Origin of the sequence: Streptomyces sp. CT34 (genome assembly GCF_000805335.1) — a bacterium.
GTDB lineage: Bacteria > Actinomycetota > Actinomycetes > Streptomycetales > Streptomycetaceae > Streptomyces.
Window position 1 is genome coordinate 6312512 of the sequence record NZ_KN708638.1, and the last position, 52100, is coordinate 6364611.

At 71.7% G+C, this 52100-nt stretch carries 45 protein-coding genes and 2 pseudogenes; 30 read left to right on the plus strand and 17 right to left on the minus strand.

The window, feature by feature from the left end; translation table 11 throughout:
- From RZ84_RS39940 to RZ84_RS41790, 3 genes are all read left to right on the plus strand, one after another.
- On the plus strand, positions 1 to 631 hold a 631-nt coding region (locus tag RZ84_RS39940), incomplete at its 5' end, for an ATP-binding cassette domain-containing protein (RefSeq protein ID WP_241777875.1).
- Complete coding sequence (locus RZ84_RS39945; protein WP_043266723.1) at positions 628 to 1296, plus strand: hypothetical protein; 669 nt, start codon at positions 628 to 630, stop codon at positions 1294 to 1296. The genes RZ84_RS39940 and RZ84_RS39945, both read left to right, overlap by 4 nt.
- 364 nt (positions 1297 to 1660) lie before the next feature.
- The gene (locus tag RZ84_RS41790; RefSeq protein ID WP_052230564.1) at positions 1661 to 1846 is read left to right on the plus strand and encodes a hypothetical protein; all 186 of its coding nucleotides are present in this window, start codon (positions 1661 to 1663) and stop codon (positions 1844 to 1846) included.
- A gap of 258 nt (positions 1847 to 2104) precedes the next feature.
- Here RZ84_RS41790 and zapE read toward each other — a convergent pair whose 3' ends face one another.
- Positions 2105 to 3193 carry a cell division protein ZapE gene (gene zapE, locus RZ84_RS27520; RefSeq protein ID WP_043270968.1) on the minus strand — a complete coding sequence of 363 codons (1089 nt, stop codon included), beginning with the start codon at positions 3191 to 3193 and terminating at the stop codon, positions 2105 to 2107.
- A 109-nt stretch (positions 3194 to 3302) separates the two neighbouring features.
- Here zapE and RZ84_RS27525 point away from each other — a divergent pair, with 109 nt between their 5' ends.
- The 3 genes from RZ84_RS27525 to RZ84_RS27535 all read left to right on the plus strand — a co-directional run bounded on the left by RZ84_RS27525 (position 3303) and on the right by RZ84_RS27535 (position 5178).
- A complete protein-coding gene (locus tag RZ84_RS27525) occupies positions 3303 to 4163 on the plus strand; it encodes a pyrimidine reductase family protein (RefSeq protein ID WP_078894246.1) in 861 nt (286 codons plus the stop codon).
- Positions 4164 to 4318: 155 nt separating this feature from the next.
- A complete protein-coding gene (locus RZ84_RS27530; RefSeq protein WP_043266727.1) occupies positions 4319 to 4798 on the plus strand; it encodes a hypothetical protein in 480 nt (159 codons plus the stop codon).
- A 158-nt stretch (positions 4799 to 4956) separates the two neighbouring features.
- Positions 4957 to 5178, plus strand: a complete 222-nt coding sequence (locus RZ84_RS27535) for a hypothetical protein (RefSeq protein ID WP_043266729.1) — start codon at positions 4957 to 4959, stop codon at positions 5176 to 5178.
- A 114-nt stretch (positions 5179 to 5292) separates the two neighbouring features.
- Here the strand turns inward: RZ84_RS27535 and RZ84_RS27540 are convergent, their stop codons facing one another.
- Together RZ84_RS27540 and RZ84_RS27545 are read right to left on the minus strand one after the other, a co-directional pair.
- Complete coding sequence (locus RZ84_RS27540; protein WP_043266731.1) at positions 5293 to 5979, minus strand: ABC transporter ATP-binding protein; 687 nt, start codon at positions 5977 to 5979, stop codon at positions 5293 to 5295.
- Positions 5976 to 7067, minus strand: coding sequence for an ABC transporter permease (locus RZ84_RS27545; protein WP_043266733.1), 1092 nt, complete (start codon positions 7065 to 7067; stop codon positions 5976 to 5978). Before RZ84_RS27545 ends, RZ84_RS27540 begins: the two co-directional genes overlap by 4 nt.
- Before the next feature lie 207 nt (positions 7068 to 7274).
- On the opposite strand from RZ84_RS27545, the gene RZ84_RS27550 reads away from it, so the two are divergent.
- The 6 genes from RZ84_RS27550 to RZ84_RS27575 all read left to right on the plus strand — a co-directional run bounded on the left by RZ84_RS27550 (position 7275) and on the right by RZ84_RS27575 (position 13599).
- Positions 7275 to 8510 carry a sensor histidine kinase gene (locus RZ84_RS27550; RefSeq protein ID WP_043266734.1) on the plus strand — a complete coding sequence of 412 codons (1236 nt, stop codon included), beginning with the start codon at positions 7275 to 7277 and terminating at the stop codon, positions 8508 to 8510.
- Positions 8507 to 9148, plus strand: coding sequence for a response regulator (locus RZ84_RS27555; protein WP_043266735.1), 642 nt, complete (start codon positions 8507 to 8509; stop codon positions 9146 to 9148). The genes RZ84_RS27550 and RZ84_RS27555 overlap by 4 nt, the downstream gene beginning before the upstream one ends.
- Positions 9149 to 9318: 170 nt before the next feature.
- On the plus strand, positions 9319 to 10722 hold the full coding sequence (gene murC / locus RZ84_RS27560; RefSeq protein WP_043266736.1) for a UDP-N-acetylmuramate--L-alanine ligase: 1404 nt from the start codon (positions 9319 to 9321) through the stop codon (positions 10720 to 10722).
- Positions 10723 to 10738: 16 nt separating this feature from the next.
- A complete protein-coding gene (gene msrB / locus RZ84_RS27565; RefSeq protein WP_043266738.1) occupies positions 10739 to 11146 on the plus strand; it encodes a peptide-methionine (R)-S-oxide reductase MsrB in 408 nt (135 codons plus the stop codon).
- A 666-nt stretch (positions 11147 to 11812) separates the two neighbouring features.
- Entirely contained in the window at positions 11813 to 12931 is a 1119-nt protein-coding gene (locus RZ84_RS27570) for a sensor histidine kinase (RefSeq protein WP_052230177.1), read from the plus strand.
- Positions 12932 to 12942: 11 nt separating this feature from the next.
- Entirely contained in the window at positions 12943 to 13599 is a 657-nt protein-coding gene (locus tag RZ84_RS27575) for a response regulator transcription factor (protein ID WP_043266740.1), read from the plus strand.
- Between the two features lie 37 nt (positions 13600 to 13636).
- Here RZ84_RS27575 and RZ84_RS27580 read toward each other — a convergent pair whose 3' ends face one another.
- Positions 13637 to 14440, minus strand: coding sequence for an ABC transporter permease (locus tag RZ84_RS27580; protein WP_157878903.1), 804 nt, complete (start codon positions 14438 to 14440; stop codon positions 13637 to 13639).
- Positions 14441 to 14503: 63 nt separating this feature from the next.
- The gene (locus RZ84_RS27585; protein WP_043266745.1) at positions 14504 to 15421 is read right to left on the minus strand and encodes an ABC transporter ATP-binding protein; all 918 of its coding nucleotides are present in this window, start codon (positions 15419 to 15421) and stop codon (positions 14504 to 14506) included.
- Between the two features lie 374 nt (positions 15422 to 15795).
- On the opposite strand from RZ84_RS27585, the gene RZ84_RS27590 reads away from it, so the two are divergent.
- The 3 genes and pseudogenes from RZ84_RS27590 to RZ84_RS27600 form a co-directional block, all read left to right on the plus strand.
- A complete protein-coding gene (locus RZ84_RS27590; RefSeq protein WP_241777876.1) occupies positions 15796 to 16260 on the plus strand; it encodes a metallophosphoesterase family protein in 465 nt (154 codons plus the stop codon).
- A complete protein-coding gene (locus RZ84_RS37120) occupies positions 16257 to 16916 on the plus strand; it encodes a hypothetical protein (protein WP_241777877.1) in 660 nt (219 codons plus the stop codon). Before RZ84_RS27590 ends, RZ84_RS37120 begins: the two co-directional genes overlap by 4 nt.
- Positions 16917 to 18218: 1302 nt before the next feature.
- Positions 18219 to 18437 (plus strand): annotated as a pseudogene (locus tag RZ84_RS27600) (peptide-methionine (R)-S-oxide reductase); the annotation flags it as partial.
- A 315-nt stretch (positions 18438 to 18752) separates the two neighbouring features.
- Here the strand turns inward: RZ84_RS27600 and RZ84_RS27605 are convergent.
- The 4 genes from RZ84_RS27605 to treZ form a co-directional block, all read right to left on the minus strand.
- Positions 18753 to 19421 carry a 4'-phosphopantetheinyl transferase family protein gene (locus RZ84_RS27605; RefSeq protein WP_043266747.1) on the minus strand — a complete coding sequence of 223 codons (669 nt, stop codon included), beginning with the start codon at positions 19419 to 19421 and terminating at the stop codon, positions 18753 to 18755.
- The gene (locus RZ84_RS27610; RefSeq protein ID WP_043266749.1) at positions 19418 to 20335 is read right to left on the minus strand and encodes a metallophosphoesterase family protein; all 918 of its coding nucleotides are present in this window, start codon (positions 20333 to 20335) and stop codon (positions 19418 to 19420) included. The genes RZ84_RS27605 and RZ84_RS27610 overlap by 4 nt, the downstream gene beginning before the upstream one ends.
- A gap of 73 nt (positions 20336 to 20408) precedes the next feature.
- Complete coding sequence (locus tag RZ84_RS27615) at positions 20409 to 22016, minus strand: PucR family transcriptional regulator (protein ID WP_043266751.1); 1608 nt, start codon at positions 22014 to 22016, stop codon at positions 20409 to 20411.
- 193 nt (positions 22017 to 22209) lie between these two features.
- A complete protein-coding gene (treZ, locus tag RZ84_RS27620) occupies positions 22210 to 24027 on the minus strand; it encodes a malto-oligosyltrehalose trehalohydrolase (protein ID WP_043266753.1) in 1818 nt (605 codons plus the stop codon).
- 210 nt (positions 24028 to 24237) lie between these two features.
- Between treZ and RZ84_RS27625 the strand changes: the two genes are divergently transcribed.
- On the plus strand, positions 24238 to 24774 hold the full coding sequence (locus RZ84_RS27625) for a DUF1707 and FHA domain-containing protein (RefSeq protein WP_043266755.1): 537 nt from the start codon (positions 24238 to 24240) through the stop codon (positions 24772 to 24774).
- A 43-nt stretch (positions 24775 to 24817) separates the two neighbouring features.
- Here RZ84_RS27625 and RZ84_RS27630 read toward each other — a convergent pair whose 3' ends face one another.
- A complete protein-coding gene (locus RZ84_RS27630) occupies positions 24818 to 26866 on the minus strand; it encodes a GTP-binding protein (RefSeq protein WP_052230178.1) in 2049 nt (682 codons plus the stop codon).
- 206 nt (positions 26867 to 27072) lie between these two features.
- Positions 27073 to 29661 carry a malto-oligosyltrehalose synthase gene (treY, locus tag RZ84_RS27635; protein ID WP_043266757.1) on the minus strand — a complete coding sequence of 863 codons (2589 nt, stop codon included), beginning with the start codon at positions 29659 to 29661 and terminating at the stop codon, positions 27073 to 27075.
- 163 nt (positions 29662 to 29824) lie between these two features.
- Here treY and RZ84_RS27640 point away from each other — a divergent pair, with 163 nt between their 5' ends.
- Positions 29825 to 31171, plus strand: a complete 1347-nt coding sequence (locus RZ84_RS27640) for an MFS transporter (protein WP_043266759.1) — start codon at positions 29825 to 29827, stop codon at positions 31169 to 31171.
- Positions 31172 to 31204: 33 nt separating this feature from the next.
- Here the strand turns inward: RZ84_RS27640 and glgX are convergent, their stop codons facing one another.
- Positions 31205 to 33436 carry a glycogen debranching protein GlgX gene (gene glgX, locus RZ84_RS27645; protein ID WP_043266761.1) on the minus strand — a complete coding sequence of 744 codons (2232 nt, stop codon included), beginning with the start codon at positions 33434 to 33436 and terminating at the stop codon, positions 31205 to 31207.
- Between the two features lie 585 nt (positions 33437 to 34021).
- Here glgX and RZ84_RS27650 point away from each other — a divergent pair.
- Together RZ84_RS27650 and RZ84_RS27655 are read left to right on the plus strand one after the other, a co-directional pair.
- A complete protein-coding gene (locus tag RZ84_RS27650; RefSeq protein ID WP_043266763.1) occupies positions 34022 to 35272 on the plus strand; it encodes an SAV2148 family HEPN domain-containing protein in 1251 nt (416 codons plus the stop codon).
- Positions 35273 to 35471: 199 nt separating this feature from the next.
- Complete coding sequence (locus RZ84_RS27655; protein WP_043266765.1) at positions 35472 to 36185, plus strand: exonuclease domain-containing protein; 714 nt, start codon at positions 35472 to 35474, stop codon at positions 36183 to 36185.
- 61 nt (positions 36186 to 36246) lie between these two features.
- Here the strand turns inward: RZ84_RS27655 and RZ84_RS27660 are convergent, their stop codons facing one another.
- Positions 36247 to 37137, minus strand: coding sequence for an aminoglycoside phosphotransferase family protein (locus RZ84_RS27660; RefSeq protein ID WP_043266768.1), 891 nt, complete (start codon positions 37135 to 37137; stop codon positions 36247 to 36249).
- A 244-nt stretch (positions 37138 to 37381) separates the two neighbouring features.
- On the opposite strand from RZ84_RS27660, the gene RZ84_RS27665 reads away from it, so the two are divergent.
- From RZ84_RS27665 to RZ84_RS27685, 5 genes and pseudogenes are all read left to right on the plus strand, one after another.
- Positions 37382 to 38590: a macrolide family glycosyltransferase gene (locus RZ84_RS27665; protein ID WP_043266770.1), complete on the plus strand. Its 1209-nt coding sequence runs from the start codon at positions 37382 to 37384 to the stop codon at positions 38588 to 38590.
- A 327-nt stretch (positions 38591 to 38917) separates the two neighbouring features.
- On the plus strand, positions 38918 to 40123 hold the full coding sequence (locus RZ84_RS27670) for a S8 family peptidase (protein ID WP_043266772.1): 1206 nt from the start codon (positions 38918 to 38920) through the stop codon (positions 40121 to 40123).
- A gap of 341 nt (positions 40124 to 40464) precedes the next feature.
- Complete coding sequence (locus tag RZ84_RS27675; protein ID WP_078894252.1) at positions 40465 to 41049, plus strand: GrpB family protein; 585 nt, start codon at positions 40465 to 40467, stop codon at positions 41047 to 41049.
- A gap of 194 nt (positions 41050 to 41243) precedes the next feature.
- Positions 41244 to 42671: pseudogene (locus tag RZ84_RS27680) on the plus strand (NAD(P)/FAD-dependent oxidoreductase).
- A gap of 528 nt (positions 42672 to 43199) precedes the next feature.
- On the plus strand, positions 43200 to 43607 hold the full coding sequence (locus RZ84_RS27685) for a hypothetical protein (RefSeq protein WP_043266774.1): 408 nt from the start codon (positions 43200 to 43202) through the stop codon (positions 43605 to 43607).
- Between the two features lie 139 nt (positions 43608 to 43746).
- Here RZ84_RS27685 and RZ84_RS42530 read toward each other — a convergent pair whose 3' ends face one another.
- Both RZ84_RS42530 and RZ84_RS27690 read right to left on the minus strand, forming a co-directional pair.
- Entirely contained in the window at positions 43747 to 44115 is a 369-nt protein-coding gene (locus RZ84_RS42530; RefSeq protein ID WP_347232810.1) for an ATP-binding protein, read from the minus strand.
- Entirely contained in the window at positions 44028 to 44393 is a 366-nt protein-coding gene (locus RZ84_RS27690; RefSeq protein WP_043266777.1) for a VOC family protein, read from the minus strand. The genes RZ84_RS42530 and RZ84_RS27690 overlap by 88 nt, the downstream gene beginning before the upstream one ends.
- A gap of 632 nt (positions 44394 to 45025) precedes the next feature.
- Between RZ84_RS27690 and RZ84_RS35220 the strand changes: the two genes are divergently transcribed.
- From RZ84_RS35220 to RZ84_RS27710, 4 genes are all read left to right on the plus strand, one after another.
- Entirely contained in the window at positions 45026 to 46285 is a 1260-nt protein-coding gene (locus RZ84_RS35220; RefSeq protein ID WP_157878904.1) for a phage tail sheath family protein, read from the plus strand.
- Positions 46286 to 46576: 291 nt separating this feature from the next.
- Entirely contained in the window at positions 46577 to 47143 is a 567-nt protein-coding gene (locus RZ84_RS27700; protein ID WP_241777878.1) for a glycosyltransferase family 2 protein, read from the plus strand.
- A gap of 551 nt (positions 47144 to 47694) precedes the next feature.
- The gene (locus RZ84_RS27705) at positions 47695 to 48765 is read left to right on the plus strand and encodes a protein kinase family protein (protein ID WP_043266780.1); all 1071 of its coding nucleotides are present in this window, start codon (positions 47695 to 47697) and stop codon (positions 48763 to 48765) included.
- 767 nt (positions 48766 to 49532) lie between these two features.
- A complete protein-coding gene (locus RZ84_RS27710; RefSeq protein WP_043266783.1) occupies positions 49533 to 49793 on the plus strand; it encodes a hypothetical protein in 261 nt (86 codons plus the stop codon).
- 29 nt (positions 49794 to 49822) lie between these two features.
- Here the strand turns inward: RZ84_RS27710 and RZ84_RS27715 are convergent, their stop codons facing one another.
- On the minus strand, positions 49823 to 50377 hold the full coding sequence (locus RZ84_RS27715; RefSeq protein ID WP_043266785.1) for a helix-turn-helix domain-containing protein: 555 nt from the start codon (positions 50375 to 50377) through the stop codon (positions 49823 to 49825).
- A 77-nt stretch (positions 50378 to 50454) separates the two neighbouring features.
- Here RZ84_RS27715 and RZ84_RS27720 point away from each other — a divergent pair, with 77 nt between their 5' ends.
- Positions 50455 to 51309, plus strand: a complete 855-nt coding sequence (locus RZ84_RS27720; RefSeq protein WP_043266787.1) for an alpha/beta fold hydrolase — start codon at positions 50455 to 50457, stop codon at positions 51307 to 51309.
- A gap of 119 nt (positions 51310 to 51428) precedes the next feature.
- On the opposite strand, the gene RZ84_RS27725 is transcribed toward RZ84_RS27720, so the two are convergent.
- Positions 51429 to 51572 (minus strand): hypothetical protein, encoded by a 144-nt coding sequence (locus RZ84_RS27725; protein ID WP_241777879.1) that lies wholly within the window; start codon positions 51570 to 51572, stop codon positions 51429 to 51431.
- 219 nt (positions 51573 to 51791) lie between these two features.
- On the opposite strand from RZ84_RS27725, the gene RZ84_RS41800 reads away from it, so the two are divergent.
- The coding region (locus RZ84_RS41800; protein WP_241777880.1) for a phosphotransferase at positions 51792 to 52100 on the plus strand (309 nt) is incomplete at its 3' end.

Sequence of the window (52100 nt, forward strand, 5' to 3'; positions counted from 1 at the left end):
GTTCGGTGCGGCCGGGCACGCGCACACACCGCTGGCCGAGCTGTCCAAGGGGACGAGCCAGAAGGTCGCGGTCGCCCAGGCGCTGCTCGCCGAGCCCGAACTCCTCGTCCTGGACGAGGCATGGACCGGCCTGGACCGAGCCGCCCGCGGGCTTCTCGACCGCGCGGTCGCCGAGCGGGTCGCCGGCGGCGGCACCGTCGTCTTCGTCGATCACGATCCGAGCCGGCTGGCGGGCGCCGCGGATTCCGTATACCGCGTCGCGGACGGGCTGTTGCTGCCCCAGGAGGCCGGTGCGGAGGAGGAGGGGGAACGGCGGGCGGCCCCCGTGGGACCGCGGGTCGTCATCGAGGCGGAGGGTCCGCCGGGCAGCGTCCCGGGGAGCGCCGCGGAGCTGCCCGGGGTGCCGGACATCGTCCCGGGCCCCGGCGGTACGACCCGGCTGACGGTCCCGGCCGCCCACTCCGACGCACTGCTGCGCGCCCTGCTCACCGCCCGGCCGCCCTGGCACATCCGCGCGGTCACCGCCGCCGTGCCACCCCAGGACACCGCCCGCGAACCCCAGCGCGGCACCACCCGGGACGCCCACCAGGCCACTCCCCAGGACACCCCTCACGAGGCGCCCCTCTCATGACCGCTCTGCTCCGCTATCAGGCGGCCCTGCTCGTCCGCTCGCACCGCTGGCTGCCGCCGGTCATCGTCTACGCGGCATTCCTGGCCATCGGTGTCCAGACCGGCGGCCCGATCCTGGACGCGTACGGCTATGCCGCCGCCGGTCTGCTGCCCGTCGCCGTCTGGCTCACCCGGGTCTGCGTCACCAACGAGCCGCCGGCCGCCCGCAATTGCGCCGCGGCAGCCGCCACGCCCGGCCGGGTACACCTCGCCTGTGTACTGACCGCGATCGGCGGCGCAGTGCTCCTCGCGCTCCTCGGTACGGCGTTTGTCGCCCTGCTGTCCGACCCGCACTCCAGCGACCACAAGGTCGCCGTTCCGGTCCTGCCCGCCACCTTTGCCGGGCTGCTCACCGCGCTGACCTGCCTGCTGCCGGGCGTCGCGACCGGCGCGCTGTGCAACTGGCCGGTGCTGCGCCGCCCCGGCTGGGGCGTTCCCGTCGGGCTGGTCGCCGCCCTGCTGCTCCTCGTCCTGGACGGCTCGCCCGCCAACGCCGCGCTGACGGGCATGATCACCGGTTCCGTGCACGGCACGGTCACCGCCCCCGTGCTGCCGTTCGCCGCCGCCCTCCTGGTGTCGGCCGGTGCCACGGCCACCGCCTGCGCCCTGAGCGCGCGCCGCGGCTGACGCTCCGCCTCGGCGGTCCGGCACACCCCTCCGCCCCTCCGTCGGGCACCGCCCGCAAGCCACAACAGGTGAGAACGGCCAGGCCCGGCCCTGCCTTGCCGGGCAGGGCACGGCCCGTCCGGTACGCCTCTGCGGCTGCCACGGTTCCCCTCACGCCGCCGGGTCACCGTCCCGCCCGGCGGCGTAGGCTCGCCCCATGCCGGGCACCGACGAGCACCAGGATCAGCGGGACAGCGCTCCCGGCACCTCAACCACCGTGGAGACCCCCGGCGTTCCGCGCGCCGGGGCGGGACGGGAGGGGGCCGCCGCGCCCTCCGGGGGCGGCTGTTACGCCGATGCGCGCCCGGAGGACGGGCCCGCGGCCGTGCGGCGAAGCGCCGCCGGCCCGCCCGTCGCCGATGGCGGGCAGTCGTTCGCCGACCGCGAGCAGTCCTTCGCCGATTGTGTGCAGTGCCGCCGGCCGACCGAGTACCCGGTCTCCCGCCCCGGCATCGTCCTCTGCCCCGTCTGCGAGTGGCAGGAGGCCCAGCGCTCGGCCTGCTCCGGTTAGCGCGGACGGTCGCCCGATGCGGCCATCGCACCTGCTCCGGCCATCGCACCTGCTCCGGCCATCGCGCCTGATCTGGGCAACGCATCCGACCTGGCCACCGCACCCGAACCGGCCGTCGGCACCCGCGAGGCCGAAGCGCCCGCTCGCCGAGCAGCCGACGAGACCGAGCCGAAGCCGGGCCGGAGCCCGAAGCGCACCCGGCGCCGTGCCCCCGTCCCGCCAACTCCGCGCGCGGGAACGGGAAGGGGACGTCGCCCGTTACGGCACCAACGTCCCCGCGTCCCGGGCCAGGGCCGTCAGGCGGGAGATGGCGCGGAAGTACTTCTTCCGGTAGCCGCCGCGCAGCATCTCGTCGCTGAACAGCTCGTCGAAGGGCTTGCCGGAGGTCAGCACCGGGACCTCCCGGTCGTAGAGCCGGTCCGCGAGGACCACCAGGCGCAGTGCGGTGGACTGGTCCGGCACCGCCTGGACGTCGGTCAGGCAGACCGCCGTGATGCCGTCGCACATCGCGCCGTAGCGGCTGGGGTGCACCTTGGACAGATGCTCCAGGAGGGCGGGGAAGTCGTCGAGCGAGGCGCCGGGGGTGCGGTGCGCCGCCCGGGTCACCGTCTCGTCGTCGTACGGGGCGGGTGCCTCGGGCAGACCGCGGTGGCGGTAGTCCTCGCCGTCGATGCGCAGCGGGTGGAAGTGGGCCGACAGCCCCTGGATCTCGCGCAGGAAGTCCGCCGCCGCGAACCGGCCCTCGCCGAGCTTGCCCGGCAGCGTGTTGGAGGTGGCGGCGAGCGCGACGCCCGCGTCCACCAGCTTGCCGAGGAGGGTGGAGACCAGCACCGTGTCGCCGGGGTCGTCGAGCTCGAACTCGTCGATGCACAGCAGCCGGTGGCCGCTGAGGGTCCGTACGGTCTGTTGGAAGCCGAGCGCGCCGACGAGGTTCGTCAGCTCCACGAAGGTGCCGAACGCCTTGAGTTCGGAGGCCGCGGGGGTCGCGTGCCACAAGGAGGCGAGCAGGTGGGTCTTGCCGACGCCGTAGCCGCCGTCCAGGTAGACGCCGCGCGGGCCCCTGGGGGCGGCCGGCTTCTTGGGGCCCCTGGTGAACCAGCGGCGCCGTCCGCCGTCGACCGCACTCGCGCCGCCGTCGATGCTCGCGGCGAAGGCGCTCAGTGTCCGGACGGCCTCGGCCTGGCCGGGCTGGTTCGGGTCCGGTATGTAGGTGTCGAAGCGGGCGCCCTGGAAGCGCGGCGGCGGCACCATCTCGGCCACCAGACGGTCGGCCGGGACCTGCGGTGCGCGGGCGGTGAGCGCGGCGGGGGCCGCGGCGGTGTCCCCGTTGACCGGGGTGCCGGCTATCGGGGAGGGCTGCGGGGAGGACGAGGGCTGGGAAGGTGACACAGCTGTCCAGCCTAGTCGCTGTGCGGCACCGCCCGGACCGGTGAGCGAGGCATGTCACACTGCGGCCATGCGACGCCTGTTCCCCCTCCCCGCCCTGCCCGCACCGGCCCGTCAGACCGGCGACGCCCCTGCGGAGGCGGTCCCGCCGGCGCCCCCTGAGCCCGGCATGGTCCGCGACTGGATGCTCGACCGCGAGTGGACGCTGGACGAGCTGTCCGATGCCTACGCGTATCCGGAGGCGGACGATCCGGTGCGGTCCGGCCGGGCCGGGTGGCTGCGCGCGAACATGGTGTCCTCCGTGGACGGCGCGGCCCATCACGAGGGGCGTTCGCAGCCGCTCTCCGGGGCCGCGGACATGCGGATCTTCGGAGTGCTGCGGGGACTCGCGGACGCGGTCGTGGTGGGTGCGGAAACGGTCCGGCAGGAGGGCTACCGGCCCGCCCGCGCCCGGGACGCCTTCGCCGCCCGGCGGGCCGCCGCGGGCCAGGGCCCGGCCCCGGCGATCGCGGTGGTGACCGCGGGCCTCGGGCTGGACTTCTCGCTGCCGTTGTTCACCGAGCCGCTGGTGCCCACCCTGGTGCTGACCGGTGCCGGCGCCCCGGCGGACCGGGTACGCGCGGCCCGTGCCGCGGGCGTCGAGGTGCTGTTCGCGGGCGAGGGGACGGGCGTCGACCCGGAACGGGTGACCGGGGCGCTGGCCGAACGGGGGCACACCCGGCTGCTGACGGAGGGCGGGCCGCGGCTCCTCGGGCAGTTCGCCGCGGCCGGGGCGCTGGACGAGATGTGCCTGTCGCTGGCTCCGGTGGTGGCGGTGGGGGACGCGCCGCGGATCATGGACGGTCCCGCGGTGGCGGTCCCCGAGCGGTTCGCCCTGGCGTCCGTGCTGGAGGAGGCCGGGTTCCTGTTCACCCGTTACCGTCGGTCCTGACAAACAGCGGAACTGCCTGTTCCGCTTAGCTTCGGTTGGGCACACTAAAGCCGACAGGTCCCGTGTGGCGACGGGGCAGGATGGTTTCCGTGGGCTCCGTGCCATGCGGCGCCCGGAAGAGAAGAAGGGCGTCCGTCGTGTTCACGAGCGTATTGATGATCGAGAAGCCTCTGACGCCCGCCGACGTCGAGTTTGTGACCACACTGCACGGCGATGACCAGGTCTCTTTCGTGGTCCTCATGCAGCCGCGCGGCAAACAGGACGTCCTGTTGCGGGCGATCGACGATGTCGCCCTGGGGGAGTTCGAGGACGCCGTCCACGAGGGCGCGGAGCCGGGCGGGGACAACGCCGAACTCCCCGCCGAGCGCGCCCTGGCGCACACCCTGGCCCAGCTGCGCGCCGCCGGCGCCGAGGCCGTCGGGCAGGTGGTCCAGGACCACCCGCTGGACCTGCTGAAATCCGTCGTCGACGAGACCGGCGCGGACGAGGTGATCGTGCTGACCGCCCCGCACTTCGTCGAGGAGTTCTTCCACCGCGACTGGGCCTCCCGCGCCCGGCACAAGGTGGGCGTCCCGGTCCTCAAGCTCTTCTCGCACGCGGCCGACGACCAGCCGGAGGCGGACGGCGGCGCCTGAGCCTCCGGGGAGCGCGACGTCCGGCGTGACCGGCTCGTCAACTTCACGCCAACTGCTCACTCAAATGGATTGCTTGGAGCGCGCCGACGGCCCGAATCGGTGCGTTCCTGGTCAGAAAGCGCCATCTGAGGAAAGCCGGAACGAGAAGAGGGAGCGCCATGGCCGAGCAGCGGGAGCCGAACCCGGACCAGGAGCGCGGACGCGAGCGGAACCGCGGACGCGAACGGGAGCGTGACGAGGACACGGAACGCGGCGCGGAGGCGGAGCGCACGGCCGCCGCGGAGAACGAGAAGCCGAAGCCCGCGGCGGACGGGCCGGGCAAGGGCCGGCAGTCCGGCGAGCCCGGCCTGTTCCCCACGTTCTCGCACCGCGACGACTAGGGCCTTGCCGACCTGACCGACCCATCGGGCACGCCCCGGGGCGGCACAGGACGCGACCGGGGCGGCCCGCCCGCGAGGCCGGGCCGCCGGGCCGTCCCGCATCGCCCCGCGCCGTCAAGTGCGGGAGCCGAGGCGGGAGTTCAGCCGCCCGTCCCGTACCTCCGCGATCTCGTCCACCGCGTCCAGATGCGCCCGGTCGTGGGTGACCAGCACCGTCGCGGTGGCCCGCTGGTGGGTGAGGGTGGTCAGCAGGTCGAGGACCGCGGCGCCCCGCTCGTGGTCCAGGGCGCTGGTCGGCTCGTCGACGAGCAGCACCGCGGGCTCGTTCATCAGGGCCCGCGCGATGTTGACCCGCTGCCGCTGGCCGCCCGACAGCTGGTGCGGCCGGCGGTCGGCCCGGTCGGCCAGGCCGACCGCCGCCAGCAGCTCCAGCGCCCGGGACCGGGCCTTGCGGGGCGAGCGGCCGTCCAGTTGGGCCATCACCTGGAGCTGTTCCGCGGCCGTCAGGGAGGGCAGCAGGTTCGGCTGCTGGAAGACCGTCCCGATGGTGGTCCGGCGCAGCGTCGTCAGTTCGGCGCGGCCCAGGCCCGCGGTGTCCGTGCCGTCGATCACCACCCGTCCGCTGTCCGGCGTGATCAGCGTCGCGGCGACCGCCAGCAGGCTGGACTTGCCGGAGCCGGACGGCCCGATCACCGCCGTCATACCGCCCGCCGGCACGGCCAGGGAGACCCGGTCCAGTGCGGTCAGCCGGCCGTCGCCGTCGGGGTAGGTGAGGGTGACAGCGGTCAGTTCGAGGCTCATCGGGCACTTCCCAGGGCGGTCAGCGGGTCTACGGACGTGATGCGGCGGATGGACAGCGCGGCGCCCACGGCACCCAGCGCGATCATGATCAGGGCCGGGACCAGCACGGTGGCCGGGTCGAGGACGAACGGCACGGTGCCGCCGACCGCGGCGCCGACGCCGGCCGCCACCGCGGTGCCCAGGCCGGTGCCGAGCACCAGTAGGACGACGGCCTGTCCGAGCGCGTCCCGCAGCAGCGAGCCGGTCGAGGCGCCGAGCGCCTTGAGGACCGCGACATCGCCGCTGCGCTGGATCGTCCAGACCGTGAAGAACGCGCCGATGACCAGCGCGGAGATGGCGAAGAGGAAGCCGCGCATCAGCTGGAGCGAGCCGTTCTCGGCGCTGTACGAGCCGATGGCCCCAAGGGCCGCGTCCGCGGTCACCGTCCGGGTGCCGAGCTCCTTGTCGGCGGCGGCCAGACCGGACGCCCCGGTGGTGGAGAGGGCGAGGACGGTCGCGCCCCCGGAGTCCGCGGCCCCGCCGGGGCTCCCGGCCAGCCGCCGCCAGTCGCCGAGCGAGGTCCACACGACCGGGGTGTGGCTGTACATCGCCGCCCCGGACACCGTCGCGACGGTGACCGTACGGCCGCCCAGGGCGAGCCGGTCCCCGGCCCGTACGCCGAGGGAGTCGGCGGCCTTGCGGGACAGCACGGCGGCACCGTCGCAGACCGCCCCCGGGGACGGTGCCAGGCGCGAGCCGGGCCGGACGCCGAAGACGGACACCGCCGCCGTCCGGCCGCCGCCCGCCGCGGCCTTGGCCGTGGCGATCCCCAGCGGGTCGGCGCTGCGGACGCCGGGTACCCGGGCCCAGTCCCGTACCGTCCGCTCCGGCAGCCGGGAGTCGGCGAACGACAGCGAGCTGCCTTCGGCGGGGGCGGCGAAGACCAGGTGGTCGGCGGGCAGCGCGGTGATCGCCGAGGTGTTCTCCCGGTCCAGGCCCGCCGTCAGGCCGGACAGCAGACCCACCAGCACCGTGATCAGCACGATGACGGTCCCCATCAGGGCGAACCGGCCCTTGGCGAATCTCAGGTCTCTCCAGGCGACGAACACAGGCTTTGCCATCCTCGGGTCCACGGCGCCGGGCCCGCTGCCCGGCCGGTCGGTTCCCACCGTCGCCCGCCGGCGGGGCGCCGGGCATCGCGCCGAGGAGTGGTTCGCGGCCGTCGAAAGGTGCGGCCCGGCCTCCACCTTTGGATGCCGGTGCTCCACCTTTCGATTGATGCCGGCCGCCGGACCGGCGCTTAGCCTGAAGAGGCCGTGACTGAAGAAGCCGGGACCGACCACTCCCTCACCCCCGTCCTGCGCGCCCTGCGCCTCTGCCTCCATCTGATGGTGGCCGCGCTGCTCGGGCTCGCCGCCGTACGCGCGGTGGCCGACCGGTCACCCGCCGCCCCGGCCGTCGTCGCCACCGCCGTCGTGCTCCTCGCCCTGTACGTCCTCGGCCCGGCGCTGCCCCGCGTGCGCACGTCCTCCCGGGCCGCCGCGCTCTGGCTGGCCGCGGTGGTCCTGGTCTGGATGGTGCTGCTGGCGCTCACCCCGGACGGCGTCTGGCTGGCCTTCCCGCTCTACTTCCTCCAGCTGCACCTGCTGCCGCTGCGCTGGGCGCTGCCCGCCGTCGCGGCCAGTACGGCCCTCGCCATCGCCGGATTCGCCTGGCACACCCGCTCGCTCGGTGTCGGCACGGTCCTCGGCCCCGTCCTGGGCGCGGCCGTCGCGGTCGCCGTCGTCCTCGGCTACCAGGCCCTCTACCGGGAGAGCGAGCAGCGCCGCCGGCTCATCGAGGAGCTCACCGAGGCCCGCAGCGAACTGGCCGCCGCCGAACGGGCCGCCGGTGTGCTCGCCGAACGGGAGCGGCTGGCCCGCGAGATCCACGACACCCTCGCCCAGGGCCTGTCCAGCATCCAGCTGCTCCTCAGGGCCGCCGAGCGCGCCATCCCGGAGCGGCCCGAAACCGCTCTCGGCCATGTCCGGCAGGCCCGTACGGCCGCCGTCGACAACCTCGCCGAGGCGCGCCGCTTCGTGCGCGCGCTGAGCCCGCCGGACCTGGAGGCCGGCTCGCTGCCCGCCGCCCTGGAGCGGCTGTGCGCCGCCACCGCCCGCACGTCCGGGCTCGCCGTGCACTGCCAGGTCTCCGGTGCCCCCACCGCCCTGCCCACCCCGCACGAGGTCGCCCTGCTGCGCATCGCCCAGTCCGCGCTCGCCAACACCGTCCAGCACGCCGCCGCCCGGCGCGTCGAGCTGACCCTCAGCTACATGGACACCGAGGTCGCGCTGGACGTCGTCGACGACGGCGCCGGGTTCGTGCCCTCCGAGGTGCCGCCGCCCGGCTCCGCCGCCGTCTCCGGCACCGGCTTCGGGCTGGCCGCGATGCGCGCCCGGGCCCGCGCCCTCCAGGGGACCCTCGCCGTGGAGTCCGCCCCAGGGGAGGGCACCGCCCTGGCCGTCACCCTGCCCTGCCCCGCCGCCACCGCTGCCCAGGAGGCCACCCTGTGACCACGACCGGCGCCCCCGTCCGGCTGCTGCTCGCCGACGACCACCCCGTCGTACGGGCCGGGCTGCGCGCCGTCCTGGAGACCGAACCGGACTTCACCGTCGCCGCGGACGTCCCGACCGCCGAACAGGCCGTGGACCTCGCCGGGCAGCTGGAGGTCGACGTGGTCCTGATGGACCTCCAGTTCGGCGGCCGGATGCTCGGCGCCCAGGCCACCGCCCAGATCACCGCCCGCCCCGGTGCGCCCCGTGTGCTGGTCCTGACCACGTACGACAGCGACGCCGACATCCTCGCCGCCATCGAGGCGGGCGCCACCGGCTACCTCCTCAAGGACGCCCCGCCCGAGGAGCTGGCCGCCGCGGTGCGCACCGCCGCCGCCGGGAAGTCCGCGCTCGCCCCCACCATCGCGCTGCGCCTGATGGACCGGATGCGCACCCCGGCCACCGCGCTCTCCCGGCGCGAGACCGAGGTGCTGCAACTGGTCGCCGACGGCCTGTCGAACGCGAAGATCAGCAAGCAGCTCTTCCTCAGCCAGGCGACCGTCAAATCCCACCTCGTCCACATCTACGCCAAGCTGGGCGTCGACTCCCGTACGGCCGCGGTCGCCGCCGCCACCGCCCGCGGTCTGATCCGCCGCTGAACCGGTTCCGGCCGCCGCGGGCGTGCCCCGCCGCGGTCCTCGGACCGGCGCTGTCGGTGCCGGGTGCGAGAATCGTCGACAGCACGACGACACCACGCACGACAGCACCACGCCGTACGACGACGACAGCAGCACCGCACGCGACGCTCGACGATCAGGGAGATCCACCCATGGCACCCGCCATCCCAGCCTCGATGGACCGGCCGCACTTCATCGGCATCGGCGGAGCCGGCATGTCGGGCATCGCCAAGATCCTCGCGCAGCGCGGCGCCCGGGTGGCGGGCAGCGACGCCAAGGACTCCGCGACCGCCCGCGCGCTGCGCGACCTCGGCGCCACCGTCCACATCGGGCACGCCGCCGAGCACCTCGCCCCCGACGCCACCAGCGTCGTCGTCTCCTCCGCGATCCGCGCCGACAACCCCGAGCTGGCCGCCGCCCGGCAGCGCGGCCTCCCCGTCGTCCACCGCTCCGACGCCCTCGCCGCCCTCATGGACGGCCTGCGCCCCATCGCCGTCGCCGGCACCCACGGCAAGACCACGACCACGTCCATGCTCGCCGTCTCCCTCGGCGCCCTCGGCCTCAAGCCCTCGTACGCCATCGGCGGCGACCTCGACGCCCCGGGCTCCAACGCCGAGCACGGCACCGGCCAGATCTTCGTCGCCGAGGCCGACGAGAGCGACCGCAGCTTCCACAAGTACGCCCCCGAGGTCGCCATCGTCCTCAACGTCGAGCTGGACCACCACGCCAACTACGCCTCGATGGACGAGATCTACGACTCCTTCGAGACGTTCGTGGGCCGCATCCGCCCCGGCGGCACCCTCGTCATCGCCGCCGACCACCCCGGCGCCCGCGAGCTGACCGCCAGGATCGCCGGCCGCCACGACATCGAGGTCGTCACCTACGGCGAGTCCAAGGACGCGGACGTCCGCATCCTCCAGATCACCCCGCACGGCCTCGCCAGCGACGTCACCGTCACCCTCACCAGCGGCAAGATCCTCACCTTCACCGTCTCCGTCCCCGGCCGGCACTACGCCCACAACGCCGTCGCCGCCCTGGCCGCCGGCGTCGCCCTCGACCTGCCGCCGCACACCCTCGCCGACGCCCTCGGCAAGTACACCGGCGTCAAGCGCCGCCTCCAGCTCCAGGGCGAGGCCGCCGGCGTCCAGGTCATCGACTCCTACGCCCACCACCCCACCGAGATGACCGCCGACCTGGAGGCCATCCGCGGCGCCACCCAGGAGGACGGCGGCCGGATCCTCGTCGTCTTCCAGCCGCACCTCTTCTCCCGCACCCAGGAGCTCGGCACGGAGATGGGCCGGGCACTGGCCCTCGCCGACGCCTCCGTCGTCCTGGACATCTATCCCGCCCGCGAGGACCCGATCCCCGGCGTCAGCAGCGCCCTGATCATCGACGCCGCACGGGCCGCCGGCGCCGAGGTCGCCCCCGAGAGCGACCAGAGCGCGATCCCGGACCTGATCGCCGGAATGGCGAAGCCCGGTGACCTTGTTCTCACCATGGGCGCGGGCGATGTGACCGACCTCGGCCCCGCCATCCTGACCCGCCTGGGCAGCTGAGCTGAGGAGGCCCCAGATGCCGTACGAGATCGACAAGCCCGACGAGCAGTGGCGCGCCGAGCTGACCCCCGCCGAATACCAGGTCCTGCGCCAGGCCGGCACCGAGCCCGCCTTCGTCGGCGAGTACACCGACACCAAGACCGCCGGCGTCTACTCCTGCCGGGCCTGCGGCGCCGAACTGTTCCGCTCCGACACCAAGTTCGAGAGCCACTGCGGCTGGCCGAGCTTCTGGGATGCACGCAACTCGGACGCGGTGGAACTCCTGCCCGACAATTCACACGGGATGGTGCGGACCGAGGTGCGGTGCGCGAAGTGTGGCTCGCACCTGGGGCACGTCTTCGAGGGTGAGGGCTATCCGACGCCGACGGACCAGCGGTACTGCATCAACTCGATCTCGTTGCGGCTGATTCCGGACGAGGGTTGAGATTCGTGTCGATTGTCAGCTGGTCGACGGTCGAGTCAGTCGTGGTCTGAGGTTGGCGTTGCCCGGACGATGGTCGGCGGCGAGGCTGAGCACCATGCCGTTGGCCGCGCCCTCACTGCCCGCGTGGAGGGCGGGGTCTGCTCGGCAGTCGGCGCCCCTATCCGAGACACGTGCGGCACCTCGATGAGATCGTCCGCCCGGCCAACCTCTTCTCTGTGAAAGCGGATTCGCACGATCGACTCGGTCATGTGACAAGGGCCATGGGACATGGATCTCGCGATGTGAGGCGGGTATCCGCCGCGACGGCACCGTCACCGGCAAGCTCGGTCCGGCTACCCGACCACAGCCGTCGCTTGCACTGAGTGCAGGACCGGCCAAGTAGGGCATTCACCGGCCAGTTGGAGCACTCGGTCGTAGGACGCTCCGTCGGCCTTCGGAACTGCTCGTCTAGGCTGGTTGGCACCGACAAGGCAGGCCCGGCGGGTGCGGCGGGAGTTCTCACGGTTCAGAGGAGGCCTGCCCTCGCCGCTGGAGGATCGACGCGCCATGTGTCCGGACCATCACGCCTCACCGGCGGATTCGAGCCCGTCGAACTCGTCACCAGCCGTCTCGCGGCCGTCGGCGGACGTTCCCACGCGCCGGTTCTGGTGGGAGAGTCGTCGGAGCATGCTGTTCGACGCCGTCGTCGCGTTGGGCTGCGCGATGGCGTACGTCGTGCTCGCCGAGTTCCCGGGGGGCTATCCGTTCGGGCTGCCCGCACCGGTCTTCTTCGCACTCGCGGTCACCGCGGGTCTGGCACTCATCTGGCGGCGCCGCTGGCCGAAGGCGGTATGCCTGGGGATCATCGCTGCCACCCCGTTCCAGGCGACGCTCTTCGCGTTGCCCGTCAGCCTGTACTCCTTGGCCAGGTACGGCCGCGGTGGTCGCAGTCTGGTCGTTCTGACAGCGGGTGCGGGGCTTGCCGCCGCCGTCGCACTGCTGGAGTCCGGCCTGGCCAGTCTGCTGAACCGCCTTCCGTTCATGATCCTTCTGGTGGCGGGACCGGTGGTGTTGGGCATGTACGCGAGAGCCCGGCGCATGGTGGTGGAGGGCTTGCGGGAGAAGGCCGAGCGGCTGGAACGCGAACAGCGCCTCCTCGCCGTCCAGGCCCGGATGGAGGAACGGACCAGGATCGCCAGGGAGATGCACGACGTGGTGGCCCACCGGGTGAGCCTGATGGTCATCCACTCCGGCACTCTGGAGGTTGATCCGGCGAACAGTGAAAAGACCATCCGCACCGCGGAATTGGTCGGCGGGATCGGCCGGCAGGCCTTGGAGGAGCTGCGCCAGGTACTCGGCGTGCTGCGGACGGACGACGAGGGCGACGAGTCCGCACCGCGCACACCGCAGCCCACCTTGGCCGATGTATCGCTGCTGGTCGAACAGTCGCGCGCCACCGGCATGCGGATCGAGCTGACGCAGTCGGGAACCGTCCGGCCGCTGGATGCGTCGTGCGAGCGCACCGCGTACCGGCTGGTCCAGGAGGCGCTGACCAACGTGCACAAGCATGCGCCTGGCGCCGCCACACACGTCGATCTGCACTACACGCCCGACGCCCTGCGGGTCACCGTGGAGAATGAGGCTAGCCTGGACGCTCCGCCGACCGGTCTGCCAAGCGGCGGCCATGGTCTGATCGGGCTCGGTGAACGCGTCACCGTCCTGGGAGGCACCTTCGAGGCCGGCGCGCGGCCGGACGGCGGATTCCGGGTCGCCGCCGTCCTCCCCACGACACCTGCCACCACCTGAGAGGCCGCTCCATGAGCGTTCGCGTCCTGCTCGCCGACGACGAGGATCTCGTCCGATCCGGCCTGAGCCTGATTCTGCAGGCCGATCCCGACATCTCGGTGGTCGCCGAGGCGTGCGACGGGGCGCAGGCCGTGCACCTGGCGCGTACACACCAGCCGGATGTGGTGCTCATGGACATCCGGATGCCGGTCATGGACGGTCTGGCCGCGACGAAGGAGATCACCAGGCTTCCCCATTCCCCCAAGGTGGTGGTGCTGACCACCTTCGACCTGGACGAATACGTGCACGCGACGTTGCAGGCCGGTGCGATGGGTTTCCTGCTGAAGAACACCCCGCCCCGCGATCTGATCCGCGCGGTCAAGACGGTCGGCGGCGGTGACGCCATGCTCGCCCCGTCGGTGACCCGCCGCCTGCTCTCCGCCTTCGCCACCCGCGACACCGACCGGACCGCCAACGCCCGTAACCGTCTCGCCGACCTGACCGCACGTGAACGCGAGGTGCTGAAGCTCGTCGGCGAGGGGAAGTCCAACGCGGAGATCGGCAGTTGCCTGCACATGAGCGAGGCCACGGTGAAGACCCACGTCAGCCGGGTCCTTGCCAAGCTCCAGTGTGGCAACCGCGTCCAGGCCGCGATCGTTGCCCACGACGCCGGCCTGCTCGCCACGTAGCACGCCCGCAGCCCTCCACGGGCGTACCCGGGCCGGCTCAGACGTCGCGTCGCGTCAGCAGGTACTGCGCCACTCCCATGGCTGCCGCCGTCGACGCGCACAGCACCGCGAAGCCGCCCCATGGCGGGAGACCGCCGAGCATCGGGCCGACCTGCGTGATCGCGAGTCCCGCGCTGGGGGGCGTCATGCCGACGGGCAGGAACCTCTCCAGCCCGCTGACCGGGGAACCGGACACGAGCAGCGGCACGACGAAGATCAGCACGAACATCACGATGATGCCGCCGGCCGTGCCACGCACGATCGTGGTCACCGCGAGCGAGAGCACGGCCAGCGCACTCAGATAGGGCCCGAATCCGAGCACCGCCCGGACCACCTGCGGATCCGCGAACGTACCCACGACAGCCGGTGCGGATGCGTACACGACGGCGAAGGAAACCACGCTCAACAGCACCCCTGCGACCAGCGCGAGTGCCCCCACCACGAACGCCTTCGCCATGAGCCAACGGGCCCGCCGCGGCACGCCCCCCAGCGAGGTACGGATCATCCCCGTGCCGTATTCGCTGCCGATACTTGTGGCGGCGAGGACCACCACGGCCAACTGGCCGAAGCTCAGGCCCAGGTGGCTCATGCTCACCAGAACCTCGATGGCCTGCCGGCCCTGCGCCTGTTCCTTGAACGCGAACAGTACGGCGATGCCGACCGCAAGCGCGGTCAGGGCGAGCAGACACCAGACAATGGTGCCCACGGTGCGGATCTTGACCCATTCCGAACGGACCAGGTTGGCGAACACCGGCTCGCCCGGACGGCCACGTCGTAGGAGGACAGGAGCGGTGGCGGACATGGAGATACCCATCTGAGAGAAGTCGTGCCTGAGAGAAGTCGTGCCTGCGCCGCGGTGGCGGCATCAGATCTGGTCGGGGGTCCGGGTGCGGTACTCCACGCTCTGTCCGGTCAGCTCCATGAACGCCGCCTCCAACGAGACGCGCTGCTCGGAGAGTTCATGCAGCGCGGCACCGCACTCGAACGCCAGCGTGGAGATCCGCGCGGCATCGAGACCGGACACCAGGAGGGTGTCTGCGCCGTCGACGGTGACCTCACCGCCCGCCTGCCGGAGCCGTACGTCGAGTTGATCAGCCTGCGGGGTGCGTACCTTGACCGTACGGCGTGAACTGCTCCCGACGACCTCCCGCACACCGGCGTCGGCGATGAGCCGGCCCCGGCCGATCACCACGAGATGGTCCGCGGTCAACTCCATCTCGCTCATGAGATGGCTGGACACGAACACGGTGCGGCCCTCGGCGGCGAGCCCCCTCATCAGGTCGCGGATCCAGCGGACGCCCTGCGGATCGAGACCGTTGACCGGCTCGTCGAACAGCAGGACCTGCGGATCGCCGAGAAGAGCGGCGGCAATGCCCAGCCGCTGGGCCATGCCCAGCGAGAACCCACCGACCCGCTTCCGGGCCACCGAGCCGAGACCGGTGACCTCCAGCACCTCACTCACCCGCCGACGCCCGATCCCGTTGCTGTATGCCAACCCCAGCAGATGGCCGTACGCGCTGCGACCGGGATGGACCGCCTTTGCGTCGAGCACCGCGCCCACCTCGTGCATCGGATGACGCAGCTGGTGGAACGGCCTGCCGTCGATCAGCGCACTGCCCGACTGAGGATGATCCAGGCCGAGGAACATCCGCATCGTGGTGGACTTACCCGCCCCGTTCGGACCCAGGAACCCAGTTACCTGCCCGCCACGCACCGTGAACGACAAGTCATCCACTGCCACCTTTCCGTCATAAGCCTTCCTCAGCGCCCTGGCCTCCAACATCGCACCGCCCAACGCGCACGCTCCCTTCCCTCGCTGCCCAGCCGATTTCCGGCTGCTCCAGCACCGTACGAAGCGGTTGCGCCCAACGGGACGGCCGAAAGGTGAAAGCGTCCTCCGCGCATCGTCCCGACCTTGCGTCGGCTTCCTCCCACCAATGACGGATGAGCCGCTACATCGATCGACGGACCCGGCACGAACAGGAACGGGGGCTCGGCACGCCGCCCGGCGGCAGGACGCGGCGGGCATGAGGGGAGTGGCCGCGGCCGGGGAGGCGATCAGAGGGGCGGGGTGGGCCCCGATGGCCCCTCGGTCGGACGGTGACCTTCGGCGGCTCTTCGTCGCGAACTCCCCGCGCGGGTTGAGGGCCGCCGGTCATGGCGAGCCCTCAGTCGCTGGGTTCGGCGTCCACCTCGGCGGCCGGCGCAGAGATCGTCGGCCACCTCGGAGGCGAACAGATCGACTTCGTTCGCAAGGACGTCGCCGGACTGTCGTCGGACACTCCCATCGTGGTCTTCAGCCATATCCCGCTGTTCGCCATGTACCCGCAGTGGAGCTGGAGCACCGACGACGCCCTCAATGTCATCGCCCTCCTGCGCCGCTTCTCCTCCGTCACCCATCTCAACGGGCACGTCCACCAACTGTTCACCAAGACAGACGGCCACATCACCTTCCACTCCGCCACCACCACCGCCTACCCCCTGCCCAAACCGGGCCGCGCCCCCGCCCCCGCCCCGCAGGTCGTCCCTGCCCGGCAGCTCAAAGACGTACTCGGCATCCGCAGCGTCGGCCACCGCCAGGGCGACCGCGAACTGGCCATCAAGGAGCAGAGGCTGGCATGAACACCCGAAGACTCCTCGCCCCCACCCTGCGGTCGGCGATCGCCGCAACCCTCGCTGCCGGCGGATACATCCACGCCCGGCTCTACATCGACGGGTACCGCTTCATCCACATCATCGGCCCCCTGTTCCTGCCCCAGGCCGGCGCTTCCTTCGCCCTCGCCGCCCTGCTGCTGGTCGGGACACCACCCCTGCCGCTGCGGACCGCCGCGGCAGGCGTCGCCCTCGGCGCCCTCGGCGGCTTCACCGCCTCGCGCACCGTAGGCGTATTCGGATTCACCGAGCACGGTCTGCAGCCCGAGCCGCAAGCCGTCCTCAGCCTCCTCGCCGCAACCGGCACGCTGCTGCTCCTCGCCATCTGGCAGGCGACCTTGACCAGACAACCCCGCGCAGCCCGACCGCCCGTCAGGACACCCCACCGAGCCACCACCCGACTGAAGCACCACCACGAAGCCGCCCGGGATGCCTGCGTGCCGCCTCCGGGCGCGGCCAGACCGGCAAGCCACACACCACCGCACGGGCCACCACGACAGAACGACACGACAGAACGACACGGCAGCGCAGGGCGATCATGCGGGTGCTCACCGGTTGCCAGGATTTCGTATCGGCCCAGGCACTGCGCACCCTGCTGCTTCCCGAAGCCCCCTCGCCCGGCCTGACACCGACCACTCTCCACCGCGCTGCGCGAGCCGCAGGCGGACAGCGGTGTGGCTGCCGGACGCGAACAGAGAGGCCGACGGGGCGCACCGGCTGCGTCCCACCGACCGGCACCGCCACCCCAGCCGTGCCGCGACTGCAGCACACCCCGCCCGCGGACACCGACAACGTCGAGAGGCGGGCCAGTCACCACGCCTGCGACGTCGCCTTCGCCGCCGAACGCACCGCCGACCTCAACGGCACCATCTGCGCCACCCACCCCTCATCCCCGAACCAAGGAGTACCCCATGTACCTGGAACCGCGCCCAGGAACCGCCTGGCCGAGCCCGCACCTCCGCGAACTGAGGGCTGCCGTCCACGCCTTGCTCGGCCTGGACGACGACACTGCCGTCAAAATCCGCCAACTCGTCTGTGGCGAAGTCGGCTGCCACCGCTGGAAACCGTCGTCGAGGTGCTGTCCATGGACGGCGAGGCCCACCGCTGGACGCTCCACCACCCTGCTGAGCAGATCACCGAGAACGAGCTGCGGGCCACCCTGCTCCACCACCGACGGAGCTGACCGGAACCTGACCTGAACTGCCCCTGTATCCCGACGAATCCCGATAACTGCGCGACAAGCGGCTTGCGGTCACCGCACTGACCGCCGTCCGCGGCTTCGGAAAACCCCCTCAACCACATGCCCACCAGGACGAGTTCGGCGAGTGCGAGGTCGCCGCGAACCCGGCCCCACACCGCCCATCAACGAACACCGCCCGAGCTGCGGGCCGTTCTCCACCATGGGCACGGCGTGGTCGACTTGGCTGCCGGGCCTCCGTGCCTGGGAAGATCCTGGGGTCGTTCGGCGTGGGGAGGGGACAGTTGTGACTGGGCGGAGCAGCGCCTGGAAATACACGGGTAGCCGCCACCTTGCTGCCAATCCGACGCATACCTATGGTCAACTCCGGGTGCACAGCCGCAGAAGCGCGGGCAGATTCCGGCTACCCACCACCCGGCGAGCCGCACCGTGCACCGGCTCCCCGCGGCGTGCTCCCTGACCAGGCGATCAAGCGGATCCGGACCGTGTTCACCACTCGGGCCGGTCAATTCCCCGCGTCTCTGCTCAAGATCTGCCTCCGACGCCGAGCCGGGCATGGACGCCCTGACCCTCCGGCATTGGCGGTGGAGGCATGCGCGCGGACGACGCGGAGTCTGTGAAGTCGGCGCATCGAGCCATACGGGCCGGCCCGCTCCTCACCCGACCACTCAGGGCAGAGCTACAGCTCAGGCGGGCCGCTCGAGGGGTGCGGGAGTAGCGTGAATCCACGAACCATGACGGCTGGCCCTCCTTCTACGACCCCAAGGACACCGACGCCGTGGAGCTCCTGGAGGACCGCAGCCACGGCATGCGCCGCACCGAGGTCCGCTGCGCACGCTGCGGCTCCCACCTCGGCCATGTCTTCGAGGGTGAGGGCTACCCGACGCCGACGGACCAGCGGTACTGCATCAACTCGATCTCGTTGCGGCTGACTCCGGACGAGGGTTGAGCGGACCGGCGGCGACGGGAGCCGCGGTCGGCCGGACGCGGTGCGCGCAGGGCGCAGCCAGGGAGCCGGAGGAGTCAAGCCCCGTTGGTTCTCGGGGAGTTGGTAGCGCCCCGGTCCGCGTGGGCCCCGCAGGCCGGTGTGATCCACTGTGGCGACGCGGCCCGCTCACCGGGCGGGCCGCAGGCCGGAGGCGTCCGGCACGTCAGCGGGCCGTAGTGACGATGTCCTCATCGACGATCTCCTCGCCGTTCCGGGGCCGGTGCGACGGCGTGACCGCGTGCGCGGCGATCGGGGAGGTCGGTCACGTGGGGCCGGTCACCTCGTCGCTGCCGGTACCGTCACCGCCGTCAGTACCAGGCCCGCCCCGATCAGCCACCGGCCGGTGAACTCGGCCAGCTGCCGGCCGTCGACGACCGGGCCGGGGACGAGGAGGCGGGCGGTGAACGTGGCGTCGCTCGGGTCGAGGGTCAGCCGCGCGTCCTCGAAGCCGAGCCAGCGGCCGGTGAGCGGGTACCACGCCTTGTAGACGCTCTCCTTGGCGCTGAAGACCAGCCGGTCCCAGGAGATCTCCGGCTGGTGGGTTGCGAGCCGGGAGATCTGGGCGCGCTCCTCGGGGAGCGAGACCAGGCCCAGGACGCCGGGATCGCCGATGGGCTCGTTCGGCTCCGCGTCCAGGCCCAGCGCGCGGAAGTCCGCCGCGCGGGCCACCGCCGCGGCGCGGTAGCCGGTGCAGTGGGTCATCGCGCCGACCACGCCGTCCGGCCAGCGCGGGGCGCGGCCCGGCCCGGGGAGCACCGGGGCCGGCGCGACACCGAAGGCGGCCAGCGCCCGGCGGGCGCAGTTGCGTACGGTGCCGAACTCCCGACGGCGGTGCGGAACGGCGTTCGCGACCAGGGCCCGCTCCTCCGGGTACATCTCCTCGACCGGGTCGTCGTGGAAGGACTCGGCGGCGGATATCGGGGCGGGCAGCAGTTTCTCGATCACGCAGGGACTCCGGTGGTCGCGACGGGGAGGATCTGGACCGGGCGGCCGGGGGAGCCGGAGCGGCGCCGCCATTCGCGAGGGTAGCCGAGCGATACCTCCTGGTGCGGCACACCGTCCGAGATGAGCAGGCGGGGGATGTGCAGATGCCCGTAGACGACGGACGCGGCGCGGAAGCGGCGGGGCCAGTCGGCGGTGGCCTCGGTGCCGCACCACAGGGCGAACTCCGGGTACCACAGGGGCCGGGTGGGTTCGCGGACCAGCGGCCAGTGGTTGACGAGGACGGTCGCGGCGTCGTCCGGGAGGGCGGCGAGCCGGGCCTCCGTCTCCGCCAGCCGGGCCCGGCACCACGCCTCGCGCGTCGGATAGGGGTCGGGGTGCAGGAAGTACTCGTCGGTGCAGACCACCCCGGCCTTCTCGGCGAGGGCCAGCGCCTCCTCCTTGGAGTCCACCCCCGGCATCCGGAAGGTGTAGTCGTAGAGCAGGAACAGCGGTGCGATGACGACCGGGCCGCCGGTGCCCTCCCAGACCGGATAGGGGTCCTCGGGGGTGAGGACGCCCAACTCCCGGCAGATCCCGACCAGATGCTCGTAGCGGGCCACCCCGCGCAGCTGTACGGGGTCCTTGTCGGGGGTCCACAGCTCGTGGTTGCCCGGCACCCACACCACCTTGGCGAACCGCTCGCTCAGCAGGGTGAGCGCCCAGCGGATGTCGGCTTCGTACTCCCCGACGTCCCCGGCGACCAGCAGCCAGTCGTCGTCGGACTCCGGCCGTATCCGCTCGACGATGTCGCGGTTCTCCTCGTACCGGACGTGCAGGTCGCTGACGGCGACCAGCCGGCCCTCCCGGGACGCGGGGGCCGGCCCGACGGTGGCGCGCTCGGCGCCGGGGGCGAAGGTGCGGATCTCGTAGGTCACCTATGAAGTAAAGACGGTGACGCGGGGAGAGTGAAGCGCCTCCCGGCATCCAGGGGAGTGTGCCGCGGGGCTGTCACGGGGCCGTCATCCGCCCGTCACCGTGCCCCGGGGCGGGGGCGCCGCCGCGCCGGATGCGGGTGGCGAGCCAGAGGTCGAAGCGGTCGTCGGGGTCCTCGAGGCGGCGGCCGGTGAGGTCCATGGCCTTGTCCAGGCGGTTGCGCACGGTGTGGCGGTGCACGCCGAGGCGGCGGCTGGTGGCGTCCCAGGCGCCACCGGTCTCCAGCCAGGCGGCGAGGGTGGCGATCAGCTCCTCGCCGTTGTCCGCGAGGTCCAGCGGGCCCAGGACGGTATCGGCGTAGCCGTGCAGCGTACGGCGGTCGCCCAGGTCCAGCAGCAGCCGGGCGGCCTCGCTCTGCCGGGCCTCCGCGGGCCGGCCGCTGGTCCGGCTGACGGCGAGCAGCCCGGTCGCCTGGTGCAGCGACACCCGCACCGCCTCCGGTGCGGCGGCCGGCCCGATGCCCGCCGGGCAGTGCGGGGCGAACCGGCCGAGCACCGTGTGGACGTCCAGTTCCTCGCCCACCACCGCCTCGATCACCGGGCCCGGTACGGACGCCGAGTCGGCCCTCACCCGGACCAGCCCGCCGGGCATCGCCAGCGCCAGATCGGCGGCCATCTCCTGCGCGGCGCCCTCGGCCGCCCCGGCCCCCGGCGGCGGGCCGCCGGCGTGCGCCCCCGGTGGCGCGGCCTCCACGACGACCGCCCGCACCCGTTCCGCGGTCAGGCCCGCCGAGGCGAGCAGGTCCCGGGCCCGGTCCGCCGGCAGGTCCTCGTCCGCCAGCAGCTCCGACAGCAGCGCCGACCGGCGCCGTCGCTCCGGCTCGTCGCGCAGATGGCGCCGCTCCAGCTCCAGGGAGAGCAGCGAGACCAGCCCCGGGACGACGGAGCGGGCGGCGTCGTCCGGGCGGCCGGTGAGCAGCAGCAGCCCGCGCAGCCGGCGGGCGCCCAGCGGCTGCACCTCCAGCTGCTGCCCGCCGGCGGTGCTCGACGCGCTGCCGCGCAGCCCGCGGGCGGCGACCCGCTCGATCAGCTCGCGGGCCTGCCCGAGCGGCGCCCCCGCCTCCCGCTCACCGGCCGCCAGCTGCCGCCCCAGCGGGTCCAGGACGGTCGCACCGACGCCGGTGGCGGCGGTCCACTCCTCCAGCATCGGCCGGAGCCCGTCGCTGGTCGCCGCCGCGGCCGTCAGCCGCCGCTGGGTGGCGAACGCCCGGTGCAGCACCTCGCGTTGCTCGTCGGCGCGGGCGTCGAAGACCGCCTTGGTGACGGCGATGAACGGCACCTCGTCCGGCACCGTCAGCAGCGGCAGGCCCGCTTCCCTGGCCGCCGTGACCAGCGGCGCCGGCGCCTCCTGGTACGGGAGTCCCTGCCCCAGCCCGAGCGCCAGGCAGGCCGCGCCCCCCTCGGCCACGTCCCGGACGTACGCCCGGCAGGCGGCCGGCTCCATCGGCAGCAGCAGGCCGATGGTCATCAGCAGCTCGCCGCCCTGGAGCCACTTCCCCGGGGCCGGCAGATCGGAGACGGTCGCCGCCTCGACGGTGCGCGCCAGCAGCTCCGGCGGTACGTCGTAGGCCACCGTCAGATGCAGGCCGGGCCGGTCCAGCAGGTCCGAGATTCGCAGAGGCATGGACACAGGGTCCATCACACAGCTGTTGAACGGACGAACCGGCACGTGCGCGGAGTGCTTGCCGGCGGGTGGGCGCTACCGGTTTCGTTCGCAGTGCGCTGCCCCTTCAGGGCGGTGGTGAGGTGAATCGTTGGCCCGCCGCTCAGCTACGCGGCGGCCCGGTGGGAATCTCCACCCTTCAGGCCGGAGAGCGTCAATCCTCCGTCTCCACCAGCACCGCCGACTCCGGCGCCAGCCGCAGCACCCCGTCGCCGTCCGGAAGCCGCGGCTCCGGCCAGCCCGCCAGCGCCCGGAACGCCGGCGTCCGGTCCCCCGTCGTCCGGGCCGCTCCGGCGACCGGGACGGCGGCCGTGCCGCGCGCCGCGAGGTTGACCGCCAGCCCGAGCGGGCCGCGGCGCAGCAGCAGCCAGCGGGCCGCCTCGTCGTAGCCGACCCGGGTGCGGGCCGGGTCCGGGTCGGTCAGCGCGGGGTGGTCGCGGCGCAGCGCGAGCAGGGTGCGATACCAGGCCAGCAGCGCGGCGTGCGGCTCGGCGGCGGGTTCGGACCAGTCCAGGACGCAGCGGTCGCGGGTGGCCGGATCCTGCGGGTCCGGCCAGTCGGCGGCGGGCCGGTCCCCGTTGGCCGCCGCACCGCCCTCCTGGGCGGCGAACTCCCGCCGCCGCCCGGCCCGTACGGCCTCGGCCAGCTCCGGGTCCGTGTGGTCGGTGAAGTACTGCCAGGGCGTACGCGCCCCCCACTCCTCGCCCATGAAGAGCATCGGTGTGAACGGCGCGCAGGCCACCAGCGCGGCGCCGCAGGCGAGCAGCCCGGGGGAGAGGTGGGCGGTGAGCCGGTCGCCGAGCGCGCGGTTGCCGATCTGGTCGTGGGTCTGGGTGTAGCCGAGCAGCCGGTAGGGCGGCGTCGCCCGCAGGTCGAGCGGTGCGCCGTGCGCCCGGCCGCGGAAGCTGGAGTAGCTGCCGTCGTGGAAGAAGCCGCCGGTCAGGGTCTTGGCGAGGGCGGCCAGCGGGGCACGCGCGAAGTCCGCGTAGTAGCCGTGCGATTCGCCGGTCAGCGCGGTGTGCAGGGCGTGGTGGAAGTCGTCGTTCCACTGGGCGTGCAGGCCGTGCCCGCCGCTGGTGCGCGGTGCGGTGGTGCGCGGATCGTTGCGGTCGGACTCGGCGATCAGGAACAGCGGGCGGCGCAGATGTCCGGCCAGCGCGTCCACGGCGGCGGACAGTTCGGCCAGGAAGTGCCGGGCGCGGCCGTCGTGCAGCGCGTGCACGGCGTCCAGCCGGAGCCCGTCGATACGGTAGTCGCGCAGCCAGCCCAGCGCGCTGCCGACGAGATAGCGGCGCACCTCGTCGGAACCGGGGGCGTCCAGATTGACCGCCGCGCCCCAGGGCGTGTGGTGGGTGCCGGTGAAGTACGGCCCGAATTCCGGGAGATGGTTGCCGGACGGGCCGAGGTGGTTGTGGACCACGTCGAGGACGACGCCGAGGCCGTGGCCGTGCGCCGCGTCCACGAAGCGCTTGAGCCCGTCCGGGCCGCCGTACGGCTCGTGCACCGCCCAGGGGGCGATCCCGTCGTAGCCCCACCCGTGGGTGCCGGGGAACGGGCAGACCGGCATCAGGGAGACATGGGTGATGCCCAGGCCGGCGAGGTGGCCGAGGCGGGCCGCGGCGGCGTCGAAGGTGCCCTCCGGGGTGAACGTCCCGATGTGCAGCTCGTAGAGGACCGCGCCGGGCAGCGGGCGGCCGGGCCAGGGGTGCCGCCAGGCGAACCGGCCGTGCTCGACGACCGCGCCGGGGCCGCCGGGGCCGTCCGGCAGCCGGGCGGCCCGCGGGTCGGGGGGCGGCGGGGCGCCGTCGATCCGGAAGGCGTAGCGGTCGCCGTGCCGGGCCGGCGCCTCGGCGCGCCACCAGCCCGCGCGGCCGGCGTCGCGCACCAGCGGGACGGCCGGTTCGGCGGACCGGTCACCCGCCCACTGGAGAGCGACCCGCCCGGCGTCCGGCGCCCATACCTCGAACAGCACGGCCGTCCTCCTTCGTTCGCGCCCGGCCGGGAACGCCCCGGCCCCTGACGACGAAAGCACGCCGCCGCGCCGCCGGACAGTGCGACGTGGCGCGGCGGGCCGGTATCGGGCCGGTGCGCTGCGCCGTTCCGGCGAGCCGCGCCGTGCCCCGCCTGCCCGCCGCACCGACATCGCCTGGACACCGGCTCACGGTGGCCGGAGAATCGCGGTATGACTTCGCTCCAGTTCCCCGCGCGGCCCTCGGACGCCGACCGGGAACGCGCCCTTGAGCTGCTGCGGGACGGCGCGGCGCAGGGACGGCTGTCCCAGGACACCTTCCTGCGGCGGCTGGAACTGGTCCTGTCCGCCCAGCAGCAGTCCGAACTCGCCCTGGCCACCGCCGACTTGGAGAGCCGCGGCAAGGTCCAGGGAACGGTGCTGCGGATGGTCGGCCGGGTCTCCGCCTTCCACATCCGGGTGCGCAGGGCATGGCGTACGGAGCGGCTGCCGAAGCTGATGCTGCCGGAGCCCGGACCCTTCCCGCTGCTGATCGGACGGGCACCGGGCGTGGGGCTGCGCCTCAACCACGAGACGGTCTCCCGCAACCACGCCGAACTGCGCAGCGAGGGCAAGGGCTGGATGCTGCGCGACCTCGGCTCCACCAACGGCACCTGCGTCAACGGGCGCCGGGTGGTGGGCGAGATACCCGTCGGGCCGGGCGACCACATCCGGTTCGGACAGGTGGACTACGTCCTGACGGAGCGTTGAGGGCCGCCGGCACCCGCCGCGAGGGCCGCCGGCACCCGGCGCACTACGGCGCTCCCCGATCCGCCCCCGCTCCCTCCGGCAGGCACCAGGCGCCCTCGTCCCGCACCGGCCGGTCTCCCGACGGGGCGGACGTCCAGACCCCTTCCCCGCGCGTCAGCCCCGGCAGCGCCGCCTCGCACGCCCGCACCCGGCGCGCCGGTACCACCCCGCTGACCAGCCACATCCGCCGCCCCCCTGACGTCTCGGGGGAGGTCTCGCCGACCTCCGCGCCCAGCGCCGCCAGCCGGGTGGCCACCGGGGCGAGCGCATCGAACGGCAGCTCCGCCTCGAACGCGTGGTACGGCTCGTGGACCCGGGTGCCGGCCCGGCGCAGTGCCCGCAGCAGGACGGCGGAGGTGACGGTGCGGAAGTGCCCCGCGACGCTCACCGGCCCGACGAAGCCGGAACGGGTCAGCACCACCCGGCAGTCGGTCACCGCCAGCCCCCGCGGCCCGCGCCGCAGTGTCGCCAGCGCGGTCTCCTCGATGGCCTGGTGGAAGCCGTGCGGCAGCGCGCCCAGTTCGGTCTCGTAGGCGAACACCGGGCCGGAGCCGCGGGCGCCCGGCTCGACCCGCAGCCCGACGGTCGCCCACGGCCCGGTGTGGCCGCGCCGGGCGATCTCGTGGCAGGCCTCGCCGGTCCCGCACGGCCGCTCGAAGCACACCACCCGGCTCGGCGCGAACTCCGCCTCGATGCCGTACTCCTGAAGCAGCGTCGCCGCGATGATCTCCTTCTGCACCTCGCCGTGCAGCAGCAGCGAGGTCGCGCCGCCGTCCGCGGGCCGCGCCTGGAGCAGCGGGTCCTGGTCGGCGAGGGCCAGCAGTGCGGCCCGCAGGGCGGCGGCGCGCGCCGGGTTCCGGGCCCGGACGAGGGTCTCCAGGGTGGGCGCGGCGAACAGCCCGGCGGACCCCTGCCCGCCGGGCCGGGCATCGCTCCCGCCGGCCACGGCCACGGCCTCGGCCCCGGCTCCGGCCTCGGCCTCGGCTCCGGGATCCGGGAGCGGCGCCCCGAGCCGGTCGCCGGTCCGGATGCCGGGCAGTCCGCGCAGCACCGCGATGTTGCCCGGGGTGAGCGGCCCGCCGTCCCCCGGCGGCCGGCCGATGACGTCGAGTCCGGTGATCCGCCCGGTCAGGGCCGTGCTGCCGCCGTCCGCGGTGCGGCGGTGCAGCACGATCCGCTGACGGGGCCGCAACTCGCCCTCGTAGAGCCGGACATGGGCCGTCCGCTCGCCGCCCGGCGGCTGCCGCACGGCGAACACGGTGCCGCGCGGCCCGCCGCCGGCCCGCACCGGCGCCGGCGGGATCAGCCCGGCCAGGCCCGCGATCAGTGCGTCGACGCCCTGCCCGCCGAGCGCCGACCCGAAGTACACCGGATGCAGCGAGCCGTCCGCGGTCCGGGCCGCCAGCGCGGCGTGCAACTCCTCGGCGGACGGCGTCACGCCCTCGACCAGCTGCGCCAGCACCGCGTCGTCCGCCTCCGCGACCACCTCGGCGATCCGCTCGCGGACCAGCGGGTCGGTCAGCGGATGCGTACTCACCCGCGCCCGGGGCGTGCCCAGTCCGGCCACCGCCGTCATCGGGACGGCGACCGGGGCGAGGCTCCGGCGGATGTCCGCCAGCAGCGCGTCGCCCCGGGCGCCGGCCCGGTCGATCTTGTTGACGAACAGCAGCGTGGGCAGCCGCAGCCGCCGCAGCGTCCGCATCAGCACCCGCGTCCCGGCCTGCACGCCCTCCACGGCGGACAGCACCAGGACAGCACCGTCGAGCACCCCGAGGGCGCGCTCGACCTCGGCGATGAAGTCGGCGTGGCCAGGGGTGTCGATGAGATTGATCTGCACGCCGCGGGCGGTGAAGGAGGCGACGGCGGAGCGGATGGTGATCCCGCGCTGCCGCTCCAGGTCACCGGTGTCCGTACGGGTGTCACCGGCGTCCACGCTGCCGAGCCGGTCGATAACGCCGCTGTCGAACAGCAGCCGCTCGGTGAGGCTGGTCTTACCCGCGTCGACGTGGGCCAGGATCCCGATGTTCAGGGTGTGCGAAGGCGAAAGAGCCATGGAAGGTGGATTCCTCGAGAACTGTCGTCCGGCTGGGGCGATGAGTCGTTCCGGGGAATCGGCGCATTCCGGGCTCCTTGGTCGGCGGAAACGGGCGTACGGGCCGATCGTGCCAGCCGTACGCCCACGCGCAACCGAATTAACCGGTGACGGGCCGCGGGCTCAGCGCCGGTGCAACTCCGCCCCGCCGGACCGCCGTTGCGCCATCAGCCGCGGGCGGCCGGCTGCTCCCGTACGAGCAGGGCCACCGGCCACCCCGCCAGCAGCTCCTGCACCGCCACCGCCGTGCCGCCCGCCAGTGTGCGGCCGGTCAGCAGTTCGCGCCAGGTGCCGCCGGGCGGCAGCCGCAGTACGGTGTCCCACCAGCCGCCCGTCTCCACCAGCCGCAGTGACAGCCGGGTCACCGCCGTCACCACCCGCCCGCCGCGCGCGAAGGCCACGCAGTGCTCCGCCGCCGGGCCCTCCGCGGTCAGCGGCCGGTACGGCGCGGCGGCGCCGAACCACTCCGGATGGTCGCGCCGCAGCCGCAGCGCGACCGTCGTCAGCCGCAGCTTCTCGGCCGACAGATCGCCCGGTGCGATCCCGCCCTCCGGTCCGTCCGGTCCGTCCGGCGGCTCGGACCGGAACCGCACGGGCCGCCGGTTGTCCGGGTCGACCAGCGCCGCGTACTCCCGCTCGGTGCCCTGGTAGAGGTCGGGGACGCCGGGCATGGTGAGGTGCAGCAGCGTCGCCCCCAGGACGTTCGCCCGTACGAACGGGGCGAGTTCGGCATCCAGCGCGGCCAGCGCCGCGGCTGCCGAACCGCACGGCCCGCCGCGGACGAACTCCGCCACCGCCTCCTCGTACGCCACGTCCGGCTCCGTCCAGGACGTCCGCAGCCCGGCCTCCCGCACGGCCTTGAGGACCGCGGGTGTCACCCTCTCCGAGCCGTCGCCGGTCGGGGGCGACCCCAGCCCGAACGCGGTCTGCCAGGCCGTCCACGTCGCCATCGGATCCACCGGAACCGCGCCCTCCGCGAGCCGGCTCCCGTCGGCCACCTCCCCCAGCACATCCCGCCAGCGGTCCGGGCACTCGGAGAGCACCGCGATCCGCGCCCGCACATCGGCACTGCGCTTGGTGTCGTGCGTGGACAGCACCGTGCCGCCCGCCGGCCAGTCCCGCTGCAACCGCGCGCAGTACTCGTGGAACGTCCCGGGGCCCAGCGCGGGTTCCCCCGGATCGCCACCGACCTCGCAGGCCGACAGCAGCACCGGATAGCGGTAGAAGGCGGTGTCCTCAACGGACTTGGCGTGCAGCGCGGACGCGGTCTGGGCGAACCGCGCCGCGAAGTCCGCGATGTCCTCGGCGTTCTCCGGGTTCACCGCGTTCTCTGCGTCGTCCGCGTTCGCGGTGTCTTCGGCGTTCGCGGCAGCCGCGGCGTTCCCCGTGTCCTCGGCATGCGCGGTGGCGGTGTCCGTGGCCTCCCCGGTGCCGCCCCCGAACCGCCCCAGCGCCAGATCGCGGACCAGGTCCACCGCCGCCGCCTCCTCCGGTACCCGGAACGCGGTCCGCGCCCGCTCGGCCGCCGCGTTCAGCATCGCCGCGTCGGCCGCCGCACGCGCGGCATCCGCGCCCTGCCCCGCGTACGGCCGGTAGACCGGTAGCCGCACCAGGAGTTCGCGGATCGCCCGGCGCAGCGCCCATGGCGCATGGTCGCCCGGCCGCGGTGCCCGCTCGCTGATCCGGGCCGCGGTGCGCACCAGCCGCGCCACCTCCGCGGCCAGATCGTGCGTCACCACCTCGTAGGCGGCCCGGCGCACCGTCTCCTCCCAGTCGCCGCCCTCGTCGGCCAGCGGGGTGACGAAGTCCCGGTAGTGCGAGAAGAGCCGCCCGGCGCCCTGCGGGCAGACGAACAGCCCGTCGATGTGCCGCAGCGCGTCGTAGCCGGTGGTCCCCGCGCACGCCCAGCCGGCCGGCAGCCGCTCGGCACCGGTCAGGATCTTCTCCACCACCGTCCAGCGCCCGCCGGTGCGCTCCCGCAGCCGCGCCAGATAGCCGGCGGGGTCCGCCAGTCCGTCCGGGTGGTCGATCCGCAGCCCCTCGATGACGCCCTCGCGCAGCAGCCGCAGCACCGTGCCGTGCGTCGCCTCGAAGACCTCGGGGTCCTCGACCCGGACCCCGATCAGCTCCGAAATGGTGAAGAAACGGCGGTAGTTGAGCTCGGTGCGGGCCAGCCGCCACCACGCCAGCCGGTACCACTGCGCCGCCAGCAGCCGCCCCATCGGCAGCCGTTCCGTCCCGGGCCGCAGCGGAAAGGCGTGCCCCCGGTAGCGCAGCACCCGCCCCTCGACCGCGAACCGCCCCAGCTCGTCGCCGATCCGCCCTTCCAGTACGGGCAGCAGCAGCCGGTGCCGGTGCCCGCCGTCCCAGTCGATGTCGAACCAGCGCGCGTACGGTGACGCCGGGCCGTCGCGCAGCACCTCCCACAGCGGGCCGTTCAGCGACATCGGCGCGGGCACCGCCATGTGGTTCGGCACGATGTCGGCGATCAGCCCGAGGCCGTGCGACCGGGCCGTCGCCGCCAGCGCCCGCAGGCCCTCCTCACCGCCCAGTTCGGCCCGGACCACCGTGTGGTCGGTCACGTCGTAGCCGTGCGCGGACCCCGGTACCGCCTCCAGCACCGGCGACAGGTGCAGATGCGACACCCCGAGCGCGGCGATGTACGGGACGGCCCGCTCGGCGGCGGCGAACGGGAACTCCGGCTGGAGCTGCAGCCGGTAGGTGGCGGTCGGCGACGGACTCGTGGGCTGCCTCATGGGAACACCCGTACCCCGCTCGCGGCCCGTTGTGTCATCGTGTCGCGTCAACTCGGGCCGCTCCGCATGTCGTGTTTTCGTCCACACCTCGGGGCGGCGGGGCCGCGGATCTTCGTATGCCCGGCCGGTACGGTTCCCCGCCGTGCCCCGATAGCGTCGGGTGATGACCGCTGTCACAGCCACCTACCGCCGGGTGATCGCGCTCGGCGGGCCGCTGCTGCCCGTCGTCTCCTTCCTGGGGCGGCTGCCGACCGCCATGTGCCAGCTCGGCAGTCTGCTGCTGGTGGCCGAGACCAGCGGTTCGCTGACCACCGCGGGGCTGGTCGGCGGTGCCCTGGCGGCGGGGCAGACGGCCGCCGGCCCGCTGATCGGCCGGCTCGCCGACCGGCACGGGCAGCGCCCCGTGGTGCTCGCCGCCTGCTGGGTCAACGCGCTCGCGGTCGCCGCCCTGGTGGTCACCTCCCTCGCCGGTCTCGCGACGTTGCCGCTCGCCCTGATCGGCCTGCTGGCCGGGGCGAGCGTGCCGCAGATCGGTCCGCTGGCCCGCACCCGGCTCGTCGCCCTCGCCCACCGGGCGGCGGTCGGCGACCAGGTGGTCGGTGCCGCGCTGTCCCTGGAGGGCACGCTGGACGAGGCGTCCTTCGTGCTCGGCCCGGCCCTGGTGGGGCTGGCCGCGTCGGTCGCCCACCCGGCCGTGGCGCTGGCGCTGGCCGCGGTGCTGCTGGCGGTCTGCGGCTCGGCCTTCGCGCTGCACCCGACGGCGCTCGCGGTGCGGCCGGTGGGGCTCGCTGTGCACCCGACGGCATCCGCGGTGCGCCCGGCGGCCGCGTCGCGGCCCCCCGCCGGCCGGTCCGCGGGACCCGCCGGGGACCCGCCGCCCGGCCGCCCGGCCCGTACGAGGACGCCCCGCGCCGTACACGCCCTGCGGCTCTCGGTGGCGCTCCAGGGCGCCATGTTCGGCGCCTGCCAGGCCGGCATCACCGCGCTCACCGAGCGCCTCCACCAGCCCGCCCAGGCGGGGCTGGTCTACGCGGCGATGGGCGTGATGAGCGCGGTCGCCGGGATCTCACTGGCCCTGGTGCCGGACCGGATCGGGCTCCCGGCCCGCTGGCGGGCAGCGGCCGTGGCACTGATCGCGCTCTGCACGCCGCTGCTCTTCGTCCGGTCGCTGGGCGCGCTCTATCCGGTCGTCGTGGTGCTCGGGGTGGCCTTCGCCCCGCACCTGATCACCGTCTTCGGCCTCACCGAACGGCTGGTGCCCGCCACCCGGCTGGCCGAATCGATGGCCTTCCTCACCAGTGCCGTGGTCGGCGGCCAGGCCCTCGCCCTGGCCGTCTCCGGCCGGCTCGCCGACGCCCACGGGCCGTCCGCCGCCTTCGCGGTCGCCGTCGGCGCCGCCGTGCTCATCCTCGTCGTCGCCCTCACCACCCGCGCCGGCGCCCCGCCCGCACCGCCGGTACGCGGCTCCCGGCCCGCGCGGGAACCGACCGCGGACATCCCGGCACCCTAGGGCTGTACTAAGGGACGCCGCTGCGGGACGCCGTCACGCCGGCCGTTGCAGCACCAGCAGGCTGCGCCCGACGAGCGTCAGCCGGTCGCCCGCCTTGACCTTGGCGCCGGCGCCGTCCGCCACCGCCCGCGGCCGGTCGGTGTCCACCACGACCTGCCACTGCCGGCCCAGATGCTCCGGCACCGTGAACTCCTTCTCCTGGTCGTGGGCGTTGAACATCAGCAGGAACGAGTCGTCGGTGACCGGCTCGCCGCGCGGCCCCGGTTCGGAGATCGAGCTGCCGTTGAGGAAGACCGCCAGCGACTTGGCGTGCACCGACTGCCAGTCGCGCGGTCCCATCTCCGTGCCCGCCGCGGTGAACCAGGCGATGTCGGAGAGTTCGTCATGGGTGCCCTCCATCGGGTGCCCCTGGAAGAACCGCCGCCGCCGGAAGACGGGATGGTCCCGCCGCAGCCACACCATCCGCCGGACGAACTCCAGCAGCTCCCGCTCCTCGTCCGGCTCGGCCGCCCCGTCCGCGCCCCCGGCACCCTGCGGCATCGCCGCCCCGTCTGGCCCGTCTGCCCCGGCCGCATCGTCACCGGCGCCGGCCCCGTGATCGCCGCCGGCCGCCGCCGGCTCCGGCCAGCGCACCCACGACAGTTCGTTGTCCTGGCAGTACGCGTTGTTGTTGCCGCGCTGGCTGCGCCCGAACTCGTCGCCGTGGCTGAGCATCGGCACGCCCTGCGACAGCATCAGCGTGGCCAGGAAGTTCCGCATCTGACGGGCCCGCAGCCGCCGCACCGAGGGGTCGTCGGTCGGCCCCTCCAGCCCGCAGTTCCAGGACCGGTTGAAGCGCTCGCCGTCCCGATTGTCCTCGCCGTTGTCCTCGTTGTGCTTGTCGTTGTACGAGACCAGGTCGCGCAGGGTGAAGCCGTCGTGGCAGGTGACGAAGTTGACGGAGGCGAGCGGACGCCGCCCGTCCTCCTGGTAGAGGTCCGACGAACCGGCCAGCCGGGACCCGAACTCCGCCAGTGTGCGCGGTTCGCCGCGCCACAGGTCCCGCACGGTATCCCGGTACTTCCCGTTCCATTCCGTCCACAGCGGCGGGAAGTTCCCCACCTGGTAGCCGCCCTCCCCGACGTCCCACGGCTCGGCGATCAGCTTCACCTGGCTGACGACCGGGTCCTGGTGCACCAGGTCGAAGAACGACGACAGCCGGTCCACCTCGTGGAACTGCCGGGCCAGCGTCGCCGCCAGATCGAAGCGGAACCCGTCCACATGCATCTCCTGCACCCAGTAGCGCAGCGAGTCCATCACCAGCTGGAGCACGTGCGGACTGCGCATCAGCAGGGAGTTGCCGGTGCCCGTGGTGTCCGTGTAGTACTGCCGGTCCTCCGACAGCCGGTAGTACGAGGCGTTGTCCAGCCCCCGGAACGACAGCGTCGGCCCCAGGTGGCTGCCCTCGGCCGTGTGGTTGTAGACGACGTCGAGGATCACCTCGATGCCCGCCTGGTGCAGCGCCCGTACCGCCGTCTTGAACTCCAGCACCTGCTGCCCGCGGTCCCCCCAGGAGGCGTAGGCGTTGTGCGGGGCGAAGAAGCCGATGGTGTTGTAGCCCCAGTAGTTGGACAGCCCCGCGTCCACCAGCCGGTGATCCTGGACGAACTGGTGCACCGGCATCAGCTCCAGGGCCGTGACCCCCAGTTTCGTCAGGTGGTCGATGATCGCCGGATGCGCCAGCGCCGCGTACGTGCCGCGCAGCTCGTCGGGCAGCTCCGGGTGACGCATCGTCAGGCCCTTCACATGGGCCTCGTAGAGCACCGTCTCGTGGTACGCGGTGCGCGGCGGGCGGTCGTCGGCCCAGTCGAAGTACGGATTGACCACCACCGACGCCATGGTGTGCGGCGCCGAGTCGAGGTCGTTGCGCACCTCGGGGCGGCCGAAGTGGTAGCCGTAGACCGCCTCGTCCCAGTCGATCACACCGCTCATCGCCCGCGCGTACGGGTCGAGCAGCAGCTTGGCGGAATTGCAGCGGTGGCCGCGCTCGGGCTCGTAGGGACCGTGCGCCCGGAAGCCGTAGCGCTGCCCCGGCATCACCCCCGGCAGATAGGCGTGCCGCACGAAGGCGTCGGACTCGCGCAGCTCGACGGCGGTCTCCGACCCGTCGTCGTGCAGCAGACACAGTTCGATGCGTGTGGCGGCTTCGGAGAACACCGCGAAGTTGGTGCCCGCACCGTCGTAGGTGGCACCCAGCGGATACATCTGTCCCGGCCAGACCTGCATGCGTAGACTCTTCCACTTTCTCCACGGGGCTGCGGCGACTCCACGACACACGTCCGCGGACCGAATGGGCATCCTTCCGTAACTTGTCGCAACTTGCCGGATACTGCGGGCTTTTCGCGAGATCTCCGCTGAATAGGGGGTATCTCCACAGCCATGTCCGATCGTCCTACCGGAGGGGTCGACGGGACATCCGCGCCCGGCGGGCGCCCGCCGGGCGGGTCACGGGGGGGGGGGCGGCACCGGACGGACTCCAGCTACACCAAACGCCGCATCTCCGCCACGGACTACCGCACATGCGCCCACTTCACCAGCGGCAACCTGGCCATTCGCCCGGTCCGCGCCGTTCGCCGCCTCCCGCGGCCGGGTCAACGGGCGTCCGCCGGAACACCCCTTCGCGTGGCCGGACCCCGCCCACGGCCCGGCGCACGGTTATGAATCCGCTCACTCCGGCCGCGCTTTCCGGTCACAACGTGCACTATGAATAAGGGGAGTTGGCAGCCGACTCGATCCATCCGGCTGCACCGCCCTCCGCGCCGCAGTAGTCTGCCTTGATCGTTGGCACGGGGGTTCGGAAGGCGGTGGCAGGTGAGCGGCGGGCTGGAGTTGCCCCCTGGTGACGAGAGTCACGAGGGCCAGGAGGGCGGCTCCGTGGACGCACCGCCCGGCGCGGTTTCCCTGGCGAGACCGCTGGAGATCGGTGCGGAGCTGGACTGGGGGGCCGACGCCTGGAGCGAGGTACGCACCCGCGCCCGCCGGGCCGGACGCGCCTACATCTGGCTGAATCTCGTCGAGCAGCGCCTACGAGCCGTCGTATCGGCCGTACTGCGCCCCATCTACGAGCCGGTGCACGGGGACGAATGGGTCATCGCCGCGGCCGGGCCCGCGGGCCAGGAGTGGGTGCAGCGCGCGGTGGCGGTCCGCGAGGTCAGCCGGCGCAAGGGCTACCTCCTCGACCCCGCCGACGACAACATCGTCAGCTTCCTCACCCTCCCGCAACTCCGCGAACTGATGGTCCAGCACTGGCCCTGCTTCGAGCCCTACGTGGACGACCGGCGCGATGTCGAGCTGGCCCTGGACGAACTGGAGGTCGCCCGCAACATCGTCTCCCGCAACCGCGCGCTGTCGGAGACCGTCCTTGCCCAGGCCGAGCGCGCCTCCGCCCGCCTGCTGGACATCCTCGGCTCCGGCGCCGGCACCCGTATTTCCGGACGGCTGCCCATCGACGCCGTCGAGGACCTGGTGGGCGACCGCTACGCCGACGTCATCGGCGTCCACCCCGACCGAGTCCGGCTCCAGCGCCAGCTCCCCGCGGAGGACCTCTTCGGCGGCGCCCGCCGCCTCGACGCGGTGGGCATAGGACTCAACCTGCTCGTCCAGAACTACTCCGGCCGCCGGCTGGTCCGGCTCGCCGAGTCCGGCTGCCGCGTACGGCTCCTCTTCCTCAACCCGGCCAGCAGCGCGGTCCGCCGCCGGGAGCGGGAAATCGGCCTCAAAAAGGGCGAGATGAGCCGCTCCATCGAGATGAACATCCTGCACATGCGGCGCGTGCGGGCCCGGCTGCGCGACCCCGGCGCCTTCGAGATCCAGGTCTTCGACGAGACCCCGCGCTTCAACGCCTACCTCGTCGACGGCGACGGCCCCGACGGAATAGCCGTGGTCCAGCCCTACCTCCGCAAGAGCCGCGGCATGGAATCCCCCGTGCTCGTACTGCGCGGCAGCGCCCGCGAGGTGGTCCGCCAGGACGCCCGCGACGGCCGGGACGGCGACCACGGCCTCTTCGAGATCTACCGCGAGGAGTTCGAGAGCGTGTGGGCGGACTCGCGGCCGGTCTCCTGAGGGAGCGGCCGTCCGGGAGCGCTGCTACGGGGCGACGCCCTGCCGCGGGGCGCCCGCACGCGGGCGGCCGGCCGCTTGTCAGTGGTGCGTGCGAGAGTGGTCGGGCAACGGGGGAAGTACCACCGAAGGAGATCCGCATGGGTGAGCGTAGCGAGGCGATCGAGGAGAGGCGCGGGCCGGGCGGGTGCGGGGTGCCGGCATGAGCTGGCATCAGGGCCCGCTGGCCGGCTTCGACCTGGAGACCACCGGCACCGACATAGAGCACGACCGCATCGTCACCGCCGCGCTGATCCGGCTGGACGGGGACGGCCGGGCCGACGGAGCGCGGTCCTGGCTGCTCGACCCCGGCGTGCCGATCCCCGACGAAGCCGCGGAGATACACGGCATGTCGACCGCATATGTCCAGAAGCACGGCAGCCCGCCCGCGACCGCCGTCGAGGACATCACCGAAGCCCTCGCCGCGGTCCTGCGCGCGGATGTCCCGCTCGTGGTGATGAACGCCCGCTACGACCTCTCGCTCCTCGACCGCGAGTGCCGCCGCCACGGCGTGCCGACCCTGACCGAGCGGCTGGGCCACGAGCCGGCCCCGATCATCGACCCCCTGATCCTGGACAAGCACGTCGACCGCTACCGCAAAGGCAAGCGCGCCCTCCAGGCGCTCTGCGGGCATTACGGCGTGCGGCTGGACGGCGCCCATGAGGCGGGCGCCGACGCGGTGGCAGCGGCCGGGGTCGCCCGGCGTATCGGTGAGAAGTACCCGGCCGTCGCCCTGCCCTCGCCGCGCGCCCTGCACACCCTCCAGGAGGAGGCCGCCGCCGAGCAGGCCGCCTCGTTCCAGGCGTACTTGCGCCGTACCGGCAACGCGGAGGCGATAGTCGAGGCGGCCTGGCCGCTGATCCCGTACCAGCGCTGAGCCGCGGCGGCGCCACGCACCACCGGTCCGCCCCCGGCGGTGCGTGCGGCGGGCCGCCGGCTCAGAAGGGATACCACCGCACCGTCGCGTCCTGCTCGCGCAGGGAGGCGATCCGGCGCCGGAACTCCTTGAGCGCGGCCGGGTTCCCGGCCGCGTGCTGGGAGACCCAGGCACAGCTCGCCGTCTCCCGGGACCCGCGCAGCACCGCGCAGCCCGCCCAGTCCCGGACGTCCCAGCCGTAGGCGGACACGAAGGCGCCATAGGCGTCCGCGCCCAGGCCGTAGCGGTCCCGGCTCAGCGCCATCACCACGAGGTCGTGCTCGCGCAGATCGGAGGAGAAGGTCTCCAGGTCGACCAACACCGGGCCATCGGGCCCGACATGGACGTTGCGGGGCAGCGCGTCACCGTGGATCGGCCCGCGCGGCAGATGCGGCTCCAGCGCCGACGCAGCCGCCGCGAACGCATCCCGCCGCCCGCGCAGATACTCCGCGTCGGACGCGGACACGGCATCGCCGGCCAGCCGCAGCCAGCGCTCGACACCGTCCAGGAGCTCCCGCCGGGGGAGTGCGAAGGGCGGTTCCGGCAACGCGTGGACGAGCCGCAGCAGTGCGGCGAGATCGTCCGGTCCGGCGGGCCGGACGGCCTCCGGCAGGCGCTGCCAGTAGGTCACCGGATGGCCCTCGACGAGCGTGGCCACCGGCTCCGCGGCCCGAACGGCCGGCACGCCCTCGTCCGCCAGCCACCGGGCCACGCGCAGTTCCCGCTCGGCGCGCTCCAGTAGTTCGGCGCTGCGGCCCACCCGTACGACCGGACCGCGCTCGCCGAGGGCGAAGACGGCGTTCTCGCCCAGCGAGAGCAGCGGGGCGTCCGCCGCCGCGTCCGGGTGCCCGGCCGCGGCCAGCACGTCCCGGGCGCGCGCCTCCGTGAAGGCGGCGGGGCTGGGTTCGGTCATCGGGTGCCTCCTGCGGTGCGTACTCGCGACCAGTGTCGCAGGTGCCCCCGACGGGATCGGAGGGCCCCGGGGCGCGCTCCGTCCGGCCGCCCCGCGTGGGCCGCGGCCGGGACGCCGGGCGCGAGCGGCACGTCGGCAGCGGCGAACGCCGTTGGGGAGAAGGGTAGTTGGCGCCCGTCCGGCCCCCGGATGGTCACCACAATGACATTGCACGATACGTATCGTCTCGCATAGCGTGCGGGGCATGCCTCACCACCCCTCGCACATCGCCATGTTCAGCGTCGCGGCCCACGGTCACGTCAGGCCCAACCTCGGCGTCATCCGGGAACTCGTCGAGCGCGGCCACCGCGTCGCCTACGCCGTCCCGCCCGCCTTCGCCGACCTCGTCGCCGCCACCGGAGCCGAACCCCGCCCGTGGACCACCACCCTGCCCACCGACGAGAGCCCGCAGGCGTGGGGCGCCGAACTCATCGACCACCTCGAACTGTTCCTCGACGACGGGATCCAGGCGCTCCCACAGCTCACCGCCGCCTACGAGGGCGACACCCCGGACCTCGTCCTGCACGACACCGCGGCCTATCCCGCGCCGCTGCTCGCCCACCGCTGGGGCGTGCCCGCCATCCAGCTGACCCCGCACATGGTCGCCTGGGAGGGGTACGAGGAGGAGGCGGGGGCGGCGATACGGGCCCAACTCCTCGGCACCGAGCGCGGTCGGGCCTACTACGCGCGCTTCCGGACCTGGCTGGCGGACAACGGCATGGCCGCGCTCACCGACCCCGACCGGCTGGCGTCCCGGCCCGGCCGCGCCCTGGTCCTGATCCCCAGGGCCATGCAGCCGAACGCCGACCGGGTCGACGACAGCGTCTTCACCTTCGTCGGCTCCTGCGGGGACGACCGCTCCGCCGCGGGTGACTGGCGGCGTCCGGCCGACCTCGCGCCCGGCACCAAGGTGCTGGTGGTCTCCCTCGGTTCGGTCTTCACCGATTCCCCGGACTTCTACCGGGCCTACATCGAGGCGTTCGGCGGGCTGACGGACTGGTACGTGGTGATGCAGACCGGGAAGTTCACCGATCAATCCCAACTCGGCGAGATCCCGGGCAACTTCGCGGTGAGCGACTGGATTCCGCAGCCGGCGGTGCTCCGCCAGGCGGACGCCTTCATCACCCACGCCGGGATGGGCGGCAGTCAGGAGGGGCTGGTGAACGGGGTGCCGATGGTGTGCGTACCGCAGGCCGCCGACCAGTTCATGAACGCCGACACACTCCAGGCACTGGGCGTCGCCCGGCACCTGCCGAAGGAGGAGGCGATCGCGGGGGCGCTGCGGGACGCGGTGCTCGCGCTCGTGGGCGACCCCGAGGTGGCCGCGACCGCCGAGCGGATCCGCCGGGAGACGGCGAACGAGGGCGGCAGCCGGCGGGCGGCGGATCTCATCGAGGCGCAACTGCCGGTCTGATCCCACCCGGTGGCCGGATCCTGCGGCGAACATGCCTGCCACAGAAGGGCAGTTGATGGTGCAAACAGCGCGTCAGCTGTCCCCGTACATTGCGTAAACGTAAACGGAGTTGAGTCGCACGTCGTCAACTCCCCTGCTGCTTTTGACCAGTTCTGCGGTCCTTTGCATTTTCGCAGGGTTGTTGTCAATCTCACACGGCCCGGCGGCCCTTGAATTGACCTCGGTAATCCGACAAGGTTTCGAACCAGTCCGAAGGAGATCTTCCCGGTCCCTCAGGGCTGTTGAGCAACGCTTCCCCCCACACCACGAACGAGGAGAACCCTCGCAATGGCTCACAAGCGTTCCAGCAAGAAACGGCTCGTCACGGCGATATCCGCCGTGGTGGCCGCCACTGGTATCGCCGCCGTCACCGCGGTCACCGCGGGTGCGTCGCCCGCCGCCGAAGGCAAGGTCTACGGCGCCGAGGCCAAGGGCGCCGTCAAGGGCAGCTACATCGTCATGCTGAAGAAGTCCGTACACGCCACCGAGAGCGGCGACTTGGCCGCCAAGTACGGTGGCAAGGTCAAGCGGACCTTCTCCTCCGCCATCAACGGCTTCTCGGCCAACGGCCTGTCCGACGACGACGCCAAGCACCTCGCCGCCGACCCGGCCGTCGACAAGGTCGTGCAGAACCACACGTTCCACATCGACGGCACCCAGGAGAACCCGCCGTCGTGGGGCCTGGACCGCATCGACCAGACGGACACCAAGGGCGACGGCAAGTACAACTACCCGGACAGCGCGGGCGAGGGCGTCACCGCCTACGTCATCGACACCGGTATCCACATCAGCCACAAGGACTTCGGCGGTCGCGCGTCGTACGGCTTCAACGCCATCGACAAGAGCGACAAGGCCGAGGACGACAACGGCCACGGCACCCATGTCTCGGGCACCATCGCCGGTACCGCCTACGGTGTGGCCAAGAAGGCCAAGCTGGTCGCCGTCAAGGTGCTGGACGGTCAGGGCTCCGGCAGCACCGAGCAGGTCGTGGCGGGCATCGACTGGGTCACCAAGAACCACAAGGGCCCCTCGGTCGCCAACATGTCGCTCGGCGGCGGCGCGGACGAGGCGATCGACGCGGCGGTGAAGAAGGCCATCGACTCCGGCGTCACCTTCGCCGTGGCGGCCGGCAACGAGTCCACCGACGCGGGCCAGAGCTCCCCGGCGCGCGTCAAGGAGGCCATCACGGTGGCGTCCAGCACCAAGGACGACCAGCAGTCCGACTTCTCCAACTACGGCAAGGCCGTCCACATCTACGCTCCGGGCTCCGACATCGTCTCGGACTGGAACTCCAGCGACGACGCCACCAAGACCCTCTCCGGTACGTCCATGGCGACCCCGCACGTCACCGGCGCCGCCGCGCTCTACCTGGCCGGCCACAAGGACGCCAAGCCGGCCGACGTGGACAAGGCGCTGACGGACGGCGCCACCTCCGACAAGATCAGCAACCCGGGCCAGGGCACGCCCAACAAGCTGCTGAAGATCGTGAAGTAGCTGGCTTCCGTCGCTCAGCACCGCACGCCGGCCGTCGCGCTCTCCCCCACGGGGCGCGGCGGCCGGGCGCCGTTGTGCTGTGACTGAGCGCTCCAGTTGGCGGATGAGCGGTGTAGTTGACAGGACTGAGCGTTGTAGTTGACGGAGTCCCTGGTGAGCAGTGACACGTTAGTTGGAACCTGGCCATAGTGGTTGGAACCGGAGCTCCCGCGCAAGAATCGATCTTGAGTCGATGCCTACCATTGAAGTACTCGGGCTGATAGCCGAGCGATGAGGTTGCGGGCCACCGACAAGCCTCACCGTCTGGGTGCTCCCCTCTCCGGGCTGTAGCGTACGGAGCCGTGCCGTTCCCCGATGAGCCCAGTCAGGTCACAGTGGTTGAGTATCGGCCGGAGTGGCCGCGGGAGTTCGAGCGATTGGCCGGGCAGTTGCGGGATGCCCTCGGTGACCTTGCGGTCGCTGTCGACCATGTGGGCTCCACCTCGGTGCCGGGTCTGCCGGCCAAGGGCTGCATCGACGTACAGGTGCGGATGACATCGATCGACGAGGCGCGGGACGTTCCACTGCTCGCCGCGATCGGCTTCCGCTGTCGACCCGAACCGTGGAATCACCATGAGGTGTCGCCTGGACAGCGGTGTCGCAAGCTCGTTTTCGCGCCGCCCATCGGTGCGCGCCGCAGCAATGTCCACCTTCGGGACAGCGCTGGCCCAAACACCCGCTTTGCCCTGTTGTTCCGGGACTATCTGCGCGCGGACGGAACTGCTCGTGAGGCGTGGGGTGCGTTCAAGCAAAGGCTGGCAGTGAGCGTGCCGGACCTCTTGGAGAAGGGGCAGATCAAGGCCCCCGCCACTGAGGTTCTGATGGATGGGGCCGAACGATGGGCCTTTGAAACGGGCTGGCAGGCAAGCCAGTTCCAACAAGAATGACAACTGGCTGCCTGGTTCCAAACAGTGTGGCAAATCAGTTCCAACAAGCGTGTCACACATGCTTAGGACGGCCAGGTCACCACGTTCCACCAGTTCCAACTACCCTGTCACGGCTCACCTGGTCAAGAGGGTGGTTCTGCGCCCGGCGGGAGCGGCGGAGATTGGTCCGGGCCGGGGCGGCTACGGTTGCTCGCGTGAGTACCGCGATCGTCGTCGGCAGCGGGCCCAACGGGCTCGCCGCTGCTGTTGTCCTTGCACGGGCGGGGGTTCAGGTCACCGTACTGGAGGCGGCCGTGGAGATCGGTGGCGGCACCCGTTCGGGCGAAGCGATCATTCCAGGGCTACTGCACGATCACTGTTCGGCCATCCACCCCATGGCCGTCGGATCGGCCTTCCTGCAGAGCCTCGACCTTGAGCGGCACGGGCTGGCCTGGCGCTGGTCAGAGATCGACTGTGTCCACCCGCTCGATGGCGGCGAGGCCGGTGTGCTGCACCGCTCGGCCGAGGAGACTGCCGCCGGGCTCGAACAGGACGGTCCGCGCTGGCGTCTGGCGTTCGCCGGGCCCGCGGCCCGCTTCGATGCGTTGAGCGAGGACATCATGGGGCCCTTGCTACGCCTGCCCAAGCATCCGCTCGCCCTGGCCCGGTTCGGCCTGCCGACACTGCTGCCAGGCTCCGCCATCGCCCGGCTGTTTACCACCGAATGAGGTCGGGCGTTGTTCGGCGGCGTGGCAGCGCACGCGTTCCGGCCGCTGCACTACCCGCTCACCTCCGCCATCGCCCTGGGCATCATCACTGCCGGGCACCAACACGGTTGGCCCGTCGCCGCCGGCGGCTCGCGGTCGATCTCGACGGCGCTGGCCGCAGTCCTCGCCGAACACGGCGGCAAGATCGAGACCGGCATCGAGGTACAGCACGCATGTGACCTGCCCCCTGCCAGCGTCACGATGTTCGACCTCGCTCCCCGGGCCGTCGCCGACATCCTCGTCGACCAGCTGCCGCCACGCGTCACCCGCGCCTACCGCCGCTTTAGGCATGCCCCGGGCGCCTTCAAGGTCGACTTTGCGGTCGACGGCGGCGTCCCCTGGATGAACCCGGACGCCCACCGGGCTGGCACCCTCCATCTCGGCGGCCCCTACGCAGAGATCGCCGCCACCGAACGGGACATCCACGCAGGCCGGATGCCCGAGCGCCCGTTCGTCCTGGTCGGCCAGCAGTATCTAGCCGACCCGCAGCGCTCGGTGGGCGACATCCACCCGGTCTACAGCTACGCGCACGTGCCTCACGGCTTCACTGGCGATGCCACCGAGGCGGTGATCGGCCAGATCGAGCGGTTCGCCCCCGGTTTCCGGGAACGCATCGTCGGGCAGGTATCGCGGTCCACCGCGGACATGCCCGCCTACAACCCCAACTACGTGGGCGGCGACATCGTCACCGGCGCTAAGGACGTACGCCAACTCGTCTTCGGCCCTCGGCCCACACTCTCTCCCTACGACATCGGCATCCCTGGCATGTACATCTGCTCGGCCGCTACACCGCCGGGACCGGGCGCGCACGGCATGTGCGGCGCCCACGCAGCCCAAGCGGCGCTGCGTTACCTCCGTCGCTCCAGCCGGGCGTAGAACCGCCCCTGTTGACCAGGGACCCCGTCAACTACACCGCTCATCCGCCAACTGGAGCGCTCAGTCACAGTGACTGAGCGCTCCACGTGGCGGATGAGCGCTTGAGTTGGCGAGGCTCAGCGTCAGAGTTGGCGAGTCGCGGAGCTCTTGCTGACTGTCACCTGCTGATTCCCGCTTCTCGTGACGCCGTAGGCTCCTGGCAGTCGGCTTGCCCTGCCACTCGTCGAGGCAAACGAGCCTGGCATGAGGAGGGGCGCGCCGTGGCGCGGGGGGTGAGACGGCGCATCCGGCGGGCAGGGTGCCGCTCCACGTGCCGGGGCTGTACGCCCTTTCCGACGGCGGCGGGTCGTCGGATGCTGCGAAGTGGCGGGCTTGGCAGGTGAGGCGCTCGCCAGCTCACTGGGCCAACGCCACCGCGATCGCCCTCAACAGACTTCCGAGCTGGGGAGTCTGGCGCCTGTAGCGTACAGTCAGCCCGTCCTGGCTGCGGCTGCCTTCCTCGGTTTCCGCTCTCCAAGGAGAAGCTCCATGGCCCCTATACGTGCCACCGCAGCGCTGACGGCCACCGCCGCGGTTTTCTCCCTCGCCCTGCCCCTGGCCACTCCGGCCGCAGCCGCTGCCTACGCTTCGGCCCCGCACGCCGCGCAACTCGCCGAGGACACCGTCAACTGTGTCGACTACGACGTCAACAACAACCTCATCGGCGACAATCTGTTCGTACTCACCGACCTGGACCCGCAGGAGACGGAGAGCACGCCGCCCGGCACCGTCGACAGCGTGTGCACCAATAGCGCGCTGAGCACCGAAGCGGCGACGATGACGGCAACCTTCAGCAACGGCACTACCAAGACCGCGACTATCCAGCCCGGGCAGTCCGTCACCTTCAAGCCCCCGCATGGTGATGTCGACGACCGCATCAGGGGAATCCTCGGCTGACTGGGATATAGCTGTGCCGCACCACTGGCCCCAAGTGGCCCCGGTCGTTCTCGCGGAAGCCGCCTGAGGACAGCCCGCTGCCGTTCGGCTACGCGTCCAACGACGCCGAACCGAACCGCAAGCAGAATCACCACCCGGCTCAGGGCTGACGTCTCTCCCGCCCGCCAACTCGTCCGGGTCGTGGGCAAGGGCACCTTGGCTGAGCAGCAGCAGCTGCCGGCCAGGCCGGAGACATTCGTCTGGACCTGCCTCGACCTCGCAGAGGGACCGCCTGGCCGCCTCGTGATCTGCTTGCCGTCCGGCGGTAGGACTCGGTGCCGGTCTGGATCCGCGTGCAGCGGAAGGTAATCCGGTCGGCGATGGCTGCGCAGAGCCTCGGCTCGTTGAAGATCGAGTTCCACTCGCGTCGGTGGGGACGTTCTAGGGCCGATGGCAGACGGCCTCGACGTTGTTCCCGTCGGGATCGCGGACAAAGGCTCCGTAGTAGGACTCGTGGTAGTCCGGCCAGAGCCGGGGCGCGTGCAGGACCTCGGCACCCACTGCGAGGGCCGCTGCGTAGAAGCCGTCCACGGCGGCGCGGTCAGCTGCGGCGAATGCGATGTGCAGCTCGCGCGCAGGCACCGGGTCGGTCGCGGGGACCAGCCACAACGGGTGGCCCGTGACTCCGAAGCTGATGTTCTCGCCGAACTGCTTCTTACGCTCGCCACCCAACGGGGCGAGTACGGCGTCGTAGAAATCGGCGCTGGCCGCGATGTCGTGCACCTGGATGGCGATATGATCTAGCATGCGCCAACCCTCCACTATCGCAAGGGGGTTGTCGCGCAGTTTTTCATTCATCCGCTCCCGGCCGGGCGCAGTGGCACTCGCCTGCGCTCCGACTCATCGGGCACGCTCCAGCAAACGTAACTGACAGAGAACTGCGGCGGTGCCGAAGCCGTTGTAAGCGGCATCGTCGCCGCCGCCCCGGAGACCCGCCAATGAAATACACAGCCCCGCCAACTCGGGCGCACACCCGCCATGTGAAGCGCTCAGTCACATGTGCGACGAGCCGGCAATTCATTTTCCCCTGCGCGGAGTTATCCACAGAAGGCTCCCTCCGGAACCGATGGCGGGGTGCTGCGACTACCGTCGGTGACATGCTGTGACCGGACATCACGGTTTGTGAATGGACCCCACAGTTTGCGAGCGCCATAGTTGGCGACTCTGCGTGACTGTGACTGAGCGGCCGTATTGGCCCCTGAGTGATTCAGCTGGCCCGGCTGAGCGTGCGTGACGCCCCGACCATCGAAACGCGGCCGGAATGTGACCCAGAGTAGGCGGGTGTATACGCTGAGAGAAAGGTGGAGAGGGAGAGGAACACCCGACAGCATGAGCAGAGGAGCCCCGTGCCCATTCAGCCTCGCAACCTTGCCCCCGGCGTGTACGTCAAGGAGTCCACCAGCGGCGTCCACGTCATCAGTGGTGCCGGAACGTCGACTCCAGCCTTTCTCGGCCTCGCCCACCGGGAGGGCAACGATGAACTCGGCTTCTACACGCCGTCCCAGGTGAGGAGTTGGAAGGAGTTTTCGGACCGCTACGCGGCTGAGGCGCACACGGGTCTTGTCGGTGAGGTGGGGAAGGTCGTCCAACACTGCGAGGATGCGGCCCTGGGCGTCCTTTCTGCTGTCACCGGAGGGCGGACACCCGAGGCGCCCACCACGCTGGATCGAGGGGTGCCGCTGGCGGAGGCGGTGTACGGGTTCTTCGCCAACGGCGGCTCCTCCTGCTACATCGTTCCGCTGCGGGTGCACGATGACGAGTTCGCCTCTCTCGTGACGGCGCTCGACACCGGCCTTCAACAGCTGGAGAAGGTGCCCGATGTCCACATGGTCGCGGCGCCGGACGCCGCGGCCAGGGCCACCACGGACCAGGAACTCGCCGAGAGCGCTCAGAAGATCGCCGCTCACTGCGCGAAGATGCAAAACCGCGTGGCGATCCTGGACATTCGCCACGACCCCACCGGCACCCCTATGTCCACCGCACCGGACCTGGTGACGGGCAATGAACAGAAGCAGTTCGCGACGCTGTATTACCCATGGGTGACGGTGCCGGGCCTGGACGGGAGGTCACGAACGGTTCCTCCGTGCGGCCACGTCGCCGGCGTATGGGCGCGCACCGACGCGAACCGCGGCGTATTCAAGGCACCCGCCAACACGGACCTCGGGAACGTCGTATCCCTGGCCGTGACGCTGAACGACACTCAGAATGGGGACCTCTACAACCAAGGCGTGAACTGCCTACGCACCTTCCCGGGCAAGGGGATCCTAGTGTGGGGCGCACGCACCCTCGCTGCCGCCGACGACCTCGACTGGCGGTACATCAACGTCCGTCGGCTCGTGTGCTTCCTGTCCGACTCCATCAAGCAGTCCACCACGTGGGCCGTCTTCGAACCCAACGACGAGCACCTGTGGGCCACGCTGCGTCAATCCGTCGAAGCGTTCCTTACGGACCAGTGGCGCCAGGGAGCCCTCCAGGGTTCGATGCCTGATCAAGCCTTCAACGTCATCTGCAATGACAGCACCAACACCCAGGAGACGATCGACAGGGGCGAAGTGAACGCGGACGTCTACGTCGCCCCTGTCCGGCCCGCCGAATTCATCCACTTCAGGATCACCCAGGCTGCCGGCGCCACCACCTAACCTGGGCCGCTCCGCCAAGCTGGACCACGGCCGTTTGCACATCCGAGAATTGAGTGCCCGAGGTGGCCGCCAGGGCCCCTCGCAAAACTATCGAGTCCAGGACTCGCAAACCGTCGTGTCCATAGAGGTGGACCACCAGCGCTGATGCGCCAGCTGATTCGCAAACCGTGGTGTCCGGTCACACATGCACGGAGGACTGCCGTTCATCGGCATCAGCACCATCATCTACGGCGCGATCGGCATCGTCTGCGTCGTGGTCAGCGCGATCCGCAGGACAGGGGGAAGCTCATCATGCACACCGTCACCGTCATCGTTCCCGCTCACAACGAAGAAGAGGGCCTTCCGGCCACGCTGGAATCCCTCGCGCGGCAAACCGTCCCGCCCGACCGGATCCTGGTCGTGGACGACGGCTCCACGGACCGCACCGGAGAAGTCGCCGCATCGCACGGAGTGACCGTGCTGCGCCCGCCGCACCGCCTCGGCAGCAAGGCCAGGGCGCAGAACCACGCACTGCCGCACTGCACCACCGACCTCGTCCTGGCCGTCGACGCGGACACCGTCCTCGCCCCGGACTACCTCGCCCGGATCCTCCCGGTCTTCGACGACCCCGATGTCACGGTCGCGGCGGGCACCGTCCGCACCCGCTACACCCGCACGGTGTGGGAACGCGGACGCTCCACGGAGTATCTGTTCGGCTTCCACTGGCAGCGGCCCATCCAGGCCCGCGCCAACAGCCCCATGGTGTGCTCGGGTTGCTGCTCGGTGTTCCGCCGCGACACGCTGACCGCCTTCGGCGGTTTCCCCGAGCGGACCATCGTCGAGGACATGGACTACATCTGCATGCCCTTGGGGGAGTGACTCTATGATGCCCCTGGTTGGGCGGCAAACATGCAGGTCAGAGGTGCTGAATCTGTCGCTCTCGGCATGTGCGCGTTCGGCAGGGTGGAACCGGGTCTGGCAGGGCTGATGCTGACCCGATGCTGACTTTTCTGATGGACATTCAGGAAGCGGCGATGGTGACGCAAGGGTCAGCTGGCCGGCGCCGGGTCGCGTCGAGATCGTTGGTGCAGGACTGTCGACGTGCCCGCCGGTGTGGTGACCGGCAATAGGTCCAGCGTTTCGCCGAGTGCTTCCAGCTCTCCTGAGCTACTGCGTCGTCGCTTCCGAGCCGGTGGCTGGGGGTGCGTTCGCTGTCTCGGTGTCCGTACCTGCAGTGTGCGAATTCCGGGCTCTGGCGCTGATCTTGTGACGCAGCCGGTGTCAGCGGTGGCTGTGGTCACGGCTCGCAAGGGATCATGGTCATCATCCGACGTGAGAGGGTTACGACAGCGCCTGCCCCGGTATCCGCTGAAGCGGCTGCGCGAGAAGAGGCGGGTGTCCGGCTGGAGGCATAGGTGAAGAGCCCTGACATGTCCCGCGGTGCGCGTCTTGCCGGCCACGGTGCAGTTTCCACATCGCTGGCGCTGTGCAGTGATCGCAGACTGCGCGAGCTCGTCGACGCGGCTACACCGATCGGTTCCGGCATAGGCGGGAAATCTGTGCTGCTGGAGGTCGACGGAACCTCGGTCTTCGTGAAGCAGATACCCCTGACCGATCTGGAGCGGCGGCCGGAGAACGTTCACTCCACCGCGAATTTGTTCGGTCTGCCGGTCTTCTGTCAGTACGGTATCGGCAGTATTGGCGGCCCGGGGTTCGGGGCCTGGCGGGAGCTGGCCGTGCAGACCATGACGACGAACTGGGTGCTCGCGGGGGATTATGAGGGCTTCCCGTTGATGTACCACTGGCGGGTGCTACCGGGTCCCAAGCAACCGCTTCCCGAGGAACTGGCCGATGTGGAACGGGCCGTGGCCTACTGGGGAGGCGGGTCGGGGGTGCGTCGCCGGATCGAGGCTCTCCAGCAGTCTTCGGCGAGCCTCATGCTGTTTCTGGAGTACATCCCGCAGAACTTGCATGACTGGTTGGGCGTCCAGGTCCGGGCCGGTGACGAGGTGGCCGAGCGGGCCTGCCTCATGGTGGAGGAGGAGCTGGAAGCCGGGACCTCGTTTATGAACGCCCGCGGGCTGCTGCACTTCGACGCCCACTTCGAGAACATCCTGACCGACGGCCGGCGGCTCTTCTTCGCGGACTACGGGCTCGCGATCTCCTCCCGCTTCGAGCTCACACAGGACGAGGCCGACTTCTTCGTCCAGCACCACACCTACGACCGGTGTTACACCGTCACGCATCTGGTGACTTGGCTGGCAGTCGCTCTGTACGGGTACGGACCGGAAGAACGCAAGGCGTTTGTGTGCGCGTGCGCCCAGGGGGCGTCCCCGGGGGAAATGCCGGCGGCGGTCGCGGCAGTCTTCGCCCGCTATGCGCCGATTGCCGCAGTGATGGTGGACTTCTATAGCAAACTCCGGCAGGAGAGCCGGGCAACCCCCTACCCGCTGGAGGCGATCCGCTGGATCGGACAGCGGGACAGCAGCTCCATCGTCTGATGCGCCGTCGGGGTCATCAGGAGGAAGCCGCGTGACTCTTCGCAGGCTCGCGTCTCACTCGCGTGGGAAAGATGGTGGCTGTGATCACGGCTCGCGTGTTCTTCGCGGAGTTTCGAGGTGTTGTTCCCTCATCTGGCTGGTGTCGTAGTGGAGTTGGTCGAGCGGGCTGTGGCCGGGGTGGTCATGATGCATGCGCGGGCGCGCTCGGAGGGTGCGGACTGTCCGCCCTACGGTAGTGCGTCGGACCGGGTACACGGCTGGTACCTGCGACAGCTCGTGGACGCCGCGGTCGGTGGCGCCAGAAGGAGACTCCGTTGCGGACCTCGCCTCGATCCCGACCGTGCCGCTCCGGCGCACCCGCTGCCGCACCCCGCCCTCTAACGACGGGCACACCTGGCGCCGTCCCGGGCACCTGTCGCCCCGCGCGATAGCCACGCGCCCTTCGACCCACCACTCCGCGCCGTGCCGCCTGCCGCCGACCGGGCTCACTTGTTGAACTTCCTTGTCTCACAGGGACGTTGAAAAACAGCTCCGTAGGCCACTGGTCAGCAGGCTCGCCGGGTCCACGTCGGCCACCACAGCACGGCACGCGTCGCAACGGTTCCGTACGAGCGCCGGCCTGCGCTGCTCCGTATGCCCGCGCCCGGCACCACCGGATCTCAGGCGCACCCCGCCTCCCCCTCCAAGCTCCGCCGGCCGGCCCCGGTCGGCGGCCCGGGGCCCGCACCGGGTCACAGAATCTCCGTCCGTCCCTAGGAGACCCCCACATGACCACCTCGCACAAGAAGAAGACGAACACCAGAGCCCGCGCTGCCATCGCCGCGGCCACCGCTGGCGCCATCGCCGCCGTGTCCGCCGGCATCGCCTCGGCCTCGGGCACCTTCGACATCCATGCCGACGCGCACCACCACTTCGCGCTCGGCACCCAACTGGGAACCTGGACCCGCCTCGGCCTGCTCAAACGTGTCACCCGCGGCGCCTACAAACTCACGACCCCCGACCCGTTGACGTTCCCTCCTGCCCCTTAACTTCGCGGCATTGGTTGTGTGGGCGTTTGTCAGCCGGGCCGGTCCTCGTCAGAGGGTGCCTGCTCAGATGGGAAGAAGATCCGGCTGAGGAGGTACGGTGCGCGGCCTGGCTCTGGCTGGTTGGCGAGCAGGGGGCCCAGAATCGCGAGCAACTTGTGGTTCATCTCGGTGAGTTCGTCCGGGTTGAGCCATAGGGTGCCCTGGCGGTAGGAGACCGAGTCGGCGACCGGGTCGGCGCCGTCGCGGTCGAGGTAGGTGTTGAACTCCGCGATCAGCACGGCCATGGCGGCGGCGAAGCCCCGGCGGTGGTCGTCCAGCGACATCGCGGCAGCCGCGTCGATGTCGACCACGGGGCGGTCCTGACGGAGGCGATAGTGCCGCTCGACGGCGCCGCGCACCCGCTGCTCCGCGGCGACCTCCAGGAAGCCCGCCTCGGTCAGCAGGGCGACGTGCCGGTACATGGTCACCTTCGACACCTCGGGCATGCGCGCGCACAGCTGCGAGGTGGTCAGCACCCGGCCGCCGGCAAGCGCGTGCACCACTCGCAGACGCACAGGGTGGAGAAGCAGGTCGACTGTGTCCATGACGCTACTGTTTCACATGCGATACCGTTATCGAAATTGAAAACGTAGTGCCATGGGAGGGGAACATGAGGCAGGCAGTGGGGCGGGCGGTGCAGGTGAACGGTCGGTCCGTCTATGTCGAGGAGTCCGGTTCGGGGCCGCAGTGGGTGGTCTTTGAAGCCGGCCAGGGCCTGGGGCGTACCTGCTGGGACCCCGTGCTGCCGCTGCTGACGGATCGAGGGCGATTGGTGGCCTACGACCGTGCCGGCTTCGGCCGCAGTGGCCGGACAGCGGTGCAACTGGGCATCGACGACATGGCCGCGGACCTGGTCGCCATGGTCGAGGCGGTCGTCCCCGGCCCCTTCGTGCTCGTCGCACACAGCATGGGCGGGCTGGTCTCGCGCCGCTCCGTGGAACGTCTGGGGCCACGGCTGCGGGGGCTGTTGCTGCTCGATCCCACGCCGGAGAGCGCGCCCGTCTACAACACTTTCGACCAGACCGCCGCCAAGGTCGACCGTGCCATGGGCGTGACGCAGGCGCTGGTCCGGTCACGCTCGCTGGCCCGCATGGTCAGCGGGAACATCCGCCGCGTCTTCCCGGCGGACACCTACGCGACCATGCTCGCCGAGGACCTCACTCCAGCCGGCATCGCGCAAACGAGGAAAGAGCTCAAGGCCGTGGCCGCAGCCATCCCTCAGCTCCGCGCCGAGCCGCCCGGCCTTCCGGCATGTCCGACCGTCCTGCTTTCGGCATCCCGCCCCGTGAAGGGACGGGGACAGCAGCACGCCGTCATCGCTGAACATCAGCGACGTTGGGTCCAGACGCTGCCGGATGGGCGGTTCGAAAAGGTCGACTCGGGGCACTTCATCCAGGCTGAGCAGCCGGGGATCGTCGCGGACAGGGTCGGACACCTCCTCGACCGGGCTCCGAGCCGGCGCGTCCGGTCGGCTTGAGGGGGAGGTGTGCGGGCTTCGCCGGATGTCAGTTTGAGTTGGCCTCTGGGGCGGCTGGTGTCGGCTTGGCGTAGGTGAACAGGCCGGGTTCGGGCTCGGCGACGATGAGGTGGGAGTTGTCAGCTGGCATCCGCGGCCTCCTCGCCCTTGTCTTGGTCGTCCTCCAGCTCGCCGATCATGCGGTCGAGGTTGTCGGCGACCTGCTGGTTCATCTCGGCGACGCGGGTGTGCCCGCAGTTGGTGGCGTTGTCGATCAGCGTCAAGGTGCGGGTGCGCTGTTCGCGAAGCTCCGGCAGGAACTCGGGCCCGGTGGGGAAGACCGGGCAGGTCAGACAGGCTTCTCTGAACTTTGGGGCCGGTCCGTCCCAAAGCCTCTGATCTGCAGCTCTCTGAAACCGAATCGGTGATGCCAGAGGAATCACTGCGAGATGTTCCGGAGAGCGAGAGCCGCTCCGCCTGCCGCCTCGGTACTGTGACTTCGCATGACCGAGACCGAGATCGAGATCACCGCAGACCTGGTCCGCGACCTGCTGCAGGAGCAACATCCAGACCTTGCAGGGCTGGCCATCCGCGAGGTGGCGGGCGGCTGGGGCAACCAAATGTGGCGCCTCGGGGATGAGTTGACTGTGCGCATGCAGCGCATGGACCCCACCCCGGAGCTCCAGCTCAAGGAGCGGCGGTGGCTACCCGTGCTGGCCCCGCGCCTGCCGCTCCCGGTACCGACCCCGGTGCGGTTCGGCGAACCGTCCGAGCGCTTCCCCAAGCACTGGACCGTGATGACGTGGGTTCCC

Excerpts from the sequence above, each read along its gene's own strand:
- RZ84_RS39945 (WP_043266723.1), top strand. The coding sequence starts at position 628 with ATGACCGCTCTGCTCCGCTATCAGGCGGCCCTGCTCGTCCGCTCGCAC.
- RZ84_RS27525 (WP_078894246.1), top strand. The coding sequence starts at position 3,303 with ATGCGACGCCTGTTCCCCCTCCCCGCCCTGCCCGCACCGGCCCGTCAG.
- RZ84_RS27530 (WP_043266727.1), top strand. The coding sequence starts at position 4,319 with ATGATCGAGAAGCCTCTGACGCCCGCCGACGTCGAGTTTGTGACCACA.
- RZ84_RS27535 (WP_043266729.1), top strand. The coding sequence starts at position 4,957 with ATGGCCGAGCAGCGGGAGCCGAACCCGGACCAGGAGCGCGGACGCGAG.
- RZ84_RS27540 (WP_043266731.1), bottom strand. The coding sequence starts at position 5,979 with ATGAGCCTCGAACTGACCGCTGTCACCCTCACCTACCCCGACGGCGAC.
- murC (WP_043266736.1), top strand. The coding sequence starts at position 9,319 with ATGGCACCCGCCATCCCAGCCTCGATGGACCGGCCGCACTTCATCGGC.
- msrB (WP_043266738.1), top strand. The coding sequence starts at position 10,739 with ATGCCGTACGAGATCGACAAGCCCGACGAGCAGTGGCGCGCCGAGCTG.
- RZ84_RS27570 (WP_052230177.1), top strand. The coding sequence starts at position 11,813 with ATGCTGTTCGACGCCGTCGTCGCGTTGGGCTGCGCGATGGCGTACGTC.
- RZ84_RS27575 (WP_043266740.1), top strand. The coding sequence starts at position 12,943 with ATGAGCGTTCGCGTCCTGCTCGCCGACGACGAGGATCTCGTCCGATCC.
- RZ84_RS27580 (WP_157878903.1), bottom strand. The coding sequence starts at position 14,440 with ATGTCCGCCACCGCTCCTGTCCTCCTACGACGTGGCCGTCCGGGCGAG.
- RZ84_RS27585 (WP_043266745.1), bottom strand. The coding sequence starts at position 15,421 with ATGTTGGAGGCCAGGGCGCTGAGGAAGGCTTATGACGGAAAGGTGGCA.
- RZ84_RS27590 (WP_241777876.1), top strand. The coding sequence starts at position 15,796 with ATGGCGAGCCCTCAGTCGCTGGGTTCGGCGTCCACCTCGGCGGCCGGC.
- RZ84_RS37120 (WP_241777877.1), top strand. The coding sequence starts at position 16,257 with ATGAACACCCGAAGACTCCTCGCCCCCACCCTGCGGTCGGCGATCGCC.
- RZ84_RS27615 (WP_043266751.1), bottom strand. The coding sequence starts at position 22,016 with ATGCCTCTGCGAATCTCGGACCTGCTGGACCGGCCCGGCCTGCATCTG.
- RZ84_RS27625 (WP_043266755.1), top strand. The coding sequence starts at position 24,238 with ATGACTTCGCTCCAGTTCCCCGCGCGGCCCTCGGACGCCGACCGGGAA.
- RZ84_RS27630 (WP_052230178.1), bottom strand. The coding sequence starts at position 26,866 with ATGGCTCTTTCGCCTTCGCACACCCTGAACATCGGGATCCTGGCCCAC.
- treY (WP_043266757.1), bottom strand. The coding sequence starts at position 29,661 with ATGAGGCAGCCCACGAGTCCGTCGCCGACCGCCACCTACCGGCTGCAG.
- RZ84_RS27640 (WP_043266759.1), top strand. The coding sequence starts at position 29,825 with ATGACCGCTGTCACAGCCACCTACCGCCGGGTGATCGCGCTCGGCGGG.
- glgX (WP_043266761.1), bottom strand. The coding sequence starts at position 33,436 with ATGCAGGTCTGGCCGGGACAGATGTATCCGCTGGGTGCCACCTACGAC.
- RZ84_RS27655 (WP_043266765.1), top strand. The coding sequence starts at position 35,472 with ATGAGCTGGCATCAGGGCCCGCTGGCCGGCTTCGACCTGGAGACCACC.
- RZ84_RS27660 (WP_043266768.1), bottom strand. The coding sequence starts at position 37,137 with ATGACCGAACCCAGCCCCGCCGCCTTCACGGAGGCGCGCGCCCGGGAC.
- RZ84_RS27665 (WP_043266770.1), top strand. The coding sequence starts at position 37,382 with ATGCCTCACCACCCCTCGCACATCGCCATGTTCAGCGTCGCGGCCCAC.
- RZ84_RS27670 (WP_043266772.1), top strand. The coding sequence starts at position 38,918 with ATGGCTCACAAGCGTTCCAGCAAGAAACGGCTCGTCACGGCGATATCC.
- RZ84_RS27685 (WP_043266774.1), top strand. The coding sequence starts at position 43,200 with ATGGCCCCTATACGTGCCACCGCAGCGCTGACGGCCACCGCCGCGGTT.
- RZ84_RS27690 (WP_043266777.1), bottom strand. The coding sequence starts at position 44,393 with ATGCTAGATCATATCGCCATCCAGGTGCACGACATCGCGGCCAGCGCC.
- RZ84_RS27700 (WP_241777878.1), top strand. The coding sequence starts at position 46,577 with ATGCACACCGTCACCGTCATCGTTCCCGCTCACAACGAAGAAGAGGGC.
- RZ84_RS27705 (WP_043266780.1), top strand. The coding sequence starts at position 47,695 with ATGTCCCGCGGTGCGCGTCTTGCCGGCCACGGTGCAGTTTCCACATCG.
- RZ84_RS27710 (WP_043266783.1), top strand. The coding sequence starts at position 49,533 with ATGACCACCTCGCACAAGAAGAAGACGAACACCAGAGCCCGCGCTGCC.
- RZ84_RS27715 (WP_043266785.1), bottom strand. The coding sequence starts at position 50,377 with ATGGACACAGTCGACCTGCTTCTCCACCCTGTGCGTCTGCGAGTGGTG.